This window comes from Bacillus sp. GW823-FHT06A10 (assembly GCF_058795375.1).
Genome location: NZ_JBXAHT010000001.1, coordinates 1,477,378 through 1,532,089 on the forward strand (window position 1 = coordinate 1,477,378; position 54,712 = coordinate 1,532,089).

General features: G+C 32.8%; 55 protein-coding genes, 1 pseudogene, 1 riboswitch and 2 other annotated features (1 of these 59 cut by a window edge). Of the genes and pseudogenes, 37 read left to right on the forward strand and 19 right to left on the reverse strand.

What is annotated here, in order from left to right; all coding sequences use genetic code 11:
* The 3 genes from AC1Q8M_RS07635 to AC1Q8M_RS07645 all read right to left on the reverse strand — a co-directional run.
* Positions 1-1,186, reverse strand: partial view of a S8 family peptidase gene (locus tag AC1Q8M_RS07635; protein ID WP_000790932.1) — the 5' portion only. 8 nt of this gene lie to the left of the window's left edge; the window shows 1,186 of its 1,194 coding nt (coding positions 1-1,186); it begins with the start codon at positions 1,184-1,186; its stop codon lies beyond the left edge, outside the window.
* Positions 1,187-1,418: 232 nt separating this feature from the next.
* Positions 1,419-2,786, reverse strand: coding sequence for an alanine/glycine:cation symporter family protein (locus AC1Q8M_RS07640; protein ID WP_016512868.1), 1,368 nt, complete (start codon positions 2,784-2,786; stop codon positions 1,419-1,421).
* A gap of 106 nt (positions 2,787-2,892) precedes the next feature.
* Positions 2,893-3,013, reverse strand: a riboswitch (glycine riboswitch).
* Between the two features lie 208 nt (positions 3,014-3,221).
* Positions 3,222-3,797, reverse strand: coding sequence for a hypothetical protein (locus tag AC1Q8M_RS07645; RefSeq protein WP_001170865.1), 576 nt, complete (start codon positions 3,795-3,797; stop codon positions 3,222-3,224).
* A 132-nt stretch (positions 3,798-3,929) separates the two neighbouring features.
* Between AC1Q8M_RS07645 and AC1Q8M_RS07650 the strand changes: the two genes are divergently transcribed.
* From AC1Q8M_RS07650 to AC1Q8M_RS07690, 9 genes are all read left to right on the forward strand, one after another.
* A complete protein-coding gene (locus AC1Q8M_RS07650; RefSeq protein ID WP_003278183.1) occupies positions 3,930-4,274 on the forward strand; it encodes a hypothetical protein in 345 nt (114 codons plus the stop codon).
* Positions 4,275-4,665: 391 nt separating this feature from the next.
* The gene (locus AC1Q8M_RS07655) at positions 4,666-5,286 is read left to right on the forward strand and encodes a YdbC family protein (protein WP_098361412.1); all 621 of its coding nucleotides are present in this window, start codon (positions 4,666-4,668) and stop codon (positions 5,284-5,286) included.
* A 185-nt stretch (positions 5,287-5,471) separates the two neighbouring features.
* Complete coding sequence (gene rluF / locus AC1Q8M_RS07660; protein WP_001222162.1) at positions 5,472-6,179, forward strand: 23S rRNA pseudouridine(2604) synthase RluF; 708 nt, start codon at positions 5,472-5,474, stop codon at positions 6,177-6,179.
* 121 nt (positions 6,180-6,300) lie between these two features.
* Positions 6,301-6,524: a binding site (T-box leader), on the forward strand.
* A 36-nt stretch (positions 6,525-6,560) separates the two neighbouring features.
* Positions 6,561-6,782: a binding site (T-box leader), on the forward strand.
* A gap of 44 nt (positions 6,783-6,826) precedes the next feature.
* Complete coding sequence (gene thrS / locus AC1Q8M_RS07665) at positions 6,827-8,749, forward strand: threonine--tRNA ligase (RefSeq protein WP_492334128.1); 1,923 nt, start codon at positions 6,827-6,829, stop codon at positions 8,747-8,749.
* 249 nt (positions 8,750-8,998) lie between these two features.
* Positions 8,999-9,766 (forward strand): ABC transporter ATP-binding protein, encoded by a 768-nt coding sequence (locus AC1Q8M_RS07670; RefSeq protein ID WP_492334129.1) that lies wholly within the window; start codon positions 8,999-9,001, stop codon positions 9,764-9,766.
* Between the two features lie 12 nt (positions 9,767-9,778).
* Positions 9,779-11,659 (forward strand): FtsX-like permease family protein, encoded by a 1,881-nt coding sequence (locus tag AC1Q8M_RS07675; protein WP_098361411.1) that lies wholly within the window; start codon positions 9,779-9,781, stop codon positions 11,657-11,659.
* A gap of 143 nt (positions 11,660-11,802) precedes the next feature.
* Positions 11,803-13,074: an MFS transporter gene (locus tag AC1Q8M_RS07680; protein ID WP_254904529.1), complete on the forward strand. Its 1,272-nt coding sequence runs from the start codon at positions 11,803-11,805 to the stop codon at positions 13,072-13,074.
* Between the two features lie 56 nt (positions 13,075-13,130).
* Complete coding sequence (locus AC1Q8M_RS07685; RefSeq protein ID WP_000481000.1) at positions 13,131-13,997, forward strand: ABC transporter permease subunit; 867 nt, start codon at positions 13,131-13,133, stop codon at positions 13,995-13,997.
* Position 13,998: 1 nt separating this feature from the next.
* Positions 13,999-15,003: an ABC transporter permease subunit gene (locus AC1Q8M_RS07690; RefSeq protein WP_016512866.1), complete on the forward strand. Its 1,005-nt coding sequence runs from the start codon at positions 13,999-14,001 to the stop codon at positions 15,001-15,003.
* 45 nt (positions 15,004-15,048) lie between these two features.
* Here the strand turns inward: AC1Q8M_RS07690 and AC1Q8M_RS07695 are convergent, their stop codons facing one another.
* Complete coding sequence (locus tag AC1Q8M_RS07695; RefSeq protein WP_000467249.1) at positions 15,049-16,749, reverse strand: pyruvate oxidase; 1,701 nt, start codon at positions 16,747-16,749, stop codon at positions 15,049-15,051.
* Positions 16,750-16,885: 136 nt separating this feature from the next.
* Positions 16,886-17,623: a ZIP family metal transporter gene (locus tag AC1Q8M_RS07700; protein ID WP_000440615.1), complete on the reverse strand. Its 738-nt coding sequence runs from the start codon at positions 17,621-17,623 to the stop codon at positions 16,886-16,888.
* Between the two features lie 155 nt (positions 17,624-17,778).
* Between AC1Q8M_RS07700 and AC1Q8M_RS07705 the strand changes: the two genes are divergently transcribed.
* Entirely contained in the window at positions 17,779-18,645 is an 867-nt protein-coding gene (locus AC1Q8M_RS07705) for an MBL fold metallo-hydrolase (RefSeq protein WP_001184092.1), read from the forward strand.
* Positions 18,646-18,809: 164 nt separating this feature from the next.
* Here the strand turns inward: AC1Q8M_RS07705 and AC1Q8M_RS07710 are convergent, their stop codons facing one another.
* Both AC1Q8M_RS07710 and AC1Q8M_RS07715 read right to left on the reverse strand, forming a co-directional pair.
* Positions 18,810-19,763: a nucleoside hydrolase gene (locus AC1Q8M_RS07710; RefSeq protein ID WP_072938365.1), complete on the reverse strand. Its 954-nt coding sequence runs from the start codon at positions 19,761-19,763 to the stop codon at positions 18,810-18,812.
* A gap of 21 nt (positions 19,764-19,784) precedes the next feature.
* The gene (locus AC1Q8M_RS07715; RefSeq protein WP_001001051.1) at positions 19,785-20,387 is read right to left on the reverse strand and encodes a DUF2441 domain-containing protein; all 603 of its coding nucleotides are present in this window, start codon (positions 20,385-20,387) and stop codon (positions 19,785-19,787) included.
* 212 nt (positions 20,388-20,599) lie between these two features.
* On the opposite strand from AC1Q8M_RS07715, the gene AC1Q8M_RS07720 reads away from it, so the two are divergent.
* From AC1Q8M_RS07720 to AC1Q8M_RS07735, 4 genes are all read left to right on the forward strand, one after another.
* On the forward strand, positions 20,600-21,085 hold the full coding sequence (locus AC1Q8M_RS07720; RefSeq protein ID WP_098855540.1) for a DUF2798 domain-containing protein: 486 nt from the start codon (positions 20,600-20,602) through the stop codon (positions 21,083-21,085).
* 172 nt (positions 21,086-21,257) lie between these two features.
* Entirely contained in the window at positions 21,258-21,683 is a 426-nt protein-coding gene (locus AC1Q8M_RS07725; protein WP_098365618.1) for a DMT family transporter, read from the forward strand.
* A 19-nt stretch (positions 21,684-21,702) separates the two neighbouring features.
* Positions 21,703-22,398, forward strand: coding sequence for a Crp/Fnr family transcriptional regulator (locus tag AC1Q8M_RS07730; RefSeq protein ID WP_000431606.1), 696 nt, complete (start codon positions 21,703-21,705; stop codon positions 22,396-22,398).
* Positions 22,399-22,414: 16 nt separating this feature from the next.
* Entirely contained in the window at positions 22,415-22,885 is a 471-nt protein-coding gene (locus AC1Q8M_RS07735) for a DMT family transporter (RefSeq protein ID WP_098361410.1), read from the forward strand.
* Positions 22,886-23,295: 410 nt separating this feature from the next.
* On the opposite strand, the gene AC1Q8M_RS07740 is transcribed toward AC1Q8M_RS07735, so the two are convergent.
* Together AC1Q8M_RS07740 and AC1Q8M_RS07745 are read right to left on the reverse strand one after the other, a co-directional pair.
* A complete protein-coding gene (locus tag AC1Q8M_RS07740) occupies positions 23,296-24,117 on the reverse strand; it encodes a class I SAM-dependent methyltransferase (protein WP_098365619.1) in 822 nt (273 codons plus the stop codon).
* Positions 24,118-24,150: 33 nt separating this feature from the next.
* Positions 24,151-24,591: a MarR family winged helix-turn-helix transcriptional regulator gene (locus AC1Q8M_RS07745; protein ID WP_098361436.1), complete on the reverse strand. Its 441-nt coding sequence runs from the start codon at positions 24,589-24,591 to the stop codon at positions 24,151-24,153.
* Between the two features lie 544 nt (positions 24,592-25,135).
* Between AC1Q8M_RS07745 and AC1Q8M_RS07750 the strand changes: the two genes are divergently transcribed.
* Together AC1Q8M_RS07750 and AC1Q8M_RS07755 are read left to right on the forward strand one after the other, a co-directional pair.
* Positions 25,136-25,543 (forward strand): GNAT family N-acetyltransferase, encoded by a 408-nt coding sequence (locus AC1Q8M_RS07750; RefSeq protein WP_000431735.1) that lies wholly within the window; start codon positions 25,136-25,138, stop codon positions 25,541-25,543.
* Positions 25,544-25,661: 118 nt separating this feature from the next.
* Complete coding sequence (locus AC1Q8M_RS07755) at positions 25,662-26,315, forward strand: MBL fold metallo-hydrolase (protein WP_098361408.1); 654 nt, start codon at positions 25,662-25,664, stop codon at positions 26,313-26,315.
* A gap of 124 nt (positions 26,316-26,439) precedes the next feature.
* On the opposite strand, the gene AC1Q8M_RS07760 is transcribed toward AC1Q8M_RS07755, so the two are convergent.
* Positions 26,440-27,063, reverse strand: a complete 624-nt coding sequence (locus tag AC1Q8M_RS07760) for a TetR/AcrR family transcriptional regulator (protein WP_139213227.1) — start codon at positions 27,061-27,063, stop codon at positions 26,440-26,442.
* Positions 27,064-27,184: 121 nt separating this feature from the next.
* Here AC1Q8M_RS07760 and AC1Q8M_RS07765 point away from each other — a divergent pair, with 121 nt between their 5' ends.
* A complete protein-coding gene (locus AC1Q8M_RS07765) occupies positions 27,185-29,416 on the forward strand; it encodes an MMPL family transporter (RefSeq protein ID WP_098361407.1) in 2,232 nt (743 codons plus the stop codon).
* Positions 29,417-29,463: 47 nt separating this feature from the next.
* On the opposite strand, the gene AC1Q8M_RS07770 is transcribed toward AC1Q8M_RS07765, so the two are convergent.
* Complete coding sequence (locus AC1Q8M_RS07770) at positions 29,464-29,646, reverse strand: DUF4021 domain-containing protein (RefSeq protein WP_001060657.1); 183 nt, start codon at positions 29,644-29,646, stop codon at positions 29,464-29,466.
* 200 nt (positions 29,647-29,846) lie between these two features.
* On the opposite strand from AC1Q8M_RS07770, the gene catA reads away from it, so the two are divergent.
* From catA to AC1Q8M_RS07790, 4 genes are all read left to right on the forward strand, one after another.
* On the forward strand, positions 29,847-30,497 hold the full coding sequence (gene catA, locus AC1Q8M_RS07775; protein ID WP_097996641.1) for a type A chloramphenicol O-acetyltransferase: 651 nt from the start codon (positions 29,847-29,849) through the stop codon (positions 30,495-30,497).
* Between the two features lie 339 nt (positions 30,498-30,836).
* Positions 30,837-31,361 carry a GNAT family N-acetyltransferase gene (locus AC1Q8M_RS07780; RefSeq protein ID WP_098361406.1) on the forward strand — a complete coding sequence of 175 codons (525 nt, stop codon included), beginning with the start codon at positions 30,837-30,839 and terminating at the stop codon, positions 31,359-31,361.
* A gap of 37 nt (positions 31,362-31,398) precedes the next feature.
* Positions 31,399-32,337, forward strand: a complete 939-nt coding sequence (locus tag AC1Q8M_RS07785) for a GNAT family N-acetyltransferase (RefSeq protein WP_098400674.1) — start codon at positions 31,399-31,401, stop codon at positions 32,335-32,337.
* A 154-nt stretch (positions 32,338-32,491) separates the two neighbouring features.
* A complete protein-coding gene (locus AC1Q8M_RS07790; protein ID WP_000405225.1) occupies positions 32,492-33,001 on the forward strand; it encodes a GNAT family N-acetyltransferase in 510 nt (169 codons plus the stop codon).
* Between the two features lie 25 nt (positions 33,002-33,026).
* On the opposite strand, the gene AC1Q8M_RS07795 is transcribed toward AC1Q8M_RS07790, so the two are convergent.
* Positions 33,027-33,914: a DMT family transporter gene (locus AC1Q8M_RS07795; RefSeq protein ID WP_000841797.1), complete on the reverse strand. Its 888-nt coding sequence runs from the start codon at positions 33,912-33,914 to the stop codon at positions 33,027-33,029.
* Between the two features lie 170 nt (positions 33,915-34,084).
* Between AC1Q8M_RS07795 and AC1Q8M_RS07800 the strand changes: the two genes are divergently transcribed.
* The 4 genes from AC1Q8M_RS07800 to AC1Q8M_RS07815 all read left to right on the forward strand — a co-directional run bounded on the left by AC1Q8M_RS07800 (position 34,085) and on the right by AC1Q8M_RS07815 (position 37,515).
* Positions 34,085-34,645 (forward strand): helix-turn-helix domain-containing protein, encoded by a 561-nt coding sequence (locus AC1Q8M_RS07800; RefSeq protein ID WP_000581029.1) that lies wholly within the window; start codon positions 34,085-34,087, stop codon positions 34,643-34,645.
* A gap of 33 nt (positions 34,646-34,678) precedes the next feature.
* Entirely contained in the window at positions 34,679-35,626 is a 948-nt protein-coding gene (locus tag AC1Q8M_RS07805; protein ID WP_098361405.1) for a hypothetical protein, read from the forward strand.
* A gap of 170 nt (positions 35,627-35,796) precedes the next feature.
* Positions 35,797-35,946 carry an aspartyl-phosphate phosphatase Spo0E family protein gene (locus AC1Q8M_RS07810; RefSeq protein ID WP_000417698.1) on the forward strand — a complete coding sequence of 50 codons (150 nt, stop codon included), beginning with the start codon at positions 35,797-35,799 and terminating at the stop codon, positions 35,944-35,946.
* A 177-nt stretch (positions 35,947-36,123) separates the two neighbouring features.
* Positions 36,124-37,515, forward strand: a complete 1,392-nt coding sequence (locus AC1Q8M_RS07815) for a protoporphyrinogen oxidase (protein ID WP_000860346.1) — start codon at positions 36,124-36,126, stop codon at positions 37,513-37,515.
* 55 nt (positions 37,516-37,570) lie between these two features.
* Here the strand turns inward: AC1Q8M_RS07815 and AC1Q8M_RS07820 are convergent, their stop codons facing one another.
* Positions 37,571-38,119 (reverse strand): hypothetical protein, encoded by a 549-nt coding sequence (locus tag AC1Q8M_RS07820; protein WP_000275232.1) that lies wholly within the window; start codon positions 38,117-38,119, stop codon positions 37,571-37,573.
* Positions 38,120-38,430: 311 nt separating this feature from the next.
* On the opposite strand from AC1Q8M_RS07820, the gene AC1Q8M_RS07825 reads away from it, so the two are divergent.
* Positions 38,431-38,982 carry a GNAT family N-acetyltransferase gene (locus AC1Q8M_RS07825; RefSeq protein ID WP_000885398.1) on the forward strand — a complete coding sequence of 184 codons (552 nt, stop codon included), beginning with the start codon at positions 38,431-38,433 and terminating at the stop codon, positions 38,980-38,982.
* A 43-nt stretch (positions 38,983-39,025) separates the two neighbouring features.
* Here the strand turns inward: AC1Q8M_RS07825 and AC1Q8M_RS07830 are convergent, their stop codons facing one another.
* The gene (locus tag AC1Q8M_RS07830) at positions 39,026-39,211 is read right to left on the reverse strand and encodes a cold-shock protein (protein WP_000286203.1); all 186 of its coding nucleotides are present in this window, start codon (positions 39,209-39,211) and stop codon (positions 39,026-39,028) included.
* Between the two features lie 86 nt (positions 39,212-39,297).
* Entirely contained in the window at positions 39,298-39,501 is a 204-nt protein-coding gene (gene cspD, locus AC1Q8M_RS07835; RefSeq protein ID WP_000176366.1) for a cold-shock protein CspD, read from the reverse strand.
* A 383-nt stretch (positions 39,502-39,884) separates the two neighbouring features.
* On the opposite strand from cspD, the gene AC1Q8M_RS07840 reads away from it, so the two are divergent.
* The 3 genes from AC1Q8M_RS07840 (at position 39,885) to AC1Q8M_RS07850 (ending at position 42,303) form a co-directional block, all read left to right on the forward strand.
* Complete coding sequence (locus AC1Q8M_RS07840; protein WP_098361404.1) at positions 39,885-40,781, forward strand: CPBP family intramembrane glutamic endopeptidase; 897 nt, start codon at positions 39,885-39,887, stop codon at positions 40,779-40,781.
* Positions 40,781-41,440 (forward strand): nucleoside/nucleotide kinase family protein, encoded by a 660-nt coding sequence (locus AC1Q8M_RS07845; RefSeq protein WP_141533089.1) that lies wholly within the window; start codon positions 40,781-40,783, stop codon positions 41,438-41,440. The genes AC1Q8M_RS07840 and AC1Q8M_RS07845 overlap by 1 nt, the downstream gene beginning before the upstream one ends.
* Positions 41,441-41,697: 257 nt before the next feature.
* Positions 41,698-42,303, forward strand: a complete 606-nt coding sequence (locus AC1Q8M_RS07850; protein ID WP_000853595.1) for a PRK06770 family protein — start codon at positions 41,698-41,700, stop codon at positions 42,301-42,303.
* A gap of 70 nt (positions 42,304-42,373) precedes the next feature.
* On the opposite strand, the gene AC1Q8M_RS07855 is transcribed toward AC1Q8M_RS07850, so the two are convergent.
* The gene (locus AC1Q8M_RS07855; protein ID WP_098400671.1) at positions 42,374-43,240 is read right to left on the reverse strand and encodes a LysR family transcriptional regulator; all 867 of its coding nucleotides are present in this window, start codon (positions 43,238-43,240) and stop codon (positions 42,374-42,376) included.
* A 129-nt stretch (positions 43,241-43,369) separates the two neighbouring features.
* Between AC1Q8M_RS07855 and AC1Q8M_RS07860 the strand changes: the two genes are divergently transcribed.
* A complete protein-coding gene (locus AC1Q8M_RS07860; RefSeq protein WP_000591711.1) occupies positions 43,370-44,413 on the forward strand; it encodes an aspartate-semialdehyde dehydrogenase in 1,044 nt (347 codons plus the stop codon).
* A gap of 78 nt (positions 44,414-44,491) precedes the next feature.
* On the opposite strand, the pseudogene AC1Q8M_RS07865 reads toward AC1Q8M_RS07860, so the two are convergent.
* Positions 44,492-44,922 (reverse strand): annotated as a pseudogene (locus tag AC1Q8M_RS07865) (hypothetical protein).
* Positions 44,923-45,208: 286 nt separating this feature from the next.
* Here AC1Q8M_RS07865 and AC1Q8M_RS07870 point away from each other — a divergent pair.
* A complete protein-coding gene (locus AC1Q8M_RS07870) occupies positions 45,209-46,333 on the forward strand; it encodes a C45 family autoproteolytic acyltransferase/hydrolase (protein ID WP_000285229.1) in 1,125 nt (374 codons plus the stop codon).
* Between the two features lie 63 nt (positions 46,334-46,396).
* A complete protein-coding gene (locus AC1Q8M_RS07875; protein WP_000936604.1) occupies positions 46,397-46,648 on the forward strand; it encodes a hypothetical protein in 252 nt (83 codons plus the stop codon).
* Between the two features lie 96 nt (positions 46,649-46,744).
* Here the strand turns inward: AC1Q8M_RS07875 and AC1Q8M_RS07880 are convergent, their stop codons facing one another.
* Complete coding sequence (locus AC1Q8M_RS07880) at positions 46,745-47,647, reverse strand: LysR family transcriptional regulator (RefSeq protein ID WP_098400670.1); 903 nt, start codon at positions 47,645-47,647, stop codon at positions 46,745-46,747.
* Positions 47,648-47,803: 156 nt separating this feature from the next.
* On the opposite strand from AC1Q8M_RS07880, the gene AC1Q8M_RS07885 reads away from it, so the two are divergent.
* The 5 genes from AC1Q8M_RS07885 to AC1Q8M_RS07905 all read left to right on the forward strand — a co-directional run bounded on the left by AC1Q8M_RS07885 (position 47,804) and on the right by AC1Q8M_RS07905 (position 54,034).
* Positions 47,804-48,493 (forward strand): MOSC domain-containing protein, encoded by a 690-nt coding sequence (locus AC1Q8M_RS07885; RefSeq protein WP_001263003.1) that lies wholly within the window; start codon positions 47,804-47,806, stop codon positions 48,491-48,493.
* Between the two features lie 258 nt (positions 48,494-48,751).
* Positions 48,752-49,639 carry a GNAT family N-acetyltransferase gene (locus tag AC1Q8M_RS07890; protein ID WP_000528680.1) on the forward strand — a complete coding sequence of 296 codons (888 nt, stop codon included), beginning with the start codon at positions 48,752-48,754 and terminating at the stop codon, positions 49,637-49,639.
* Between the two features lie 33 nt (positions 49,640-49,672).
* Positions 49,673-50,269: a DUF1349 domain-containing protein gene (locus AC1Q8M_RS07895; RefSeq protein ID WP_098400669.1), complete on the forward strand. Its 597-nt coding sequence runs from the start codon at positions 49,673-49,675 to the stop codon at positions 50,267-50,269.
* A gap of 221 nt (positions 50,270-50,490) precedes the next feature.
* Positions 50,491-52,245: an ABC transporter ATP-binding protein gene (locus AC1Q8M_RS07900; protein ID WP_098400668.1), complete on the forward strand. Its 1,755-nt coding sequence runs from the start codon at positions 50,491-50,493 to the stop codon at positions 52,243-52,245.
* Positions 52,238-54,034, forward strand: coding sequence for an ABC transporter ATP-binding protein (locus AC1Q8M_RS07905; RefSeq protein ID WP_098361398.1), 1,797 nt, complete (start codon positions 52,238-52,240; stop codon positions 54,032-54,034). Before AC1Q8M_RS07900 ends, AC1Q8M_RS07905 begins: the two co-directional genes overlap by 8 nt.
* Before the next feature lie 84 nt (positions 54,035-54,118).
* Here the strand turns inward: AC1Q8M_RS07905 and AC1Q8M_RS07910 are convergent.
* Positions 54,119-54,712: collagen-like triple helix repeat-containing protein (locus AC1Q8M_RS07910; protein WP_492334130.1), on the reverse strand; the 594-nt coding region annotated here is incomplete at its 5' end.

The window sequence follows — 54,712 nt, forward strand, 5'->3', positions numbered from 1 at the left end:
CTTTATTTTCTTGTAATTGCTTAGCGTATTGTACAGCCTTATATGCATTGACTCTACCGTTTTTCCAGTACGTACCTGTACCACTAATTTTATCAGAAGTTGACTCAATAATTTGGCGAATTTGTGTATTACTATATCCTTGATTTGCTAAAAGAGCAGCGACTCCTGCAACATGAGGTGTTGCCATAGATGTACCACTTAATGATTGATACGTGCTTCCTTTATATGTTGAATATATATTTGAACCTGGTGCTGCAACATCTACCCAGCTACCATAAGTAGAAAATGAAGATTTTCTATCTGATTGATCTGTAGAACCAACTGCAATTACTTCGCTGTAATAAGCAGGGTAATTAGCTTTTGTATTTCCAGCATTTCCAGCAGCTGCAACTATAACAGAGCCTTTATTCCATGCATATTGAACGGCTTGTTGTAATGCAGTACCACCATTTGGAGCTCCTAAACTTAAACTAATTACTTTTGCACCCGAATCAGCAGCTTCTCGAATACCTTGCGCTACAGCATCAAGAGTACCACTTCCTTGATTATCTAATACGCGGACAGCATAAATTGAAGTTTGTGGGGCAACACCAGCAATTCCGACACTGTTATTCGTAAGTGCTCCAGTAATTCCAGCGCAATGTGTACCATGACCATTACCATCATCAGATGTATTGTCGTTATCAACATAATCATGCCCGTAAATTACTTTCGAAGCCAAATCAGGATGTGAACCTTGAACTCCTGTATCAATAATAGCTACTTTTACACCAGGATCACTTCGTTGGCTATCCCAAGCTTGTGGAGCTTGAATCTTTTGTAATCCATATTGATTTTTAAAATATGGGTCGTTTGGAGTCCAAAAGGCGTGAACGTAATAATTCGGTTCTGCATATTCTACATCTGGATTATTTTTATAACTCTTTATTTTTTCTTTTACAGTACCCTTTGAAAATTGTACGACTTCAAAACCTAACTTATCATCTTTAGATAAGACATTAGCTCCGACAGATTTATGAAAAGATTGCACATTACTTAAAGATGCATTTTGCTTGAACTTAACGATTAATTGGTTAGGAACGTAATCAGTAGATGATGTTTCAGCGCTTGAAGTATTTGTGTTAAAGAAGAAACCACCAATAATAAATGATAAAACAGATAGGAAAACAATGATTTTGTTTTTCAAAAGATTTTTCCTCCCTTTTCTTGGATGAGTTTTTCAGCGACACTTTAATGTCGCATTCCTTTTCAACTATATAGTTAGACCATACGATTTATGACATTTATGTGAAAAACTTTTGGAGGAATAAAAAGGAGTAAACATTGATATAAATATATTTTTAATGATAGTAATTAAGTAAAAGAGGGGATGAAAAAAGGAATGCTCATCATGTATGAGTCATTCCTTTTTTCATAGATTAGCTTGCCTGTTTTTTATTATTTTCTTTCAATTTCTCTGCTTGTAAAAAGCGATTCGTTTCAGCAACAACAATACTACTTAATCCAATTAGACCAATTAAGTTTGGAATGGCCATAAGTCCATTTGCAATATCAGCAAATGTCCATACGATTCCTAGCTTTAAATTAGCACCAATTGCAATCATGACGATAAAGATTGCTTTATAATATTTAACAGCACTTTCTCCGAATAAATAAGCTACACATTTTTCTCCATAATACGACCAGCCTAAAATAGTAGAGTAGGCAAATAAAATAATTGCGATACCGAGAATCATACTACCAGCAGTACCAAATACAGATTGGAATGCAAGTGTTGTAGCTTCAACGCCAGTTTTACCAGATTTCCAAGCACCTGTAGTAATTAATACTAGTCCTGTAATTGTACATACAATAAACGTATCTAGAAAAGTACCAGTCATTGAAACTAAAGCTTGTTTTGCAGGTGAATCAGTTTTTGCAGCCGCAGCAGCAATTGGTGCACTCCCTAAACCAGCTTCGTTCGCAAATACACCACGCGCCATTCCAATTTGAATAGCTGATGCAACTGTTGACCCAATAAAACCACCAGCAGCTGCTGTACCATTAAATGCACCAGAAAAAATAAGTGAAAATGCTTCAGGAATTTGGTCGTAGTGATAGAAAATAATTATAAGACCAGCAATTATATAAAAGAAAGCTTTAATAGGAACGACATATCCCGTCACTTTCCCGATTTTTTTTACACCGCCTAAAATAACAATTGCGATTAAAAATGCCATTAGTATACCAGTTAAAGCAGGAGGGAAAGAGAAATTAATTCGCATTGCCTCTGCAACTGAATTAGATTGCACCATATTACCAATACCGAAAGAAGCAGTTGTACCGAATATAGCGAATAATACTGCTAGCCATTTCTTACCCAAACCACGTTCTAAATAATACATTGGCCCACCTGAATATTCACCATTTTCATTACTAACACGGTATTTCACTGCAAGTATTGCTTCAGCATACTTTGTTGCCATACCGAACAATGCGGTAATCCACATCCAAAATATTGCACCAGGTCCACCTATAGTGACAGCTGTTGCAACACCGGCTATATTTCCCATACCAATCGTTGCGGCCATAGCTGTCATGAGTGCTTGGAAGTGACTAATATCTCCAGAAGAAGAAGTATCTTCTGATTTTTTAAACGCTAGTTTGTGAGCGTATAATAGTTTACTAAACTGTAAACCTTTCAAACGCATTGTGAGAATGACACCAGTTCCAACGAGTAGCAACAAAGTTGGTAATCCCCACACGTATTGATTTAGTTGTTCTAATACTTTACTTACTGTCTCCATCTTTATTCTCCTTTTTTAGAAAAAATAAAAACCACTTCAAGTAAATGAAATGGTCTCTGGAGAAACAAGGGATAGAAAAATAAACCGATACAATCGGCTTTTTCTTTCGCTTGTCTCTGTCCTTTTACCTGAGAGATTATCCGCTAAAGTAGCGGATTTGCTCCTTCGGTGCTCGTTTTCCTCCGCGCTCTATAAAAGCGAGAGGGAGTCTCTCCAGAGATTCGTCCCCATGCAGTTCTACTTGTAACCAAGACCTGAGAGTTTCAAAGTTGGTATAACAACTTTTTGCCCCGTCGGTAGATCAATAGACCTTCTCCTGAATGGTTCATCCGAATTATAAAATTTATAAACACATTGATTGTAAATCAATAAAAATATTATAGACATACAAATTGTGAATTGCAATCATTTTTTATTTTAAAATAGTAAATAGTTTTATTTTTTTGTAAGTCCTAATTTATCTTCAACTTCATTTAAAGTAGATAAAGCGATGACAATATGTTGATCCGCAAGTCCTAAAGCTTGTTTTGTTTTTTCAATAGTTTCATTGGTTGGAATAGAGTTATTTGTTCCGTCTATAATCAAATTTGCTGCATTTTTCATGAAATTTGATGCGGATTTAAACTGAGTTGTGAATTGAATTAGTTGTTTTTGTATATCTATATCTGTGATGTTTTCTTCAATTTTAAGTGTGTCTATTTCGTTCATAATTGTTTCATACTGCTTGGAAACGGCATTCATTGTAACTAATAGTTTATTTCGATCTACTGAATCTCCATTCGTGTTAATCTCTTCCCAGGCAGGCAACCAATCTTTTTCAATGATTTCATTATAATTAGTAGTCAATTCATTAATTTTAGGTTGTAATTTCGTTTTGAAAGTTTTTGTATCCGCTGTTTCTACAGGTGCTTTTTCGTTGTTATTTTTAACATTAGTAACGTAGAAAATTGTACCGAAAATGATGAAAATAGAAATAATAACTGTCCATTTAGTAAAAAGTAATTTCTGCAATATGTAACGCCTCCAAAATTTAAAAACTTATAATTATAATATATAACAATAATGTTGTTTGGAGTAGAGAAAATAGGTTGGAAATGATTTAAATTATATCTTTTCTATACATAAATAATTAAAGTTAGTAAAATGATGAAAGTTATATGTGAGAAAAGAGGGTTTTTAGTGAAAATGAATAGAAGAAAACTAGTTTCAAGTATTTCAATGGCTATGTTATTAGTTGGTGTAATTGCATTCATATTTATGAATAAAGAATCTAAAATTAAAGGTTTTCCAGTACCAATGTCAGCAATTCATATTAACGATGATAAGGAAGAGGATTATCAATATATAAGTGTAATGCCAATTACAAAGGCGAGTGGATGGGAGAACTTAGGGGAAAACGGGCATACTGTTAGTTTTAAAAAGGGGGAGCGGAAGGTAACTGTATTACATTATCCAGGAGAAATTACGTATTATTTGTTTGAAAAATAATTGATGATAAAAGAGATAGGGAGTAGATGATAATGTAAGATTGTTTACTTTCTATCTTTTTTGGATTTTAATTCTGAATTGTTTGAATTAAAATTATTATGCGTATAGTATAAAATAATATGTTTTATTGAATGATATAGATAATCGGTAATACATAATAACGTTATGTAAACTATAAACAGGGTAAGAAAGCAAGAGATTTTAATTTTTATATTTTAGATGTATTTTTACACGGTAAGTATTCCAATAATCAACTTACAACATTTACGGAGGGCATCAAACTTTGAATAAGTAATGGAGTTGATAACAAAATAAATTAACGTTTGTGTATATGGAAAAATAGAAAGTATGGCGAGTGGGAAATGGATCGAATCATAAGGGGGAATTAAAAATGTTACTAAAAACAATCTACTGTAAGGTGGAAGAAGAGAAAAAAGAATTGTTTTCCAGTGCGCAAGAAAAATGGCGTGATATACAACACCTAGAGGGTTTTCATGGACAATTTGGTGGATGGAATGAAGATGAGGCATGTGTATTTACTTTATGGGAAGATAGAAGTGTATATCAATCATTTATGAATGGAGCTCACGATACAATTTATTTAAATAGTAATCAAGAGGATACGTTTCTTTCATGTGAAATTGAATTATTTCAAACGTTGTATGATATAACTGATATGCATTTGAAAGACGTTGTAATAGAGGGGGCATTCGTAAGAGTTGCTATATGTGATGTAAAGTTGGAAAAGGAAAAGTATTTTTTACATAAGCAAGAAACAATTTGGAATAAAGGAATGGAAAAAGCAAAAGGAATGCTAGGTGGAGTAGTTGGGAAGTCTTTAAAAAATGAAAATCGTTACATAGTGTTAACGTATTGGAAAGATGAAATAGCGCACCAACATTATGTGGAAGAGATTTTCCCAGATTTATATAAATTAGCTAATATTCATGAAGAGATAGAAAAGATACAAGGAAAACAAGCTGTATGTAAGGAAGAATGGCTTGTATATTAAACGATGAAAAAGTGCATAAATGATTGTATAATAACGATATTTTCTTATAAACAACTAATTAATAGAAGACGTTATATACCCTTTCATGTTAATATATTTAAGTTATAATAGGAGGCTTACCCTTTTGTATTGTACGGTAGAAGCAGTGTGAGCTTGAAATTTTTTTAGAAAAGGATGTGCCTAATTTGCGTATCAATAAATTTATTAGTGAAGCTGGAAAAGCGTCTCGACGTGGAGCGGATAAACTAATTAATGAGAGAAGAGTAATTATTAACGGTAAGGTTGCAAAAATTGGTGACCAAGTGAACCCAGGTGATGATGTACGAGTAAATGGAGAGCAGCTTCGAATTGCTCGAGATCACGTATATATCGCTTTAAATAAACCAGTAGGTATTACATGTACGAGTGAAAAAGCTGTAAAAGGTAATATTATCGATTTAGTGAACCATCCTTTACGAATTAGTCACATTGGACGTCTTGATAAAGACTCAGACGGTTTAATTTTATTAACGAATGATGGTGATATTGTTAATGAAATTTTACGTGCTGAAAACAAACATGAGAAAGAATATATCGTTTCAGTAGATAAGCCAATTACACCTGATTTCTTAGAGAAAATGGCAGCGGGTGTTAAAATTTTAGGAACAAAAACGCTTCCTTGTGAGGTTACACAGTTATCAAAATATGAGTTCCAAATTATTTTAACACAAGGGCTAAATCGTCAAATTCGCCGTATGTGTGAAGCTTTAGGTTATCAAGTATACACGTTAAAACGTACGAGAATTATGAATATCGAATTGAATAATTTACCAGTTGGGCAGTGGAGAGATTTAACGAAGAAAGAGAAAAGACGTCTATTTGCAGACTTAAATTACGAACCACAAGATTGGTAAAATTGTGAAGTGAAACCAAAAAAATTTGGTTTCACTTTTTTAATTAAATAAATAATTTTTTTAAACACTTGCAAAAATAAAATGAATAAGATATATTAAATAACAATAAATGGATGTTTTACAAAAAGCAAAGAAAAGGACACGAGTTATTTTACCCGGTTATACAGAGAAGGAAGGAGAGCTGAGAACTTCCTAACGCAGAAAAATAACTTACCACCTTAGAGCTGCACTAGGGAAATTAAGTATCTAGTGCCGTGTATGCGACGTTATCGCAAAAGAAGCCATTATGTTTTTTGTGATGGGAATCTGGGTGGAACCACGGATATAAGCATATTCGTCCCTATATTTAGGGATGAATATGCTTTTTTGCATTCAATTTCATAATAAGCGAAGAAAAGGACACGAGTTATTTTACCCGGTTATACAGAGAAGGAAGGAAAGCTGAGAACTTCCTAACGCAGAAAAATAACTTACCACCTTAGAGCTGCACTGGGGAAATTAAGTATCTAGTGCCGTATAAACGACGTTACCGTAAAAGAAGCCATTGCATTTTGTGATGGGAATCTGGGTGGAACCACGGGTATAAGCACGCTCGTCCCTATTTTAGGGATGAGTGTGCTTTTTATTATGAAATGGAGAGATGAAAAATGAAAGAACAAATGATTGAAATTAAATTTCCAGATGGTAGCGTGAAAGAATTTGGAAAAGGAATTACTTTAGAAGAAATTGCGGGATCTATTAGTAGTAGTTTGAAAAAGAAAGCAGTCGCGGGGAAAGTAAATGATGGATTATATGATTTACGCCGAAATATTGAAGAAAATGCGGAAGTAGAAATCATTACTATAGATTCAAATGAAGGTGTAGAAATTGCAAGACACTCTGCGGCACATATTTTAGCGCAAGCTGTAAAAAGAATGTATGGTGATATAAATCTTGGGGTAGGGCCTGTTATTGAAAATGGATTTTATTATGATATGGATCTTCCAAGTAGTGTAAACATAGAAGATTTACGAAAAATCGAAAAAGAAATGAAAAAGATTATAAATGAAAATATAAAGATAGAACGAGTTGAGGTTTCTCGAGAAGAAGCAGCAAAACTTTTTCAAGAAATGAACGATCGCTTGAAATTAGAACTTTTAGAAGCAATTCCTAGTGGGGAAAGTGTAACACTATATAAACAAGGTGAATTTGTAGATTTATGTAGAGGGCCACATTTACCATCAACAGGTTATTTGAAAGCATTTCAATTAACTCACGTTTCCGGTGCATATTGGCGAGGTGATAGTAATAACCAAGTGCTTCAGCGCATATATGGTGTTGCATTCTCTTCTCAAAAAGAATTAGAAGAGTATTTACATTTCGTTGAAGAAGCAGCAAAAAGAAATCATCGTAAGTTAGGCAATGAGCTTGAGTTATTTATGTTTTCTGAAGAGGCTCCGGGAATGCCGTTTTATTTACCGAAAGGACAAATGATTCGTAACGAATTGGAAGCATTTTTAAGAGGAATTCAAAAAGAGTACAATTATCAAGAAGTACGCACTCCGTTCATGATGAACCAAGAAGTATGGGAGAGATCAGGGCACTGGGGACATTATAAAGATAATATGTATTTCTCTGAAGTAGATAATAAAAGTTTTGCATTAAAACCGATGAACTGCCCAGGGCACATGCTTATGTTTAAAAATAAATTGCATTCTTATCGTGAATTACCGATTCGTATGTGTGAATTCGGTCAAGTACATCGCCATGAATTTAGTGGTGCGTTAAACGGATTATTAAGAGTACGTACTTTCTGCCAAGATGATGCACATTTATTTGTAACTCCAAAACAAATTGAAAATGAAATCAAATCCGTAATGGCGCAAATTGATTACGTATATAAAACTTTTGGATTCGAATATGAAGTAGAGCTTTCTACTCGTCCAGAAGATTCAATGGGTGACGATAAATTATGGGAGCAAGCAGAAGCAGCATTAGAAAATGTATTACAATCGCTAAATTATAAATATAGACTAAATGAAGGTGACGGTGCATTTTACGGGCCGAAAATTGATTTTCATATTAAAGATGCTTTAAATAGAAGTCACCAGTGCGGAACAATCCAGCTTGATTTCCAAATGCCAGAGAAATTTGATTTAAATTATATAGATGAAAATAATGAAAAGAAAAGACCAGTTGTTATTCACAGGGCAGTTTTAGGGTCATTAGATCGCTTCTTAGCAATATTAATTGAGCACTTTGGAGGGGCGTTCCCGGCATGGGTGGCACCAGTTCAAGTGAAAGTAATTCCAGTTTTAAATGCAGTACATGAACAATATGCCAATGAGATTGCACATAAATTAGCACAAGCTGGAGTTCGTGTTGAAGAGGATGCACGAGATGAAAAATTAGGATATAAAATAAGAGAAGCACAAATGCAAAAAGTACCGTATATTCTTGTTATTGGGGATAAGGAAATGGAAAACGGAGCTGTAAATGTACGTAAATATGGAGAAGAGAAGTCAGAAGTTGTTGCGCTAGATGTATTTGTGGCAAGTATTGAAGAAGAAATAAAGAATAGAAAATATTGATTGTAAAGAAAACACACTATTAGAAATTAGTGTGTTTTCTTTTTTATCTTACAAAAATGTAAGGTAAATGTAAGCGAAATCGAGGGAACGAGTTGTAGAAAAATGAGAATATGAAGTAGGAAATAGGTTCATGTTAAGGGTGTAACTCTTATTGGATGAATAATTAAAAAATTCTTAAGAATTTACATGACAAAATAATAAGAAATATGTGAGAAATTGATTTTATACAAAAGGGATGGAGTGAAAGAGATGTCAACAAATGTAGTTACTGTAGAAAGTGTAGAAAAAACGTATGGGAAAAGAAATGAGAATCAGTCAAAAGCATTAAGAGGCGTATCGTTAAGTATTAAAGAAGGAGAATTTGTCGGGATCATGGGGCCTTCTGGATCTGGAAAAACGACATTACTTAATGTGATAAGTACACTTGACCAGGCGACAGGTGGTAGTGTGACGATAGCTGGTACAAATATTACTTCTATGAAAGGTAATGCATTATCAGATTTTCGATCTCAAAAATTAGGTTTTATCTTTCAAGATTTTAACTTACTAGAAAATTTATCAATTTATGAAAATATCGCTTTACCACTTTCTTTGCAAGGCGTACCATCAAGTGAGATTACTGGAAAGGTAAATGACGTTGCGAAGAAATTAGGCATCACTGAAATTTTAACAAAATATCCGACGGCTGTTTCTGGGGGACAAAAGCAAAGAACAGCGGCGGCAAGAGCTTTAGTACATAATCCAGCAATTGTATTAGCAGATGAACCGACAGGAGCGCTTGATAGTAAAAATGCAAAAAGTTTATTAGAAGCGATGCAAGATTTACATGAAAATTATAATGTAAGTATTTTGATGGTTACACACGATGCATTTAGTGCAAGTTATTGTGAGCGTATTTTATTTATTCAAGATGGTCTTCTTTATAAAGAATTAAATCGTCAAGGCACTCGAGAGAATTTCTATCAAGACATTTTAGGTGTGCTCGCTCATATGGGCTCAGCTGCTGAGTCTAAGTAGGGGGGCGAAACTATGTTATTTAAATTATCACGTCATAGTATGAAAAAGATGTTAAAAGATTATATGGTTTTACTTATTGGCCTCGTTATTAGTATTAGTATTTTCTACATGTTCCAAACAATGGCGATGAATAGTGAATTTACGAAAGATAATAGCCTAATTAGTAGTATTAGACTCGTCTTTTGGGTAGGTGCAATACTATTATCTTTCATTACTGTATTTTATATTATATATGCCAACTCTTTCTTACTCACGTTAAGAAGAAAAGAACTCGGTATGTACGTGATGCTTGGTGCAAAAAAGAAAAAAGTAGCACAGTTATTATTTATTGAAACATTCGGTATGGGTATTGTCAGTATTATTATCGGTATTTTAGTAGGGATGTTACTTGCAAGTGTAGCAGGAAACTTTTTAATGAATGGAATGGAAATTTCAGCAAAAGGTAGTTATGCATCTGTATACACACCAGCAATTTTAGTTACAGCTATTTTCTTCTTAATACTATTTTTCATTACTGGCTTAATGAACAGTGTCCGATTGTTACGTAAAACTGAACTAGAGTTAATTCGTGAAGATGAAACACTAGATGAAGTAAAGAAAAGTAAAACTCGCATTATTATAATGACAGTACTTGGTGTATTACTAGTAAGTACAGGGTACTATTTTATGATCAATGTAAAAATATATGCTGAATTAGGTTTTATTATAGCAACCATCGTTACAACACTTGGAACATATTTTATCTTTAGTTCATTACTCCCATTTTTTGTGATGAAAATTAAGGGGAATAAAAAACGAAATGAAACTGGTCTAAATAGTTTTACATATGCACAGCTACGCTTTCGAGTAAATAGTTTATCGAGAGTATTAGGTACTGTAGCAATGTTAATTGCATTAGGCGCAGGTGCGATGACGGCAGGTATGGCTTTCCAAAAAAATGTAGGTATTATGACAGACTTTTCTCGTGTATATGATGTTGTAATTCATGATCCGAATGATCAAGACAAAGCTGCCTTAAAAGAAATGGAAATTGTTGAAGAAAGCAAGTACAACTATAAAGTAGATGGAGAAGCGGTTTATTATTTACGTAACGACTTAAGTGCGAAACCACCACTTGTTTCAGACCATTTTGATACAAAAACGTTAAAAGAGCCTGTTCGTAAACGTGTGACTGAGCCTTTAACTGAACCTGTATATTCAGCTTTAGAGGCTCCTGAATTAGCAAAATTCCCTCAAATGCCAAAGGATTGGGAAGACGCAGTTGTAAGAGAGATACAAATTACGCATAATCAATTTAGCGGAAAACCAGTAAGAATTGCAGACGAAGAGCATTATAAAGGAATTCAAGGAACAGAACACACTGTAATATTAGCAAAAGTAGATGATATGAAAAAATATAAACCGTTATTGATCGAAATAGACAAGAGACAAAAAGCACAAATTGAAAAAGCAACAGGTGAAAAGGTAGACTTATTTACGAAAATGACAATTTATCAGTTTATGAACAGCTTCATGAGCGGAACAATGTTTATGGGATTTTTCCTCGGAATTGCCTTTTTAGCAATGATGGCAAGTTCCCTTATGTTCAAAATATTAACAGGTGCTTCTCGCGACGTACGCCGTTATGAAATGTTACGAAAAATTGGTGTGAGACGCAGTATGTTAACGAAAAGTATATATAAAGAAATTTCATATTTATTTATCTTCCCAGCGATCATTGGCATTTCTCACGTTTTAGTAGGGCTTAACTTATTTAGCTTTATATTAGTTGACCCGTTTGTGAAAGTGTGGGTGCCAATAGGAATTTTCTTAGTCATTTATTTCATTTATTACTGGATAACTGTTCAACTTTATAAAGGTATGGTAATGCCGAAAGAAGAGGTAGCTAAATAGTTTATGAAAAGAGTCCTTGTGTTGAGAATAAGGGCTCTTTTTTTATGTTTTTTATAAAGAAGGAAAAGATTGGATAATGGTCGAAAAATATAATGTAACTTCCAAGAAATGACTAAAACAATACTATTTTGTCGAGAGAAAGGATACGAAGTATGAAAGAAATGCTACAGTTATTTCGCAACAAAGTGTATGCACGTTTTTTTCTAGCAAATATTTTAGAGCGACTCGGTTCTATGATAGCTGGAATTTCTTTAATGTTTTATTTGCTAGATCAATACGGAAAACAACCAGTTTACGCAACGATGACACAAATTATGATTGCATTACCTGCATTAATCTTTTTTCTATTGGTAGGGACAGTAGTGGATCGATTTGATAGACAACGTATATGTACAGTAAGTAACATATGTTGCTCGCTCTGTAATATTGGAATCCTAATTTCGCTTTATTACGGGATGATTATACTTGTCTTTATATTTTTATTTTTGGAAAATGCGTGTATACAATTTTTCTCTCCAGCAGAACAATCGATGATACAGGGAGTAGTTGAATCAGACCAATACGGTGCAGCAGCGGGTATTAATCAAATGGTAAATAGTTTGTATGCTTTGTTTGGTGTAGGAATTGCAACGATGGTGTACTGGACTTTTGGAATTTACGGGAGCATTTTAGTAAATACGCTCACTTTTATTATGAGTGGTATTTTGATTCAAACAATCTCCATTCCAGAAAAAGTTCGTTTACCAAATGGTAGAACAAAATGGAAAGAAGTTAATTTGAAGATGTTAATAACAGAGTTTAAAGAAGGGATTAGGTATATATACCAAAATGAAACTTTAAAAAAATTACTTTTAGGATTTATCGTATTTGGATTATTAAATGGTGTTTTAAGTGTATCCACTACTTACATATTAAAATACAAACTAGCTCCAGAAACGTATGAAAGTTTAGCAATGGTGGGCGGTGTAGTTGGAGGGATTTCATTACTAATTGGAAGCATAGTAGCAACGAGTATAGGTAAGAAATATGCGCCAAAATCTATTATAGTTTTTGGTATGGCAGGCTCAGGAGTCTTCTTTGGTATGTGTTACTTTGTAAATTACGTATGGACTTTTTATGTATGTATCGCTTTAGCGACATTCTTTTTACCGTTTATTAATGTTGCAATATCAGGATGGATGTATGAGATCGTAGAAGAATCGTTTATGGGGCGTGTTCAAAGTTTGCTAAGTCCATTAACGACAGGGTTTCAATTGTTATCTCTTGGAGCGATAGCTATGTTATTCCCAAAATGGATTGAGGCGGATACTTTGTATATTATTTTATTTGGTTTATTATTTTTTGTTACGTGTTTATACCAAGCTATTTTACCTAGTGGGCAAAAGCGAGTACATGTTGTAGCTAAAGAGATGTGACATATTTAGCTCTTTTTGTTTCTAGATATTCTATCGAATGGTAAGGGGTAATAGTTATGTTCATGCGAACTGCTAAGTGGTGTTGGATTACTTGTTTACAATTATTAGCTGCAATTCTATGTATAATCTGTTTAGGTGCGCTCCCTCGATTATTTAAGGGATTGCAAATTGATTTAATCGGTTTTTGGAACACGATTGTGTTTATTGGAGGAAAGTTACTCCGACCATGGGAAATTACATTTGGATTTCGAGACTCGAGGAAATTATTTCCACAAATATGGATTCATTATAGTGAAACTATGATTGTATTTCTATCAGCTTTTTTACTATCTTTGCTTATAGCGTATGTACTTGTTGTTTGGGTATTGCAGCGTTCTCATATGAAGCAAAAAATGTGGAATGGAGTTTTTCTTACGCTAGAGAGTATACCGGATATATTACTTATTTTATTATCACAACTTCTTGTCGTAATTGTTTTTCAAAAAACAGGTTTTATGCCAATAAAACTTGCTGGATTAGGAGAAGAGAGAGTACGATTGTTACCGATTATATGTCTTACAATACCAACAACGTTATTATTTATTAAACTATTGTTATTACGTTTTAAAGAAGAAATGGAGAAAGATTATAGTATATTTGCGAAGAGTAAAGGACTAAGTTTGCAGCATATTTTAACACATCATGTTTCAAGGAATGTTTTATTGACGACAATTTACTATGCGAAAACAAATATTTTATTTATGCTATCCAATTTATATATTATCGAATGGATTTTTAATACATATGGAATGTTTGTATTTGTAAAAGAAAATTCTAAATTAGAAATATTTACAGTGAGTCTAGTTATATTATACGTTCCGCTTTTTATACTATTTCGTATATTACATACGCTTTTACAAAATGTTATAAGGGAGCGTGTGTAACATGTGGCAAGTTGTAAAAAGAGATGTGAGATTTTGGATAGGTGTTACTTTTCTGAGTGTACTAATGATTATTAGTATTGGATATACGTTATTTTTCGATGGGAATATTCGTGAACTTACGATGATGTATAATGAAAAAGGAGAACTAGAGGCTGCTCCATTTTCGCCATCAAGTAAATTTTGGTTCGGAAGTGATACCAAAGGCCGTGACCTTGTCCAATTAATAATAGAAGGCGCGAAATGGACAGTTGGAGCGAGTATAATTATAGCAACTTTACGAGTTATAGTTGGAGGAGGGATTGGTTTACTTCTTGGTATGTATGGTAAGCGATCTTTTCCGGTTATCTCATCCTTTTTTGATCCTTTTAGTATTGTACCAATGGTTATGATTTCTTATTTTATGTTAAATGAAGTTTTAACGTTTGATAGTGGAGCGGAAGTTGTGCCGTTGTATTTGCGGGTGACATTTCAAATTATAGTTCTTACATGTCTTGCTGTACCAACAGTTATGTTGTATGTAGCGCAAGAAGTTAAACGTATTAAGAAAGAAGAATTTATGTTGGCAGCCACTGTGCTTGGCGGGAGTAAATGGCAGAGGTTGAAGCGCCATATATGGCCTCATATGTTACCATCATTTCTTTTATTAGTAGCACAACAATTTGTGAGTACTTTATTACTTCTTTTACACCTTGGTTTGTTGCAATTATTTTTTGGTGGAACAATAACCTTCAGTGGAATGGATCCAGATAGTGTAACAAAAGAATGGACAGGATTAATTGGTCAAAACTTCCGGCACTTAACTACTCATACATGGATTGTACTTATACCGATTGCTTTTTATAGTATGACAATCTTAGCTGGAAACCTAATTAGTAATAGCATGCAAGATGCGATTAAGCTAGGAAATGTGAGAAGGACAGAGAAGGAGAGTAAAGAATTGCAAGTAGAGAAACAAGTACAACCAACTATGAATGACTTTTCTTTTTATAAAGAGATACAAAAATAAAAAAAGATAGCTGAAGACAAATTGTTTTCAGCTATCTTTTTTCGTTTAAAGTGGAGGTAAATCAATCTTACCTTCTTCAAATAATTCTTTTATCATATGCTTCGTATAACCAGCGGCTTGACCAAATGTGATTTTTGCTGGCATTGGTGCTTCGTTAGCATCTACAACTACATCAATAATACACGGTTTATTTTGTTTTACTGCATTTTCGAAAGCGGGAAGTAGCTCATCTAAATTCTCAACACGGTATCCAATACCTCCACACGCCTCTGCATATTTTGCGAAATCTGGGTTCGTTAAGTCTGTTTCGAATTCGATATTACCCATAACTTCTTGTTCAAATTTAATCATCGCAATTTTATTATTGTTTAATACGACGACAACGATTGGTAATTTATATTTTACAGCTGTTACGAAGTCATTCATCGTCATTCCAAATCCACCATCACCACAAACTGCAAATACTTGTTTATCCGGGAAAGCAATTTTTCCAGCAAGTGCACCAGGTAAACCGCAGCCAAGTGTTGCGAGCCAGCTAGAAATGACAAATTGCTGGTTTGTCATACGGAAGTGTCTTGCGGTCCATACTGTTACATTTCCGACATCGACTGATAGAATTGCGTCATCATGTGCTACTTGCTGCAGAGCATGCATAACGCGTTGTGGTTTAATTGGAATGGAAGAGTCTTCTTCTTGATCGTGTAATTTTTCTTCCCACTTTTTCATCATTTCTTGGTGATGTTCTAAGAAGGAATGGTCTGTGTGTTCTTCAACATTTTCAATTAACCATCGTAATGTTTTATCAGCATCACCAGCTAAACCAATATCTGTCGCATAACGTTTCCCGATTTGGGCAGGATCTGTATCGATATGAATTGTTTTTGCTTTTTCAGGTAAGAAGCCGGTGAACGGATAAGAAGTACCGACCATAATTAAAGTATCTGCATGCTTCATTGCTTCATAAGAAGGTTTCGTTCCAATTAATCCTAATCCACCAATACAAAGAGGGTGTTCATCAGGAATAATTCCTTTAGCTGGTAATGTAAGTACGATTGGAGCACCAATATGTTCTGCCAATGCAAGTAAAGATTCTCTCGCATGTTTTGTTCCTTTTCCAGCTAAAATCACAGGCTTTTTCGCTTCATTTATTGCGAGTTTCGCTGCATCTAAATCTTCTTTTTGTGGAAACAACTCAGGCAAAGTAAAAGAAGTATTTGTAACACGGGCACCATTTTTCACTTCGAATTTTGGGACATCATCTGGAATAGTAAGAACGGATACACCTTTTTTCGTATAAGCCATTCGAATTGCTTGATTCACTACGGCAGGTAGTTGCTCTGCTGACATAATACGCTGGTTATAAACCGCAACATCATCAAACATTCTTTCTAAATTTACTTCTTGGAAAAAGTCCGTTCCAAGTAAATCGGTTTCTACTTGACCTGAAATTGCTAGAACAGGGGCTTTATCGAGTTTCGCATCATATAAACCATTTAATAAATGAATAGCACCAGGCCCTGCAATTGCCATACAAACGCCAAGTTTTCCTGTTAATTTTGCATAGGCAGCCGCTGCTAATGCACCAGCTTCTTCATGGCGAACTTGAATGAATTTAATTTGATCTTGTTTTTTTCTTAAAGCTTCAATGATAGAATTGATGGAATCTCCAGGCATACCGTATATGTGTTCTACTCCCCAGTCAATTAATAAATCAACTAATGCTTCACCGGCTGTTTTCCCAAACATAATTGTTCCTCCTTATAATAGGTAGATAACATTATGTTTTGGATAAAAAGGGAAAATATACAAATAAGAAAATTTATCTGGTTATTTGTAATCCAAGAATCAGTGTGGGAGGAACAAAAGTTTCACTTTAGCAACTTTAATGATGACCAGCGAATAAAGTGAACACTGTTATTAGTAAAAAACCACTAGTTGCCCACATTAGAAATGTAAGGAAAGAGAGCTGTTTCTTAGCTTTCCAAAGCATTTCATGAATTGTGACATATCCAAGTGAACCAATAGCACTTCCCATAATGAGGCCTTGCAGGTGAAGAGCTTTTCCTTCCATCAAAATGCCAAAAACTGTGCCAGTACCGAGAATAAGAGAAAGTAATAAAGTCGTTAATAAAAAGGAAATATATTTATGTTTTGTAAAAAGAAATGGAATAATTAAAGCTAATCCTTCTGGAATATGGTGAACGACGATTGCTATTAAAAAGGGAATGGCAGAGTCATTATGATTTATAAAAGCTGTACCTAACGCAAATCCACTCGGTATATTATGAATAAATATAGCGAAAGAGAGAAAAAGAAAGGTTTGCCATGCTTGTTGATCTTTTTTATGTATCATTGGATGGTGACAATAGTTATCTAATAAGCCCATAACTAAAATACCGATAGCTATACCAAGTATAGGTCCAATCATTTCATAGCTTGAAAATGTTTCAGGAATAATTTCAAGTGACAATAACCCAAACAAAATACCGCCACATAATGCGTATAAACGATGCATCTTTTCTTCAATGAGTTGGCGTGTTGCTACTCCAACAGCACCGCCTAATAGTAATCCACCGAACGAAAAAAATGTTACAATCATTGGGATCCATAAACGTTCCATAGTATCACACTCCGATTCTATTCCCTTATTTTTAGCTTACGAAAAGAAAAGTTAGATTAGTCCAAGTAATTGTGTTTGAGTATAGAGAAAAAAGTAGTGATTCGTTATAATCTATATATTAAACTTAAGTGAGGAAATGAAAAGGGGAATTGGTTATGCAACAAATTAAAAAAATAGGAAACTCATTTTGGTATATGACACCTGTTTCTGAAACAGATAGACCTATATTAGGAATGGTTGTTGGAAAAGAAAAAACGTTAATGATCGATGCAGGGAATTCAGAAGAACATGCACAATTATTTTTAGAAATGTTAAAAGAACAAAATGTATCGAATCCAGATTTCGTAGCACTAACCCATTGGCATTGGGATCATATTTTTGGATTGCCTGTACTACAAGATGCATTGTCTATTGCACATTCTGAAACGAAAAAAGAGATGCGTACACTTGTTTCTTATGAATGGACAGATGAAGCTTTGGATGCACGCGTAAAAGAGGGTACTGAAATTGAATTTTGTGCGGATTGCATCAAGAAAGAGTTTGAAGAAAAAGCGAGAAATATTAACATTATTCCTCCGGCCTTAACGTTCCAGGATCAAATGGAATTAGATCTTGGTGAGGTGACATGCGTGTTAAAACATGTGGGCGGAGATCATGCACATGATTCAGTTGTTATTTACGTGAAAGAAGAAAAGATATTATTTTTAGGAGACTGTATATATGCAGATATTTTTTCTTCGAAGTGGAACTATACGACGAAAAGAACGTTTAAATTGATAGATGAATTAGAGAAATTTGATGCTAAGACATATATTCTCTCTCATGGGGAAGCGATAAATCGAGAGGAGTTTTTACAAGAGATTCGTATGTTAAAAACAGTAGGAACTTATACAGAAGCTCATAAAGGTGATGAAGAGAAGATAAAGGCAGCGTATAAACAAGAACTAGATAGAGAATTAAATGAAGATGAGTTAGAAACAATAACGTATTTTGTCAATGGTTATGAAATGAATAATCAATAAGACACTACATTAATCCAATATAATTAAATTGCACAAAAAGAGTATTGAAATTTAATTCAATACTCTTTTCAATAGTTAAATATGTAGTTTCAACTAAATTCTAAATATAGGGGTTCATCGTCTGAATTGATTTTATTCTATTTATTTTTCGTATAGATAGTGGTTCAAGTAGAAGCTTTCTTTGCTAATTCAGTAATATATTCAAAGAATACATCACGTTTTACATCATAAACGACATTTACAGGTCGTCCATCAGCAGTTTCCTCTGTACGCCCCTGGCTAGGTCCATATGTATGAACGATACTATTAATCGTTTCAGTTTTTGCAAGGCTAGTGTTTCCGACAAGCGCGGTAGTTAGTACATCCCATAAATAATAAGTAGAGTTCGTTGAGAAGTGAACGAGAGGGGGGACCATTGCATAACATTGACCAAGGAAATCAACACCAATATACTTTCTCTCTTTTGCCCACTGTTCACGTATGTCTATAGTTAACGGAACTTGGTTTGTACTTTCTAGTGTCACTAAGTCGATTTTAATTTTTGCATCCCATACACGAGCTACTGCTTCAGGGTCCCAAAACGAATTCCACTCAGCTGTTCCATCATGCTCTGGTTCATGTACATTGCCTGCTGTAAGAAATGTACCACCCATCCAAACGAGACGTTCAATTTTATCTTCGATGATGGGAGTTTCATATAATGCACGAGCAAGGTCAGTTAGGGGCCCGGTAAATAATAAAGTTGTTTTTCCTTCCGTTTGTAGAAGTGTTTCTATTAAATGGTGATGTGCAGGCTTTGCTGCCATGGGTGTTACAACTTTTCCAGACTCATTTAAAATTGGTAAAGCATCTACATAAAATGCATGCATCCGCCAGTCTTTCGGAAACGGGTTTTGCCCACGAGAGTTTGAAGCGGCTACTGCAATATTATCTTTGCTGAAGCGATCAATAATTTTACGACTTGCAGACATTGCGGGTTCTAAATAACAGTCTGCTGGGATAACAGATACACCGGTAAGTTCAACGTTTTCCATTTGAAGTAATAAAAATAATGAAATTAAATCATCTACGCCGCCATCATGATTGAAGTACACTTTTTTCTTCATTGTAATCTCCATCCTATATGATTTAGTTAGAAATTAAATATGAATTGAGGAAAAGTCATCAATAATTTCCACCACTTCAATTTCTCCATTAATCAGTAGCTCAGGAAGCTCATTTCTAATATTTCCTTTCCAATACTCTCTAGCTTGTTCGATTTTTTGAGAAAAAGGAATACCATCTTCTTTCGGTAAAAGATTACCGTCACCTTCAAAAGAACTTCCGATTACTCGTAGTTTAACAATCTGTAAAACTTCTCGATTGTAAGAATCAAATAATGCTTTCCATTTTAAAGCATCTTCATAGCTTTTTGAAGCGTATAAACAAGATAACCTGGAAGGGTATTCAGGGAATTCTTGTAGTCTAACCATTTCTACAATTGTTTCTCTAACTGCTCTAATTGTTTGATCCATATAACTCATAACTACTTTAGCACTTTCATTATTTATATGTAATTCGTCATTTTTATAGTGATTATTTAAAATTTGTATGCCATCTTCACCATTAGCATTTAATTGTTCTCTTTCAAAAAAGAAGTGATATAGAGTATTGTGTTGATTTTTGTTAAAAGGAATCATTTGTCTGATATGCATTTTTTTCCTTGTTACGATGTGATATGCGTAAAATTCTGCTTCATTCATGGTTATCCTCCTAGTAATAGTGTAATGCAATGTTAAATTTAGTAATTCAACATTGAAATATATAAAACCTTTATAAGTAAAAGTGAGAATTTGAGTTGAAAGTAAAGAAAATATATGAAAACGTTTTAAATTTGTTCACAAAATGTTCACTTACGAAGGGGTTTCCAATGTCGATATAATGACAAAGACTCAAAGAGAGAGGATGATGAAATTTGCCAACAACAAGAAAGGAAAACTTCCAATTTGGCATGATGATGTGCTTTGGAATGGTTATCGTAATGACGTTTTACAATTCACTAATGAATGAAACAGGAGGACCAATTTATATTAAAGAGATTGCATTAGAACTATTAATTGGCTTTATTATTGCGCTATTAATTGAAATAAGTATAGTTGGACCTTGTGCGAAAAAAATTGTATTCATGTTGCCATTTGATAAATCTAAGAAAACAAATATTATCGTTGCAATGGCGACAACTATGGTAATCGGAATGGTGTTCTTTATGTCATTTTTCGGTATGGCTATGATGCATTTACATGGTGGACTACAAGGAGATTCATTTGTTTCAATTTATTTTTCGATTTTTATTAAAAATTTCATAATGGCATATCCATTACAATTAATTATTATGGGACCGCTTGTACGTTTCTTATTTGCAAAATTTGTTATGAAAAAGAAATCTTTTAATGTAGCGTAATTTTTATTTATAAAACATTATATATAAATAATTATAAAACACATCTCGTATTTTTGAGGTGTGTTTTTTTTCATTCCAAGTTATTTTCATAGTGATGTGACATTTGTCCTTTTGCCATTATAGGATGATGGTTTTTAATTAAGTCAGAAATAAAGGCTGAGGAGATGATTTTTTGAAAGGTATTCTATTTGCTGTTTTTGCGGGGATATTTATAACACTTCAAGGAACCTTTAATGCGAAACTTAGTTCACATATCGGTATATGGTCGACGAGTATTATAACCCATTTAATTGGATTCATTATTGCAACAACTGTATTTTTGTTAAAGAAAGAAGAGAAAGTAACGGATTTAAAGAGTGTAAAAAAAATATATTTAGTAGCGGGTGCATTTGGTGGATTCATTATTTGTGCAGAAACTATGGCGATATATTCACTAGGAGTTACATTGACAGCTGGCACACTAATGGTTGCTCAATTGTTAACGGCAACAGTTATTGAAATGAAAGGACTGTTTCATATAAAAAAGATACAGATGGAGAGATATCATATTGTGGGAACAATAGTAATGATTATAGGTATTGTTGTATTTAATACGTAAATGAAAGGAGGAAATGAATATGGAGAATAGATCAAGTTTAATTACGCATTATTTGAAAATCAATAAAACGCTCGAGATTTTTTCCAAAATAGATACAGCATATTTTCAATTAAATCATTTTGAAAAAGGCGAGCTTATTTGCAATATAGATGACGAAATGAATCGTTTATATTTTGTTGTTAAAGGTAAAGTAAAAGTTTATACGATTACACCTGAAGGGAAGAAACTAATCCTTCGCTTTATTAATCCACTCGCAATTGTTGGTGATATTGAATTAATTCAAAATAGCAAAGCACATAATGTCGTTGAAGCTTGTTCAGATGTTGTAGCGATTTCCATTTCTAATACGGTTATTAGAAACAAGTTATTACATGATCCTATATTTATGAAATTCTTACTTGAAAACATTGCGAACACGTTAAAAATATCGACTCGTTTTACTGCTCTTAATTTACTTTATCCTGTAGAAGTACGTGTAGCTAGTTATTTACTTTCAATTTCAACAGATAGTAACGGAAATATGTACAAAGGGGATTTGGATACGACATCGGTAACGAGTATTGCAGGCTTTATAGGGGTAAGTTATAGGCACGTAATTCGGGTATTACAAAGATTTTATAATGAAAAATTAATTGAAAAAAGTAATGGAGTTATTGTCATTAAAGATTTTTCTAGAATGAAGGAAGTCGCTAAAGATAATATATATGAGCAATGAAAGGGAGAGGAAGATTTTGATTGGATTTAGTTTAGCTATATTAGCAGGAATATTAATTAGCGTACAATCTGTTTTTAATGCAAAAGTAAATGAAAATGTAGGACAGTGGTTAACAACTACATGTGTCCTTGGAATAGGTCTCATTAGTTCTATTCTATTTTATATCATTACAGAAAACAGTATTAACATTAAAGTGTATACTACAAATTATTTGTTTTATGTAAGTGGGTTGTTTGGTATCGGGTTAATTATTTGTATAATGGGTGCAATAAAGAGCTTAGGTCCAGCATATACGGTGCTAATTAGTCTTATTACTCAATTGGTCGTTGCGTTATGCATTGATACATTCGGATTATTTGGAATGGAGAGCATTCCATTACAAATAAATAAATTAGTTGGTATAGGTTTATTAATTGTGGGAGTAGGTATTTTTAAAAATCTATTTTCGAATAAGAAAGCTATTCATATAAGAAAGGATAGGGTCTAAAGAATTTAAAGGTAAAATGTTGACGGTCAGAACATATACAATTAAAAAGTAGTAAGTGGGTTATAAGAAGAGAGGGTAAGTGATTCAACATATGTTGCAAGATGGTGTACATGATTTGGAAATCGATGAGATTCAACATTTTAGCTCCTACGTAAAGTGCATGCAAGATTTTATCCCGCTATTTGTCGGGCAATAAGACCCCCTACCTCAAAATTCAGCGAGAGCAAAGAAGTTAGGTGGGGTTCGGGCTGCCCGTAAAAGCTCGATTGGTGAGGGCTAATAATCAGTGGGGGATGAGCAAAGCCCCCACTGATTAAAGTTTCACTTCACAATTATGTTTCTGCCTTTGATTTTATTAAAATTAACATTTATGACCTAAGTATAAATGTATTGAGCTCTTCTTTACTTTTTTATTTTTTGAACCGTAAATGAACAAACTTCAACATTTTTATTAAGTTTACAATTCTCATCATTATACGCGTACTACCGTCCCAATCTTTATTTGTAGCTATATCTTTAAAGAAAGGGGAGCAGCTCAATACTTTTATTGTAGAGGACCATTTTTCTATTGATTTTGGATTATTTACGTAAAAATACATCATAGCACTGTTATTACCAGATTTTTTTACAGTAGCATTCGAAAGATTCAGTGCGAACTTTGATTCAGCGTCAAAATATAATTCTCCTGCAGGGAAACGTTTTGACATAGCGACTACGATCTTTTTTAAATCTTCTTCTTTAAAGTAATAAAACACACCTGCTGATATAAAAAGAATACCGTCGTTTGGATTATATTTTATATCGTCAAACCAAGAAGTATCAAAAAATGATTTAGCAATGCTAATGTTTCTAGGGGTATCTTCAATTAAAGTTTTGCGAAAAGAGATTGCATCGGGCAAATCAAGATTGTACCAATGTATTGTACCGTTATCGATTCTTGAAAAAGTAGTGTCTAGTCCGGAACCGATGTTTACAATAGTAGCATTCGGGTGTTTTATTATAAATTGTTTTATCGTATCGTCAATTTTTCGTGCACGGGTAATGTATGTGATACATCCGTATTCGCCAAATGTATTTGCTATTGTTGAGAAGTCAAAATCACATTCTTTAATTATTCGAATAGCTTCTATATCATCTAAAATATCCTTATTTTTCTCACTGCCATATGCTCTTCCCCATAGTGGAATAAGCATTGTACCTTGTACAGATTGCAAATCTAATTCTTTAACCATGAAACATCCTCCGTTTAATAATAAACAATATATCTAGTCGTTATTTAACATTTTTGAGAGCATTGTATTTGTTTTATATAGTCCATAAGTTAAATCCCGTCTATCCTCTTCAGATAACTTTTCGAGGTTTACTGTGAAATTATTATATATTTGTTTCCATCTCTCATAATGTACTTTTTCAGCTTTTTCTGTCAGAGAGATTAATATAGCTCTTTTGTCTACCATATCTTGCTTTTTTATGATGTATCCGTTTTGTTCTAAGTTACGCACTGTTACACTTAATTGTTGTTTAGGGATGTTTAAATAACTAGCAATCATTTTTAAGTTTACAGGCACCTTTTGCTGGGCGATATACTCTACTACGTGTTGTTCTAAATGTGTAAATTCTGAGGATTTCTCCGATAGTAATTTAAAAGTAGCTGACATATTTAATAATAAATTCATGTATTCGTTTAATAATTCGTTTTGGGTCATTGTTTTTGATTCCTTTATGAATTTAGTTATTATTTTATTACTAAATTTACTATAAATCAATTAAAATTACTCTTTATAGTAAATGAATGTTTACTAATAACTGTTTTTTTGAATTTATGTGGACTGAATTATAAGGGCGCGAGAAGTGGTTTTAGGTAAGGAGAATATAACCGAAAAAAATATTACTAAACGTATATAACTAATGAATACAATGTCTTTTTCGGTTATTATGTTGTAAATAATTTTATGATAAAATCTTTTACATAATGAAATAAAGGGGTAGTATTCTATGGGTTATTTCTCAAATGGTTTATTAGTTTTGTTTGTGCTAATCGTATGCAGTTGTATATTTTTTGGTTGATAATATAATGAGAGTCTTATATAAAAGAAGTTATCTTAAGTGAGATAACTTCTTTTTACTTTATATTGAGAAGGAATTCTATCTTTCTTATTGAAGTTTGTTCTAGTTATTTTTACATCAATCAGATTTGTGTAAAGGGAATTTTATGAAATATAAACAAGCCAGAGAATAGGGAGTATTTACATGGAAAATAGTATACGCTACACAAGTGAACATCCTACAGATTTTAATGGATTATTATCCTTATACGAATCTTTAGGATGGAATTCTCTTAAATTAACGGTTAACGAGTTAGAACGAATGTGTAAGCAAAGTTGGTATGCAATTTATGTTTTTGATGATAAGAGGTTAGTAGGGATGGGGCGTGTCATATCAGATGGAGTCATAACAGGCATTATTTGTGGAGTTGGTGTATTGCCAAAATATCAGTCTAGTGGCATCGGAAAAGAAATAGTGAAACGATTAATCCAGCACTGTGAACAAAACAAGGTTATTCCACAACTTATGTGTGTAGAAAAGTTGCAATCTTACTATGAATCTATAGGGTTTGAAGCATTCTCTATTGGGATGACAAAACATATTATAAGATAGAGGTGCTTTATCCCGCTATTTGCCGGGTAGTAAAACCCCCTACTGATTAAAGTTTCACTTTATATTTTCAGTTTACTCGTACATATTTTCAAACTTCAACATAAAGGAGAATGGCTGTATGGAGATTGCTAAAGGGATAGAAATGTTACAACTTGAATTTCAAGAATTTGTTATTCATCCAATTCTTTTATGGAATGATGAAATGGCAGTATTAATAGATACGGGTTTCCCAGGACAAATTGAAGATATACAAGTAGAGATGGAAAAGGTTGGGGTATCATTTGATAAGTTAAAAGTCGTGATTTTGACGCATCAGGATATTGATCATATAGGTAGTCTTCCGGAGTTGTTGCAGCGCTGTCGAAGTAATATTAAAGTTTATGCGCACGAACTAGATAAGCCATATATCGAGGGGGATTTACCTTTATTGAAGAACGGAAATATAGAGAACCGACCAAAAGGAAAAGTGAGTGATACTGTGATTGACGGGCAAGAACTTCCGTATTGCGGTGGAATACTAATTCTTCATACTCCAGGGCATACTCCGGGTCATATTAGTTTATATTTGAAACAAAGCAAAATTCTTGTCGCTGGAGACTCGATGTATAGTGTGAATGGAGTGTTAGGAGGAATTCATGCCCCAACAACTTTAAATATTATGGAAGCACGGCAGTCTTTGAAGAAGTATTTAAATTTACATATTGAATCTGTAGTTTGTTACCATGGGGGATTTAGTAAGCGGAATATAAATGTTCAACTTCAAAATTTGTAAAAGTTAAAGTGAAATTTTGTGTTAAACAGCATTGAAGTATAATCTGATTATTAGTATATAAATAAATTATAAAAGAGCATGTTTGAAAAAATTCAAACATGCTCTTTTATTAAAGCAAATCAGTTTAATATGAATGACCTAATCCGTTCCAATAAAAAGAAACGATTTCTTGTGATAATTCATCTATATTTGCAAGAATAGGATTGTGATTTTCATCTTTAAAATTCCCAATTGATAATAAAGATACGAAAGCATGAGCCGCAAATTTAGCGTTTCCTTTCGGGATTTCGCCGATGTGCATCGCATTATCGAGTGCTTTTTCTAGTACTTCATACATATTATCTTCAGCATTTTTTAATTCTTTCAATTGTTCTTCAGATAACGACAGTTTTGCATCTTTCATAAAATTTTTCATATCAATATCCATCGTTGCGTGTAAGTAAACTTTAGCGAAGTCTAATAATCTTTCTTCTAACGTTTTGTTTGTAGAGAGTATTTGAAACATATTCTCACGTATACGTACCATCATTTTGATCATAGTAGCAGTAAATAAATCGGCTTTTGTTGAATAGTAATAGTAGACAGTTGCTTTCGTAACACCACAAACTTTTGCGACCTCATCCATAGAAACGACTTGATAATTTTGTGTAAGAAATAAGCGGGTTGCTACTTCTAAAATGGTTTCTTTTGTAGATTTTGTATTTTTATTTTGACGCGGCCTTCCGAGAGGACGTTGTTTTTGTTCCAAATACATTCGCTCCTGACATTTATGATTGAGATAATTATAACATAATTTTCAATCATTCTTGATTAATTAACCGACCAGTATATATAATTAATAATGGAGGAAAAAAGGAAGGTGGGTTTTTATGAAAAAGCACCCGTTACATATGTTAGGGAGGCTTGTAGCAGGGAGAAATACGCAGTGGATCACTTTATCGGTGTGGATTCTTATTACATTATTACTTTCATTTACGTTACCACAAGTAAACAGTACGAAAGAACCGAATCCGAAAAATTTACCTGAAACAGCTATGTCACAGCAAGCGGAAGCGCTTATGAAAAAAGAGTTTCCGAATAATGCAGGGAATCCGTTGTTAGTAGTATGGTATAGAGATGGTGGATTACAGTCACAGGATTATAAACTCATACAAGATGTTTATAAGGAGTTAAAAGCTAGTCCTTTAAAAGAACAATCAACGTTACCACCATTTGATACAATCCCAGAGCAAGTATTATCAAAAAGTGCATCAAAAGATGGTACATCATTTGTTACACCGGTATTTTTTAATAAATCTGCTGGTACAGATATATTAAAAGGAAATCTTGAAGAGTTTAGAAAAATAGTGAATAGTAAGGTGGATGAAGATCCATTTAAACAAAAAATAAGTGAATCTGGTTTACATGTTCGATTATCAGGACCTGTAGGTATTCAAACGGATGCAGTTAGTTTATTTAGTCAAGCAGATGTGAAATTGTTAGTGGCTACTGTACTACTAGTGTTAGTTTTGTTAATTTTACTGTATCGTTCACCAATTTTAGCGATTTTACCTATACTTGTTGTTGGCTTTGCATACGGTATTATTAGTCCTACACTCGGTTTTTTAGCTGATCACGGATGGATTAAAGTAGATGCCCAAGCGATATCAATTATGACAGTATTATTGTTTGGCGCTGGAACGGACTATTGTCTATTTTTAATTTCGAGATATAGAGAGTACTTGTTAGAAGAAGAAAGTAAATATAAAGCATTACAACTTGCGATTAAAGCTTCTGGCGGTGCAATTATAATGAGTGCATTAACTGTTGTACTTGGATTAGGAACATTACTACTTGCTCATTATGGAGCCTTTCATCGATTTGCAGTACCATTTAGTGTTGCTGTATTTATAATGGGAATCGCTGCTTTAACGATTTTACCAGCACTATTATTAATATTCGGTAGGATTGCATTTTTCCCGTTTATACCGAGAACAACTTCAATGAATGAGGAGTTTGCAAGAAAGAAAAAGAGGGCTGTAAAAGTTGAAAAATCAAAAGGCTCCTTTAGTAAAAAACTTGGAGATATTGTAGTACGAAGACCGTGGACAATAATTATGCTAACTGTATTTGTATTAGGCGGATTGGCTTCATTCGTACCACGTATTCAATACACATATGACTTATTAGAGTCGTTTCCAAAGGATATGCCTTCTCGTGAAGGATTTACGTTAATTAGTGATCATTTCTCAGCTGGTGAACTAGCACCAATAAAAGTTGTTGTTGATACGAAAGGCAAAGAGCTTCCTATTAAACAAGAACTAGAGAAATTTTCTTTCGTAAATACAGTGAAAGAGCCAAAAGAGGGAAAAGAAAATAAGCAAATACAAATGTATGAAGTTTCTTTAGCGGAAAATCCATACTCAATTGAAGCGTTAGATCAAATTCCTAAATTGAAAAGTAGTATAGAAAAAGTATTAAAAGGTGCTGGGATTATTAATGCTAAAGATCAATTATGGATTGGTGGGGAAACAGCTTCATTATATGATACAAAGCAAATTACGGAACGTGATGAATCAGTAATTATTCCAGTAATGATTAGCATTATCGCTTTACTATTACTTGTCTACTTACGATCGGTTGTTGCGATGATTTATTTAATTGTAACTGTCGTTTTATCATTCTTCTCAGCGTTAGGAGCAGGATGGATATTACTTCATTACGGTATGGGTGCGCCGGCCATTCAAGGTGCGATACCGTTGTACGCATTCGTATTTTTAGTTGCTTTAGGTGAAGATTATAATATCTTTATGGTTTCAGAAATATGGAAAAACAGAAAGACACAAAATCACTTGGATGCAGTAAAAAATGGTGTAATACAAACAGGTAGTGTTATTACATCGGCTGGTTTAATTTTAGCAGGAACTTTTGCAGTGTTAGGTACACTTCCAATTCAAGTATTAGTTCAATTTGGTATTGTAACTGCAATTGGCGTATTACTAGATACGTTTATCGTAAGACCGTTACTTGTACCCGCGATTACAGTAGTTTTAGGCCGATTTGCTTTTTGGCCAGGTAAACTTTCAAGAAAGAGTGAAGAAATACAAAAGGTGGATGCATAGTTAAAAAAGCCAAGGATATTTTCCTTGGCTTTTTTCAATGTAGTTAATTAATTTTTTGAAGTCAAATCATCAGCTGCAGCGTGATCAGCATCTTCAATTGTTGTTTCGGGCATTCCGTATAAGCCGTTCATTGCTTGTTCTTCGATAGTAAGATTTGCAGTATTATTATTTTGAATAGATGTAGTGTTTTCAGTAACATTTTCTTTTTTATTCATATTTTTGTTATTCATGTATGTATCCTCCAAATTTCATTTGATTTATCTATAGTATGTGGATGGATTTCCAGAAATATGTGAATTGATTCTTACATATGTTATATAATTAAATGAATAATTAGGGTGAATTTTAAACTGTTAGGAGTGAACAATTATGGTGAAAGCAAGGGAATTAGCCTTCTAAAATAAAAAGAAAATTTTAGGAGGCTATTAGAATGAAGTTTCATGTAATTGATAGAGAAGATTGGAATAGAGAGCGGTATTTTGAGCATTATTTAAAGTTGAAATGTACATTTAGTATGACTGTGAATGTTGATATCACGATGTTATTAGAGGAAGTATATCAAAAGGGAATAAAATTTTATCCCGTTTTTATATATTTAATTTCTAGAGTAGTAAATAATCATAAAAAATTTCGAACATGTTTTAACGATGAAGGAGTTTTAGGCTATTGGGAGGAAATGATACCGAGTTATACAATCTTTCATAAAGCTGATAAGTCTTTTTCAAGTATATGGACGGATTATTCAAGTGATTTCCGCACTTTCTATAAAAAGTATGAAGACGATATGAGATACTATGCTAGTGTTCATGGTCTTTTCACGAAAGAAAATATTCCGCCTAATGTATTTCCGATTTCTAGCATACCTTGGACTAGTTTTACTGGATTTAATCTTAATATTAATAATGATGAAAATTTTCTATTGCCAATTATAACTTGTGGGAAATATTTTAACGAAGGAAACAAGGTTATGCTACCAGTTTCATTGCAAGTACATCATTCCGTTTGTGATGGATATGATGCGAGTAAATTTATAGAAGATTTACAGCAGTTAAGTAATACTTGCAATGAGTGGCTTAAGTAATATCTAATTTTTAATTATATAAAGTGAAACTTTAATCAGTGGGGGGGTTCAGCCCTCACCAATCGGGATTTTACGGGCAATTGATCCCCCACCTAACTTCTTTGCTTTCGCTGAATTTTGAGGTGGGGGTCTTACTGTCCGGCAAATAGCGGGATAAAATTGAACATGAATAAAAGAAGAGAACATGTTTATATTACATGGTCTCTTTTTATTATTCATTAATACTAAGTAACTGTGGAAAATATAGGGTGATTTGTAGTTTAATAGTAAAGAGAGTGATTAGTGTTAATTTTCTTAGTTTTTAAAAAGGATATAAATGTTTTAATAGGGGGGAGTAAAGTGAAATTTGTAAGCATTGAAAAAGAGGAGATCCTAATTGGGAATATGGCAAATTTGTATTGTAAAGTATTTGAGAAAACAAATTTCAATGAAATGATCAAGCGAATGAATAGGCATATAGAATATACAGGTTTTAAAGGTATAGTAGCAATAAATGATGAAAATGAAGTAGTTGGTTTTACTTATGGTTATCGCTCAATGGAGGGACAGTACTATAATCAATTAATGAGAGAAGCGTTACATCTAGGGCAAGTAGACGAATGGTTGCAAGATTGTTTTGAATTTGTAGAGTTAGCAGTTCACCCACAATATCAAAATAAAGGTCTTGGAACGAAATTACATAATAAATTACTAGAAGGAGTTTCAAATACAACGAGTGTTTTAACAACACAAATAAACAATGAAAAAGCACGTTCGTTATATGAAAGATTAGATTGGATAAATGTATTGGAGCCATTTCATCCAAGTAAAAATGATGTTCCATATGTAATAATGGGAAAAGCATTAAAAACAAAAGTGAATTGATAATTATGGCATTCACAAAAATTATTGGTTTGTAATAATGAAGGGGAAAACAACAATGATATCTATAGAAAAAGCTACAATTTTAGATGCTGAGAAATTAACAGAAATAATGAAAAGAACATTTGATGCAGAAGCAAAACAATGGCTATACGGCCAAGATGATGTCATTGATTATAACATTCAACCGCCAGGATATTCTTCAGTTGAAATGATGGAATATTCCATTGAAGAATTGGATTCTTTCAAAGTTGTAATGGATAAAGAAATAATCGGAGGGATAATAGTTACGATTTCTGGTAAGTCGTACGGTCGAATTGATCGTATTTTTTTAAATCCTGTTTATCAAGGAAAAGGCATTGGATCACATGTTATGAAATTAATAGAAAAGGAATATCCAAACATAAAGATTTGGGATCTCGAAACATCTAGTAGACAAATTAATAATCATCACTTTTATAAAAAGATGGGCTACCAAATGATTTTTGAATCGGAAGATGAGTATTGTTACGTGAAAAGAATAAAAACAAGCTCAAATAAAGAGAGTGTAGTTACAAATAAAGATATGAAAAATAGTCAATACGAAAACTGTAATTTAGCAAATACAGAGTATTATCAAGTGAATTTAAAAAACAGTTCATTTGTTGGTAGCAATATAATGAATACGAATATGAGTAATTGTAATGTAAGTCAATCAAAGTTTAGAAATATAAATTTTAGATGGTCATCATATGCAGATTTAAATCTTTCTGGTAGTAAATTTAATTTGGTGACTTTAGGTGGAGTGCAATTTAAAAATACAAGTCTCGGAGATGAGAAGGAACCTATTTTATTCGATAAATGTGATTTGGAAGGTAGCACCATAAGTAATAGTAATCTGAAAAATATTGAAATAGAAAATTGTGATATAGTCGGCATGAAACTAAATGGTATTCTGATCGAAAATTTGCTTAATTTATATAATAAAGTGAAAAGTTAACCATATAGATATAGTTGTTTATCTTTTTGGAAATTAAGTATTATATCGAAATAATTATGTAAAAATGACATAAAGAAATACGGGCGAGAAGGTCATTCATGAACGTTTCTAGAATACACACAAATATATTGTTATTTATATGGAGGAGAGAAAGATGGAGATCAATGTTAGAGCAGTAGAAATACAAGATGCTAGAGCAATTCATCGTATATGTATACAGGATGACGTTTTACCGTATATGGTTTTCTTACCTAGCATGCGTGTAGAAGCTATGGAAAATAGAATTCGAAATTTAGCACCAAATCAATTTGAATTTGTTGCAGAATATGATGGAGAAATTGTTGGATTTGTAGGTTTAACACAAAGTCCGGGCCGAAGATCTCATTCAGGCGATTTATTCATTGGGGTTGATAGTGAATATCATAATAAAGGAATTGGGAAAGCACTTCTTACGAAGATGCTTGATTTGGCTGATAATTGGTTAATGTTAGAGAGAGTAGAACTAGGTGTGTTAGAAACGAATCCAAAAGCAAAAGCTTTATATGAAAAATTTGGATTTGTAGAAGAGGGAGTAAAGATAGGGAATTTGAAAGCTCACGGAAAGTTTATTAATGAAATTATGATGAGTCGTTTTAGACCGGATGGTTTAATTGTACATAATTAGTAGTTAAAAGCATGACAGTATACTGTCATGCTTTTTTATTAGAATTTGGCTGTATTAAAAATAATACTAAACCAATAAAAATAACGGTAATTCCTAGTCCTTGTTGTAAAGAAATGGTCTCATGTAATATAAAGTACGCTAGTATACAAGTGCCAATTGTTTCACCTAAAATACTCATTGAAATTACAGTAGCACTTATCCATTTTAATAACCAATTAAAAATGGTTTGTCCTAAAATTGTAGCAATGAAAGCTAATCCAATAAAGCACAACCAAGTTTGTGTAGAGTAATGGATGAAAGATTCTTGTTGTGTGAAAGCAAATATGCCAAGAAAGCCAGCACTACTTCCATAACTAATTACCGAATATGGTATAAGTGACAAATCTTTACGAACGTGTTGGCTAATGAAAAAATAAGCAGTAATGATACCGGCAGCGATAAGTGCTAAAATATCTCCATATAAAGCTTCTCCACTAATTTGGAAATCTTGCCAGCCAATGATGATACTACCTGAAATAGCGATGAGGCAACCAATAACTGCTCCTTTCGTAAATCTCTCCTTAAATAAAAAATAACCACCAATCATTGAGAACAAAGGTTGTAACGTTACGATAACTGTAGAGCTTGCTACAGAAGTATATTGTAATGATTCAAACCATAGTACATAATGTGCAGCTAAAAATAGCCCAGATACGAATCCAAGTGCCCATTGTTTTTTCGTTAAAGTTTTTAGCTCATTTCGACTATTTTTATTAAATAGTAATAACGGTAACAGAATTAGTGTGGCAAAGAATAATCGGTAAAAAGCAATGATTGTCGCAGGAGCATCTGCCAATTTTACAAAAATAGCTGAAGTTGATAAGGCGAATACACCAAAAAATAAGATGCAATATGAAAGAATAGGTGATTTCAAAGTTTGTCCCTCCGATAGAATGTTTATTATAATAAACTTAATACGATATAATGTACAAAAGTAAGTATATAAGTCCCGGAGATAATAGGGAAGGGTTATTTGCCTTTGTTTAGTATGTCAGCACAAAGACAACGAAACATGCATTATGATGGACGAAAGGAAGTTTTACTGTGATACATGATAGGCTTGGACAAACGGTATTAAGTTATCGTAAGAAAAATAATATGACAATTCGTGAATTCGCTGATTATGCAGGGATTAGTACGTCGTTAATTAGCCAAATTGAAAGAGGACATGCTAATCCTTCTTTAAATGTTTTGGAATTAATTGCAAAAGCATTAAATGTACCGCTGTTTACACTTTTTATTAACGATATTGATACAGATTCACTCATTTCTAAGAAAAAAGATCGAAAAAAAGTATATCGGGAAAACAATGATCACATTGTATATGATGTATTAACACCTGATTTTATGAAAGCACGTATTGAAATGCTAATGATGGATTTAAATAAACAAGCAAACACAACAGAAAGCCATTATTCCCATGAAGATAAGGAAGAGATTGCTGTTATTATGAAAGGGGAAGTGTATGTGGAATTGGAGGGAAAAGAATATTTTTTAGAAGAAGGCGATGTTGTACGTATTCCACCGAATGTGAAGCATCGATTTTTGAATAAAAGTGATGAATCGAATCACATTTTATTTGTCCTGACACCATCTTTAGGATGAAAATATAGTGATTTTTATTAGGAGAGGAAGAAAATGGAAAACGATAGTATTTTAAAAGGCGGCCTTTCAATTATTTCTCAATGTAAAAAAGAAACAAATGATATTTGGCATGCACATTTTGGAGCAGCTGCAATTGCTAGTTATTTTTTTATGAAAGATAATAATATTGATGAAGAAACAGCTCGTAATATGTATTCGCAAACAAGGATGATGCTGAACAAGAAAAAAATTGGTGAGATGATTGATGATAAAAAAGAAATGAATTTTCAAATTGCGGAGAATATGATTATAAAATCTTTAGAACAAACGATTGATGAGCTTCATTGGGTGGGGCATAACGTCATTTATGCGTCATTGAGTTTATTAGCTATGAAAGAGCTACAAAAATGGGGTGATAATCAAGCAATTGAAGGGATTACTACTCTTATTTTATCATTTCGAAAAACAATTCCAGGTAGATCGTGGATTGGTTATACGACGAAAGAAGTAAAACAATTAAGTTTTGAAGATGAGATACAAAGTGAATTGAGTAATCCAACACAAGTATCTCAGTTCATTTTAAATGAGTTATCGAAATTTAATATTATTTATCGAGCGGAATCACATCATGATTTAATTGGGCATTTGCTTACATACTCCCACGCAATTAATATAATGTACGATTTAGGACATATAGATATATTTCAACGAGGGATACGTCCGCTGTTAAAACTAGTATACGTACTAAGAGCTAGCCAAAAGCTCAAGCTGAATACGGAAATAACTTTACACTCACCTATAGATCGATTACCTTTAATTCAATCTAAACGTGCAAATATTTTACCAACTGAAAATATATTTTGGATAAAAGACTATATTGAATTCGATTGGGATTTTGGTCATGTATTTAAATTCTCATATAGTTATTTTAATCATATACAGAGAGCTCCAAATTATAAAGATATCACATTAGAAAAATTCCGTTATGTTATTAATTCTTAATGAACGTTAATGATCTGTAAAAGGAAGTTTAATCTAGTTTCTTTTTTTGTTAGTAGTATATTATTTTTTCAAATATGTAAGATTTTACATGCGTATTTTACTTTTACTAATTATGTAAGTAGGCTATACTGAAATACATACATTTTATTTTTGGAGAGATGTAAAACGACATGGAACTAGCGAAATTGGAAAAAGTAATTGAAATAAAAAAAGAAGAACTTTTATATTTAGTATCGGATTATGGAATTCAACATGAAAAAGTATTGGCATTGAGTCAAGAACTAGACAAATTAATCAATTACTTTATGTTTTTAAAATAAAGAGAACTATGACGGGGTTTGTAAATGTTATAGTTCTTTTTTATTAGGTAATTTGAAAATATATTAAAATATATTGTCTAATTTCTTACAGAATGCGCAACTTGCTAGTCGAATATAAGGACTTTTGGTTATAATAAAAAGGAATTATTAATTGTATCGGTTAGGAGCGCAGCACATATGAAAACAGTTGTTGTTATCGGTGGAGGTATAACGGGACTTTCTACTATGTTTTATTTAGAAAAATTAAAAAAGGATTATAATATCGATTTAAATTTAATTCTTATTGAGAAAGAAGAGCATTTAGGTGGTAAAATCCATAGTGTGGAAGAAAAGGATTTCATTATGGAGTCAGGGGCGGATTCAATCGTTGCTCGTAATGAACACGTTATGCCACTTGTAAAAGATTTAAATTTAGAAAATGAAATGGTATATAATGAAACGGGTATTTCTTACATATATTCTGAAAACATGTTACATCCAATTCCTTCTGATACTATATTTGGGATACCGATGAGTGCCCGGTCGTTGTTTAGCAGTACGCTAGTCTCAACGAAGGGGAAAATCGTAGCTTTAAAAGATTTCATAACGAAAAATAAAGAGTTTACGAAAGATACATCACTTGCTCTATTTTTAGAAAGCTTTTTAGGGAAAGAGTTAGTGGAAAGACAAATTGCTCCTGTGCTTTCAGGCGTATATTCTGGTAAATTGAATGAGCTTACAATGGCATCTACATTACCGTATTTACTGGATTATAAAAATAAGTATGGAAGTATTATTAAAGGTTTTGAAGAGAATAAAAAACAATTTCAATCAGCAGGAAATAAAAAATTCGTATCATTTAAAGGTGGACTATCTACGATAATTAATCGCTTAGAAGAAGTGCTGACTGAAACTGTCGTAAAAAAAGGTGCTATAACGACGGCTGTAAGTAAACAAGAAGATCGATATGAGATTTCTTTTGCAAATCATGAAACAATACAAGCAGATTATGTTGTTTTAGCAGCTCCACATGATATAGCGCAAACTTTATTACAGTCTAATGAGTTAAATGAGCAGTTTAATACATTTAAAAACTCATCTCTTATTAGTATTTATTTAGGATTTGACATACTAGATGAACAACTACCAGCTGACGGTACGGGGTTTATTGTAACGGAAAACAGTGATTTACATTGTGATGCTTGTACATGGACAAGTCGAAAGTGGAAACATACATCGGGTAAACAAAAATTATTAGTTAGAATGTTTTATAAGAGTACCAATCCGGTATATGAAACAATCAAGGATTACAGTGAAGAAGAATTAGTACGAGTAGCTTTATATGATATTGAAAAGAGTCTCGGAATTAAAGGTGAACCAGAAGTAGTTGAAGTTACAAATTGGAAAGATTTAATGCCGAAATATCATTTAGAACATAATCAAGCGGTTCAAGCATTGCAAGAAAAAATGACAAATCTTTATCCAAATGTATATTTAGCTGGTGCCTCATATTACGGTGTTGGAATTGGTGCGTGTATTGGAAATGGAAAGAATATTGCCAATGAAATAATGGCTACATTAAATAAATAATACTGTAGAATAAATAAAAACTGTTCCTTCAGCAAAATGAAGGAACAGTTTTTATTTATTTTATTTGAATGGAAATTTTATTGTTTTTTACATTGTTTTCTTTTATTGTTAATGTTATTTCTCCAGATTCTTTAAATGAATACGGTGATAGTTGATAAATATCTTTTATATCATGTTTTTCTTGTAATTTACTTATCGGTATTAATACGATATTTGGCTTCCATGTTTCTTGTTTTCCTGAAGGATATTCTATAAGTATTACCGGATTTTTTAACTGCATTTTTTTCCAAGAGACGAAATATAGTTGAACTTCTGTATCTTTTTTTAATAATTCTTCGGAGAAATAACCGAATTCGCCTACATTACCGAAAACAGTGTAGTTTTGATTTTTTAATTTAATATCTAAATAACTAGGTTGATATGTTACTGCATGATAAGTTCCATATGAAAGTGAGAGTATGGCAGCGATTAAAATACCGATTGAAAATGTCTTAAAGCTATTGCCTTTAAAGTTAGTCATCATGAAAGAGTTTGGTGTGAATTTTTTTGCGAATAAAAAAATAAGTAATATGAGTAAGAGGGATAAGCCGATGAATATATACATAGGAAATTTACACCTCCACAATAAAATAATATATTAACTATATTTTACCATAAATGTATGGAGTAGGGTGGTTGTTTGGAAGGAGAAAATGAAGAAACAATTTTTTTTACAGTTCTTGATAATTTGAAATTCGATTTATGGAAATTATAGCGTAATGTTTGAGTAGTAATCAGAAGGTATCCAATTCTTGTATATAGAATAAAGAGGGAATGCGTCATTAGAAATGTTTGATTTATGGAACAATAAGGACTTTAGTAATTATAAATATTTTTTCTGATATAATGAATGAGTAGAGAGAAAGGAGTGATCCTATGGCATTTCCTATATTAGAAACAGAACGCTTACGTTTAGTTGAAATAGAACAATCTTATTGTCAAAAAATATATGAAATCTTTTCATTGGATGAAGTAACGTGTTATTACGGTATGAATTCTTTTACGGAGTTTGGACAAGCTTCACGTATGATCGAATCTTTTTCGAAAAATTACTTTGAAAAAAAGGCAATACGATGGGGAATTGTGTTAAAAGAAACGAACGTTTTAATAGGAACAATTGGACTAAACAATTTACAATTATGGAGTAAACGATCTGAGATTGGATATGACCTGCATCCTCGTTATTGGGGAAATGGTTATGCGTCAGAAGCGGCTCGAGAAATTATTGATTATGGGTTTAAAGATTTGGGTTTGTTTAGAATTGGAGCTATTACATATCCTGAAAATGTTACTTCTTGTAGAATGTTATCTAAAATCGGCTTTCAAAAGGAAGGTCTATTGCGCGGATATATTCATCAAGGAAATAAGCAACACGATGCATTATTGTATTCTATAGTGCGAACTGATATTGAGGACATAAATTTATAATAAAAAAAACCTCTTAATTAAAAGAGGTTTTTTTTATTATAAATTAACCTAATTTAGGTAATAAACGTTCTCCGCTTTTCATGCTACTTTTACATAAAGGGCATTTAGGCTCTTCTTCAAATGAAAAGTTCTTTCTCATCCATCCTAAACAATCCTCTGATTCACATTCCCAAACAGGGGTTTGTTCTGGTGGTACTTCTGCTACATCGTTCTTTCGATTGCGATACATGTAACCACTCCTTTTATGTAAAAAATTTTAGTTATATATTAAAAAGGTTGTTAACCTTGCTGGTAACAACCTTTTTATTGTTTGAATTATAGCTTTACAACGTTTTTAGCTTGAGGTCCGCGGTTACCTTCTTCAACTTCGAAGCTAACTTCTTGACCTTCGTCAAGAGACTTGAAGCCGTCGCCAGTGATAGCTGAGAAGTGAACGAATACGTCGTTACCGTCTGCAACTTCGATGAAACCGAAACCTTTTTCGCTGTTAAACCATTTTACTTTACCTGTTAATGTCATGGTAATGCCTCCTAAAAGTAGAAAAATTACAATATGATCGGCCTTATTTGAATGAAAATAAAAGTTCACATATTATCAAAAACCCATAAGGAGTACAAAATGTCCCTGATTGATACTTGATAATATGCAAAGAAAATATAGTGTTAAATTGACCTTAATTACTATCTTACAACAAATGGTGGGAAATAGCAAGTGCTGGTAATACCACTGACTAATCTGGGTGATAATAGTAAAGGCACAAAGGCATCTCTTTTAGTTATATATTATTCCTAATTTGAATTTATTCCAAACAAAAATCATTTATATGAAAAAATAAGTTTAAATAGAAGGCTAAATATTATTTTAATATTGCTGATGCGTACCATAATTAGGAGGATAGAATATTGCAAAATAAACAATTTAAAATAATTGAAGCAGCAAAAGAAGGAAGAAGAAAAGTTCATCCTGTTTTTGCTGTCATACTCGCGATTATATTTTTAACTTTAGGTGAATTATTTATGTTGTTTATGCTGATTTTACCGAAAGCAGAAACAACTTTTATGAAGGCGATTTATAGCGACATTGAGATGATATTAACGTTTGGCGGCGCAATATTTTTTGTGTTTTTATGGATTAGATTTGTAGAGAAAAGATCATTTTCATCCATTGGTTTTTGGAGAAATCAATGGATAAGAAAATATTTGAGAGGTACATTAATAGGATTTGTTTTCATTTCAATACCAGTAATTTTACTCCTATTAGCAGGAGTTGTAACATTACAAATACAAAAAATTACATTAACCGCTATATTGGGTATTGTAGGTTCTTTAGTTGCATTTTTAATACAAGGGGCAACGGAAGAAATTATTGTACGAGGTTGGTTATTCCCGGTTCTTTCTGTTAGAAGTCGTATATGGGTTGGGATTGTTGTGACATCTTTCTTATTTGGTTTTCTTCATTTACTTAATCCAGGTATTACAATTCTTTCAATATCGAATATAATATTAGTTGGTGTATTTGCAGCTTTTTACGTTTTAAAAGACAGTAGTCTGTGGGGGATTTGCGCATGGCATTCCATTTGGAATTGGGCACAATATAACGTCTACGGTTTTGCAGTTAGCGGGATGACCATATATTCAACTCCGCTATTTAAACCTGCAACAAATGGCCCCGAATTCCTTCATGGAGGCACGTTCGGAATTGAAGGTAGTATCATTACAACAATCATGCTCGCTATTGCTTCAATTGTTTTATGGAGAAAGTTATGGGGAAGAAAAGTGAAACAACGAAATTTTAGTTAATGAAAGAGGGAGAAACTATGGGGATAATAGCATTTGAGGGAGCAAGCGCTGTTGGTAAAAGTACCACGTGCCGTGAATTAGAAAAGAATTATGGTGCTTATATAATACCTGAAGTGAATTCTTTATTTGAAAGGCCAAAAAATGAACATAGAACATGGTATTTTGAAAAACAAGTTGAGCGCTGGAATATAGCTGTTCAGAAGTCGGAGCAATATGAATTCGTAATACTTGATGGGGATATGTATCAACCACTTAGTTATAATTGGTGTTTTCATTTTGATATATTTAATCAGCCATTATCTTTAATAGAAAATTTTTATAAAGAAAAGATGGTAAATAGGGAAATTGGTTTTCCGGATCAATATTTTTATTTATATACGAACGATGAAGAACTTAGAAAGCGGAAAGTATATGATGAAACGAAAAGAAGGAGAAACTTTGAAAAACATTTACATATATCAAAATCGTTTCAGCGTTATTATGAAAATTTAAATACTGTTACAGATGGGTATTGTAAATTAATTGAGGCGAAAAGTGTAAAATCGAATGAAATAGAAATTGTAAATAATTTAAACAGTTTAAATGTTTGTGAAGAAAGACGTTTTGATGTTTCGAGGTTAGATGCTATTACGAAGTGGTTAAAAGAAAATCGTGCATAAAGTAAAAACAACGAGTGTTGTAGAACGCGCTCGTTGTTATTTTGCTTCTTTATAAATATAAAGGAAAAATTTGTAGAATACTTTCAATATTTAACAGAATAATCTTTCAATTTTAAAGAAAAAGAAATACAATATGAGAAAGTATATATAAATAATATGATAGGGGATGGGATGCGATATTTTAAATGAAGTAACAGTTTTTATATAAAAAATAATTAGGTAGTCAGAACAGAGATATTTGGGAGGAAACAAGCGAGATGAAAACACTATTTAAAATAATCGGTATTCTAGCTGGTATGGCGGTAATCGGAGTAGGTTTAACATATGGTATGCTGCATTATTTAAATAATAGTAAAACAGCTGCGAAAAAGGCATCACCAGCTGCTCCAGCAGTAGAAGTACTAGCTGATAGTAACGTAAAAGCAGAAAATGCAAAGCTTTTAGAAAATGGCAATTATTCATTGCCGAATAGTGGTTTTAATAAAAATTTTAAATGGACAGATGAGAACATACAGACAGCATTACATGAAATGGCACATCAAAAAGCGAAAGCTGATCAAAAATGGGGCTATATTTTTATTACACAAGAGCGGATTGAAAGCTTAATTGATATTGTAAAGAGTAATGATCTTGTACAGGGAAGTACATATGTAGAAATTTTAGAACGATGGAAACAAGGAAAATATGAAAAAGTTGATGCAGATCACAATAAGATTTGGAAATTACAAAGTGGGAATTTAGGAGAAGGAAAAGGAGTAATGTCGGAAGCTGAGCAAAAAGAATTAATTAATCAAGTGTTTATGAACAAAGGTACATATTCAGGGAGTAAATTAATTGCAGGTGGCGGACAGACTAATAAATAATATACTAATTAATGTAAGAGAGTAATTGCTTATTAGGCAATTACTCTTTTTATATGTACTTCTTAATATCTTAATCTCGTTCAAGTAAGGAAAGAAACGACTGTAACACCGGGGAAATCCATCTGGATTTATGATAGATTACATGACTTTGAATAACGGATGGAGTTTCGATAGGCTGAAAACATAGTTGTACTTTTTGACAACTTTCCTTTACAACGATATAAGGAAGAATTGAAATGCCTAACTCACACATGACGGATTGTTTAATGACTTCAACATTGGAAGTTTCAAATGTTTTAGCTGGAATATTTCCGCTTTGACGTAAAAAACGATCTACCATTGTCCTATAGCCGCAACTTTGTTCTGTAAAAATGAACTGAGTTTCCTGTAATAACTGGAATGGATTTGTATGTGCAGCGGAATAAGCTGGTAAAATCCATCCAAATGTTTCATTACTAAAAGTACGCGTAATAAAATCATTATGTTCTATACTTTCTCCAATTATGAAGACAACGTCTGTTTCTCCTTCACGTAATTTTTGTAATGCTTGTTCATTTGTGTTTGTTTCAAGTACGATATTTACTTTCGGATTTTTCTGTTTGTAAGTACGTAATAATTGTGGTAATCGGTATACCGCTAATGATTCATTAGATGTAATACTTAATGTACCTTCTAAATAATCTGTATTTTGGGGGATTTCTTGCGCTTTTTCATATATTGAAAGTAATTCTAATGCATAAGGATGAAATTGATGACCTGCTTTTGTAAGTAGCACTTTTTTCCCTAACCGATCGAAAAGAGGAATATGTAAATCGTTCTCTAAAGCTTTCATATGTGCTGTAACAGTAGATTGCGCATAACCTAGCGCGTGCGCAGCTTTAGAAAAATTACCATACTTCACAATGGCGCAAAATGTTTTAACATGTCTCATTTCCATAAGCGATCCCTCTTTTATTATCATGATTTGTGAATGATTATATCATGTATTTTAATTTTCCAAATGATTAAATTCTGTATAAAATGAAATTGTAGAAATATTCATTCAGGTGATATTGGAGGAGAAAAGATGATCAAAAAGGGCTATCATGTAGCTGTTGTTGGGGCTACAGGTGCGGTAGGGCAAAAAATTATTGAACTGTTAGAGAATGAAATGAAGTTTAATATAGTTGAAGTTACATTGCTTTCGTCAAAACGATCCGCTGGTAAGAAAGTAAGATTCAAAGGACGAGAGATAATTATACAAGAGGCAAAAACAACTAGCTTTGAAGGTGTAGATATTGCCTTTTTTAGCGCTGGGGGAGAAGTATCTAGACAATTTGTAACTCATGCAGTTTCTAGTGGTGCGATTGTAATTGATAACACAAGTGAGTACCGAATGGCACAAGGTGTACCGCTCGTTGTTCCGGAAGTGAATGCGCACACTTTAAAACAGCATAAAGGTATCATTGCAGTTCCAAATTGTTCAGCATTACAGATGGTAACAGCACTTCAGCCGATTCGAAAATCATTTGGTTTAGAAAGAATTATCGTTTCAACATATCAAGCTGTATCGGGTTCTGGCATTCATGCGATTCATGAATTACGAGAGCAGGCTAAGTCTATACTTGCAGGTGAAGAAGTGAAGAGTGATATATTACCGGTGAAAAAAGATAAAAAACATTATCCAATAGCATTTAATGTACTGCCTCAAGTAGATGTATTTACAGACAATGATTTTACTTTTGAAGAAGTCAAAATGATTCAAGAAACGAAGAAAATATTAGAAGATGAAAACCTGAAAATGGCAGCTACTTGTGTACGTGTTCCAGTTGTATCGGGGCATTCAGAATCGGTTTATATAGAACTGGAAAAAGAAGCAAGCGTTGCGGAAATCAAGGAAATACTAATGGATGCACCAGGTGTTATTTTGCAGGATAACCCTAGTGAACAGCTGTATCCAATGCCATTATATGCAGAAGGGAAAATAGATACATTTGTCGGAAGAATACGTAAAGATCCTGATACGCCAAACGGATTTCACCTCTGGATTGTTTCCGATAACCTATTAAAAGGTGCGGCTTGGAATTCAGTTCAAATCGCAGAGACTTTAGTGGAAAAGGGGATACTTTAATATAGTTTAAAAAACTGGGGAATCGTTAATGATTCCCCAGTTTTTATTTCATAATTGTTTTCTTTATTTCGGCCAACTTTAATTAAAATTAGTCGTTATTGAATTTTTATAAATATCTACTTTATGTGCAGTGAAGCGTAAAGTTTTGGATTCTGCATGAATTGTAAGATTAATAATAATCGATAACGGCATTTCGACCGTTTTCACAATATCTTCTATAGCAATATACTCATTTTTTGTTTCCTATAATAAACAACAGAACGAATTACGGCCTCGTCACCTTCAATATCAATTTCACACATCATAGGGAATTTTTCACCATTATGTAAGAATAATTCGCCTAGTACGATTGAACCGTTTAATTCTTCTGTAAAATTAGTAGTTGCCGCTGGTTTTACCCATGTTTCGTCATGTTCTTCGTTTTCCTCTTCATCTATTGCCCATTCCCAAATGGGGTTTTGTTTTAGGTCCTCAATAGTTAATTTATCAATTGGTTTGCAACTACTCATACATAAATTCTCCTTTTATTTTGATAAATAAGTTTTTTGATTTCATGAATTAGATGATTGCTTATAAGTGGGTTTAACAAAGTATTTTGCTCATTTGATATCCAAACTACTTTATTTTGAAATAAAGCTATTACAGCAATATTAACAAAACTTTAATTGTCTAGTAAATAATTATTAGTGGAGATATTAAAATGGGATGGTGTTAAAGAAAGATAGTAAAAAACATCAAGGATGAATGAAACCCATTTGGTACGATATGGATATATCCAATGTGAGGGGGAGTTTGATGTATCAAGTAAAGGGGTATTTTTCATCATTAAAAGGAAGTTATTATGAGATTGGAAAGCAACAAGGGGAATTCGTGAAACAAAATCCGTATCTTATCCCGCAATTTATACACGAAGAAAATGTAATATCTAATAACCATTGGACAGAATCGAGAAATATACTAAACAAACATTGTCCAGGCATAAATGAAGAAATTGAGGGGTTTTGTGAAGTGTTAAAAATTCCTTCAAAAAATATGATGTATTACTATCAAACACTATTGAAAGCAGGTTGTAGTCATTGTGCAGTATTACCTAAAAAGACCGATTTAGAGCACACATATGTATTAAGGAATTATGATTTGTCACCAGTAATAGATGATATGCGTTTTTGTTCAACTCATGTTGAAGGTGCGTATGCACATAGTGGCTTTTCTACTCAATATTTTGGCCGAACGGAAGGGATAAACGAGCATGGATTAGCTGTTACATTTTCAGCATGTGGTCAACCAGTAGGAAATATTGCAGGTTTAAGAAAGCCAATGGTGAGTGGTTTACAATGTTTTGCGGTAATTCGATTGTTGTTGGAGAAATGTAAAAATGTGCAGGAAGCTAAGTTACTAATAGAAGAAATCCCAATTGCTAGTAATATTAATTTAATAATAGCTGATCCTTTAAATGCAGCATATATTGAAATATTTGACGGTCATAAATCCACAATAACGATTGATGGTGAAAAACAAGCTTTTATTGTATCAACAAACCATGCAGTTAGTTCATCAATTCAGAAATTAAATAATAGGAAATTAGAACAATCAACAAAGAGATATCACCTTTTACATGAGCATTTAAATAGATGTGAACAAGTAAGCATAGAGTCTTTAAAAAAGTTAGTAGAAGAAGAATATCCTGCTGGACTTACTGTGCATAACTATGAAGAATGGTTTGGAACTTTACATTCTGTATTATTCGATTTACATGATCGTACAATGAAGATTTGTTTCGGATCACCACTTTTAAACGACTGGTATTCATTGAAAGTTGGAGGAAATATGCCGTTTTCTGAGGTGAACGTGAACTTTAAAAATAAAACTTATACTGACTTTTGGAAGGAAGATAAGAATGAATTGATACCTAAAAGATAAATGGGATAAGATGGTGATGTAAAGAGTGCATTTATACTGGAGGGATTATCAATACTAAAAGTTATGTTACCATTTGTTCTTATCTTTTTTCTTGTTATTGCGATGTATATTGCTTATCAAAAGAGAAAAAAGTCTGGGATAAAAGGATTGAAAAGTGCGGTAACTTCTATTTGCTTCTTTTCACTTGCAATCTTAAATATGTTTGCATATTGGTTTCATTTTGGCGGTGCTTTTACATGGTTATTTTCAATTGTATTATTGCTAGTTGGTGCATATTTTACTAAATATATTCCAATATCTAAAAAGGTACATTAAAGTTTATAAGAGTTAAATATAATGTTTACTTTGTTTTGAAAAGAGATTATTCTACTAAATTGTTGTGAAACGGTTTCATAGGATAATCTCTTTTGTTTAGTTTTGGAAAGAACGTACTGTGATTTTTAGTTGCTCAATAAATTCTCGAGTTGCAGCACACATATATTTATCTTTTCTATAAATTAGCCCTATTTCAATTATTGGAGTAGGGTTTTCTATTTTAATAGCTTGAATGTTTTTATTTTGTAAAAAGTCTATATATGGTTTGGGTAAAACTGTAATTCCCATTCCTTTGGAAACCATTTGGATTAAAGATTCCATCGTGCTAATTTCTAAAATTGGTCTTGGTTTAAAGTTGAATTTTTGGCAATGAGATGTAATTAGTTCGGTTAAAAAGAAATTTTTAGGTAAAAGAATTAAAGGGTAGTTCTGTAATTCAGCAATAGATACATGATTACGTTCAGCTAATCGATGACCAGTGGGCACGACTAATGTAAGATCGCTTTTGTATAGAGGGATAGAGATAATCTCTTTATCTTGCACCGGGAGAAATGTAATTCCAATATCTAGTTCGTTTCGTAATAATTTTTCACGAATATCTCCTGTGCGAAGCCCTAATACAGAAAGCTCTATATTGGGATATAAATTATTGAAATTTAAAATAGTTAGTGGTAGTAAATAATTTAGGACGGTTAACAAAGCCCCTATTGTTAAGGAACCTTGCTGTAATCCGTTTAGGTCTTGAATAGCTGAACGAGCTTGTTCGACTTCATGAAAAATGATTTTACTATGTGATAATAAAATCTTTCCTGCTTCAGTTAAAGATATTTTTTTACCAATTCGATCGAAAAGTGGCATTCCTACTTCATGCTCTAATGCACGTATTTGTTGACTTAGAGAAGGCTGTGAAATATTTAATTTCTCAGCTGCTTTTGTGAAATGTAATTCTTTTGAAACAGCTAAAAAGTATTCAAGTTGTCGTAATTCGATTGGAATCACCTCAAGTATAATAATAGGTTATACCTATCATTATTATATAAATAATTGAATTGAACAATGATTTTAGAGGTTTTATAATCATTTTTATATAACAGAGAGGGTTGTAAAAATTAATTGAGAGAAAATACATGTAACACCTTTAAAGGAGGAAATAGAATGGCTAATGAATATCAATTATTATCTTTAAATATAGGATTACCAAAAGAGGTTACATACGGTGGAAAGGTAGTTCATACAGGCATAAATAAGAAACAAGTAAAGGAACCGGTATATTTATCCTTTGTAAAATTTAATGGGGATGGACAAGCTGACTTAGTTCATCATGGAGGAGTAGATAAAGCAGTTTGTGTTTATACTGGTGATCACTATCCATACTGGGAAAAAGAATTGAATCAAGATCTTGTATATGGGGCTTTCGGAGAAAATATAACAGTTAGTGGTATGAGCGAAGAGGATGTTTGTATTGGTGATACATTTGAGCTAGGACAGGCAATCGTACAGGTAACACAACCAAGGCAACCTTGTTTTAAATTAGCAAAAAAATATAATATTCCAAAGTTACCACTATATTTTCAAGAAACAGGATATACAGGATTTTATTTTCGTGTATTAAAAGAAGGATGGGTATCATCAGTCGACACCTTAAAAAGACTACAGTCTGATCCAAAAGGTGTTTCAGTAGCATTCGCTAACCGTATTATGCATAAGGAAAAACAAAATATTGAAGGGGTAAAAAGGATATTAGAAGTAAATGCACTTTCAAATAGTTGGAGAAAGTCTTTTGAAAAGCGTATAAGTGGAGAAGAAATTAATACGAAGGAAAGACTTGAAGGGATAAAAGAATAAAAATATTTTATTATAAATAGTGTATTTCTATTAGTAAAAGCTAATTAGAAAGCGCTATTTTTATAAAATAAACTAATTAATATCCGAAAATCTTAATATTTTTTTATTCGACTTATTTTCAAATAGTCGAAACATAAAATTAATTAGACTTTTTTTTTATGTTTTATGATAGTATATTGATTGGTAAGACCTCTATTTTTAAGAGTAGGTCATATAAGTATATCTAATTTAATGGAATTTAACATTTGGAGGTACAACATGGGGAATGTTGAAAAATTGGTAAGTCTTCTAATAGAAGAACCGAAAAGAGAGCAGTTATTTCCTTTATTTGAAGAAGTGTTTGGAATTACAACTCAAACATTGAATGATTTTTCGGATAAAGGGTATTGGGATGATACATATAAAGCTTTATCATTTTTACAAGAAGATAAAGTGATTGCAAATGTTGCTGCATTTTCACTCCCATTATTAATTAATGGTGAAAAAATAAATGCGGCGGGTATTCAATCAGTCATGACACACCCTAATTTTCGTAGACAAGGGCTAATGACACAATTAATGGATAAAATGATAGAAGAAATCGATAAGAAATGTGAATGTGCATTATTGTTTACGGAAAAACCTGAACTATATACAGCATTTGGGTTTAAAGTTGTGCAGGAATATTTGATGACTATACCATATGATAAAAATATTAATAATAACGATTCACTACTTAAAAAGTTAAATTTCTATAATATAGAGAATAGACAGTTAATACATGAAATTATTGATAGTAGCCAAAGACTTTCAAATAGTTTTTCAACTTTAAACTTCCATCCTTCATTTTATTTGAATATGTATGATTCGGAATGGAATGAGAAATTGTATTATTCAGAGAAACTAGATGCTCTAATCGTTTATGAAGTAGACAATGAAAAGTTGAAATTATTTGGAGTATTTGCGCCAGTACTTCCGGTTTTAGATGAATTATGTGGAGAAATCAATGAAAGGTTTACTGAAATCGAATTTTATTTTTCTCCAGATCAATTAGGGGTTGAGGATGTACAGTTTACAGAAGTACAGTCTAGCAAGTATTTAATGGTTCGAAGTGATAAAGAGTTAGATTTTAAAGGTTATAAATTCCCAGTATTAGCGGAGTTTTAAATGTCTATATAAATGCTTTATTATGGAGGAGCTATGAATATATCGTATATACCAGAACATATTGAGCAACTCACTATAATGAATGTACCTGAATACTATAAAATTAATAATAATCATGCGTTTATTGTCCGTTCGAAAGCAGAAACTGATTTTTGGCTTAAAACACATTATGGTTTTGAAGTAATGAATGGTCATGTATTTTATAATGAGATGATGACAGACTTTCAAGCGGAAGTTCAGTTACGTATGAATCCAAATTCAAAATTCGATCAAGCAGGTCTTTTTGTTATGATTTCGGAGAACTGTTGGCTAAAAACATCTTTAGAATATATCCCTGAAGGGCCATCTCACTTAGGTGCTGTCGTAACGAATAATGGATATTCTGACTGGTCAACGCAAAATTATCCAACTGAAGCAGCTAAGCAACAACTTCGTTTTCGAATTATTCGAAAAAGCGGTGATTACACAATATATGTGAAAAAGGGCCATCAATGGGAACAAATAAGAATCGCTCATTTAATGGAGGATATAGGGAAGGAGCCTGTTAAAATAGGTTTTTACACGTGTAGTCCTTCTAAAAATAAGGGATTTGAGACTGAGTTTTTACATTTTACAATTGAAGAAATATAGATGAAAAACCGTATTCTTTTCATTAAGAATACGGTTTTTGTATTTATATAATATAAAGCACATTTATTGACTACAAAGTCATTAATACTTATCATTTAATAATGTTAAATATTAATTTACATAATATAATAGAAGTAATAAAGAAATTACAAAATATATAGCTTAAATAAGGAGGGATATGAATTATTCAGTGGTAATTTCATGGGAAAAGGAGATTATGTATGAAATCATTTCGTAAGTTATTACAGTATTTAAAACCATACATGTTCTTCGCTATTATTGGGCCGCTATTTATGGTACTTGAGGTTGCGATGGACTTAATTCAACCGACTATTATGCAACATATCATTGATGTTGGGATTGCAAATCGGGATTTAAATTATGTAATAAAAATGGGGCTTCTTATGATAGGAGCAGCAGCACTCGGTTTAGTTGGAGGGCTTGGGTGTATGATGTATTCTACAAAAGCAGCTGTTAATTTCGCTACAGACATACGAAAAGATGTGTTTGCGAAAATAGAAACATTTTCTAGTAATAATCGGGACTCATTTGGAACAGGTAAATTATTAACGATCGTGACAAATGATATCACTTCCATTCAATCGGCAATGACGATGACATTACGTGTTCTCGTTCGTGGTCCACTGTTATTTATCGGAAGTATAATTATTGTTTTTGTAACAGCGCGAGAGTTATTTCCAATATTACTTGTAGTTGTTCCGATTTTATTACTTGCGATTATTTTAATTGCAAGTAAAGCAAGTGGTACATTTAAAAAGGTGCAAGAGGCATTAGACAAAGTGAATACAAAGCTACAAGAAAATTTATCTGGTGTGCGTGTTATAAAAGCGTATGTAAGACAAAAATACGAAATCGCTCAATTTGGAAATGTAAATACAAATTTAACGAAGATAAATATTCGAGCTGTGCAACTTATTTCTTTAATGATGCCAATCATTATGCTAGTTGTAAGTGGCGGGATTGTCGCAACATTATGGATTGGTGGAGAAAAAGTATTCGATGGAACGCTTCAAGTAGGAGCGATTTTGGCATTTATTAATTACTTGAATATCATTTTAATGTCACTTATGTCGATTAGCATGGTATTTATTCAAATTGCGCGAGCTTTTCCATCTGCGGATCGTGTACAGCAAGTGTTAAATACCGAGGTTGATATTATAAGCGAAGCGTATGCGATCGAACCTGAGAAAATTGAAGGAAATATCGAATTTAAAAATGTTAGTTATAGCTATACGAAAAATAATGAATACGTTTTAAAAGATATTTCGTTTAGCATACAAAAAGGTGAAAAAGTAGGGATTATTGGATCAACTGGAAGTGGTAAATCTACCTTAGCGAAACTGTTACCACGTCTATATGATGTGGATCATGGTGAAATATGTATAGATGGAATAGATGTTAAAAAATATGATTTGCAAAAACTCCGTGCTTCAATAGGGTTTGTACCTCAGAAGGCGTTGTTGTTCTCAGGCAGTATAGAAGAAAATTTACGTTATGGTAAAGAAGATGCAACACATGACGAGCTGGAAGTAGCAGCTGCATCAGCTTGTGCGACTGAGTTTATCAATAAGCTGGAAGAATCTTATCAATATAATTTAACACAAGGCGCGACAAATCTATCAGGTGGACAAAAACAACGTGTATCAATTGCAAGGGCACTTGTGAGAAAACCACCGATTCTCATATTAGATGATTCTACATCAGCAGTTGATGCAAAATCAGAGGCTACTATTCAAACAGCTTTAAAAACAAAATATAAAGGCACAACGACTTTATTAATTGCGTCCAAAATTTCTTCCATAATGGATGCGGATAAAATATTTGTATTAGATAATGGTGAATTAGTTGGCAATGGTACACATGAACAATTGTTAGAACGCAGTGAGGTTTATCAGGAAATTTATCTTTCCCAAGGTGGTAATTTGCATAAAGAAGGTGGGGAAGAACATGCGTAATTTTCAAGGGCAATTTGCTAGTAAAGGTGGACGAAACACCCCAAAGATGGGAAAAGCTAAAAATGCTCAAGGAACTGTAATGAGGGTATGGAACTATATGGGCTATCAAAAAGCTGCTCTTATGTTTGTTATATTTCTAGTCGTTGTTACTACATTACTTGGATTATTAGGTCCCTATTTTATGGGAGTCATTATAGATCAATATATTGTACCGAAAGATTTAAGTGGTACAGCAAGAATGTGTATGTTACTTATCGCGATTTATGGTGTAACTGTACTTTTAACATGGTTACAAACGTTTGTCATGATTAACGTTGCATTAAAAACAATTCAAAAAATACGACAAGATATTTTTGAGAAAATCCAAACGCTTTCTTTACGGTTCTTTGATGTGCGTTCTCAAGGTGATTTAATGAGCCGTGTGACAAATGATATAGATAATTTGAATCAAGCTTTGACACAAAGTGTTGTACAAATTATTTCATCAGCATTAACTTTTATAGGTGTAACGATTGCAATGTTCGCCTTAAATTGGATTTTAGCAATTGTAACTTTAATTACAGTACCTATTATGTTTTACGTTACAAAAAAACTAGTTGCATATAGTGGTAAAAACTTTGCGAAGCGTCAAAAAGATTTAGGTGAATTAAATGGATTTATTGAGGAAGCAATTACAGGTGCGGATGTTACAACGTTGTATGGAAAAGAAAAAGAAACTGTACAAAATTTCAATAAAATTAATGAACAGCTAAGAGTTTCAGCTACGAAGGCTGATACATTTTCAGCTTTTATTTTTCCGAGTATGAACTTTATTAATAACTTAGGTATGGGGCTTGTCATTGGGACCGGATCAGTTATGGTCTTAAACGGAATGACAACAGTAGGAGTTATTGCGGCTTTTATTAATTATTCTCGTCAATTCTCAAGGCCGCTAAGTCAATTTGCGACTTTAATGAATACAATTCAAGCGGCAGTTGCTGGTGGAGAACGTGTTTTTGAAATTATGGATGAGGTACCAGAAATTCAAAATAAAAAAGACGCATTCGTTGTACAAAATTTACAAGGGCATGTTGCACTTGAGAATGTTTCATTTGGCTACGCAGAAAATAAAACGATTTTAAAAGAAGTGAGTCTTAAAGCGCAGCCAGGAGAGACAATTGCTTTAGTTGGTCCGACTGGATCAGGGAAAACAACAATCATTAATTTGTTAACTCGCTTTTACGATATACAGCAAGGACAAATTCATATTGATGGAAAAGATATAAAAGATTATGATATTAATTCTTTACGAAGTAAAATAGGAGTAGTTTTACAGGATACGTATTTATTTGCTGGTTCGATTATGGATAATATCCGTTATGGACGCTTAGATGCTACTGATGAAGAAGTTATCACTGCAGCTAAGGCAGCATCTGCACATTCTTTTATTAAGCATTTGCCAAATCAATATGAAACAGAAATTACTTCAGAAGGATCGAATTTAAGTCAAGGGCAAAAACAACTTCTTGCGATTGCACGAGCAATTTTAGCAGATGCAGATATATTAATTCTCGATGAAGCGACATCTAATATTGATACAAGAACAGAATTACAAATACAAGCAGGACTAAATAATTTAATGAGAGGTCGCACAAGTTTTGTGATCGCCCATCGACTTAAAACAATTGAAAAAGCAGATCAAATCCTTGTTATAAAGGATGGGGAAATTTTAGAAAGAGGGAATCATGAATCTCTCATGGAAGATAAAGGGTTTTATTTTGATTTGTATACGAGTCAGTTTAAAATTTAATAAAAAAAATGAGGTTTCTCTAGAAAAGAGAAGCCTCATTTTTTTATTTGTAAACTTTATGAATTACTTTTCTAACCAAATTAATTATCCCACCTGAAAAATACTTATACTTGCAGATACATTTGTTAAAGAGCCACCATCACTATTTGAGAGAGTGATAGTACCTGCTGAAGAGGTGTTATTTATTAAAGTTAATGTTGAAGGAACCACTGTTACGGTAAAAGCAGCAGTACCTTGATTTATTGTATGTGGTGACCCCGTACCAAAACGTCCACCTGAAATTGGTGTACCATTTAGTTCGAGGGAGAATTGGTTTTCGCGAGAAGCTTGTAATTGAAACTCTGCTACATATGTTCCTAGTGTATTAATTATAATATTTCCAGTACCTGTGATGTGGCTAAGGGCAGTTCCTGTTATAGGTCCATTTGTGTTAAAAGTAACACTACTTCCTACTGCAATTGATTGGTTAGTAGTATCAAAAACATATAGATAGTTTGTTAATCCTACACTAGCCGCCCCAGTAGGCCCGGTGGAACCGGTAGAGCCAGTATGTCCAGTAGCCCCAGTAGAACCGGTGAAGCCAGTAGGCCCGGTGGAACCAGTGAAGCCAGTAGGCCCGGTGGAACCAGTGAAGCCAGTAGGCCCGGTGGAACCAGTGAAGCCAGTAGGCCCGGTGGA

Bases quoted from the DNA above. Each gene is read 5' to 3' on its own strand.
- AC1Q8M_RS07685 (WP_000481000.1), top strand. From the start codon at position 13,131: ATGTTCATGCGAACTGCTAAGTGGTGTTGGATTACTTGTTTACAATTA.
- AC1Q8M_RS07805 (WP_098361405.1), top strand. From the start codon at position 34,679: ATGGAAAACGATAGTATTTTAAAAGGCGGCCTTTCAATTATTTCTCAA.
- AC1Q8M_RS07810 (WP_000417698.1), top strand. From the start codon at position 35,797: ATGGAACTAGCGAAATTGGAAAAAGTAATTGAAATAAAAAAAGAAGAA.
- AC1Q8M_RS07765 (WP_098361407.1), top strand. From the start codon at position 27,185: ATGAAAAAGCACCCGTTACATATGTTAGGGAGGCTTGTAGCAGGGAGA.
- thrS (WP_492334128.1), top strand. From the start codon at position 6,827: ATGAAAGAACAAATGATTGAAATTAAATTTCCAGATGGTAGCGTGAAA.
- AC1Q8M_RS07875 (WP_000936604.1), top strand. From the start codon at position 46,397: ATGTTACCATTTGTTCTTATCTTTTTTCTTGTTATTGCGATGTATATT.
- AC1Q8M_RS07675 (WP_098361411.1), top strand. From the start codon at position 9,779: ATGTTATTTAAATTATCACGTCATAGTATGAAAAAGATGTTAAAAGAT.
- AC1Q8M_RS07640 (WP_016512868.1), bottom strand. From the start codon at position 2,786: ATGGAGACAGTAAGTAAAGTATTAGAACAACTAAATCAATACGTGTGG.
- AC1Q8M_RS07885 (WP_001263003.1), top strand. From the start codon at position 47,804: ATGGCTAATGAATATCAATTATTATCTTTAAATATAGGATTACCAAAA.
- AC1Q8M_RS07715 (WP_001001051.1), bottom strand. From the start codon at position 20,387: ATGAATGAAGCAGAATTTTACGCATATCACATCGTAACAAGGAAAAAA.
- AC1Q8M_RS07900 (WP_098400668.1), top strand. From the start codon at position 50,491: ATGAAATCATTTCGTAAGTTATTACAGTATTTAAAACCATACATGTTC.
- AC1Q8M_RS07785 (WP_098400674.1), top strand. From the start codon at position 31,399: ATGAAGGGGAAAACAACAATGATATCTATAGAAAAAGCTACAATTTTA.
- AC1Q8M_RS07755 (WP_098361408.1), top strand. From the start codon at position 25,662: ATGGAGATTGCTAAAGGGATAGAAATGTTACAACTTGAATTTCAAGAA.
- AC1Q8M_RS07750 (WP_000431735.1), top strand. From the start codon at position 25,136: ATGGAAAATAGTATACGCTACACAAGTGAACATCCTACAGATTTTAAT.
- AC1Q8M_RS07895 (WP_098400669.1), top strand. From the start codon at position 49,673: ATGAATATATCGTATATACCAGAACATATTGAGCAACTCACTATAATG.
- AC1Q8M_RS07860 (WP_000591711.1), top strand. From the start codon at position 43,370: ATGATCAAAAAGGGCTATCATGTAGCTGTTGTTGGGGCTACAGGTGCG.
- cspD (WP_000176366.1), bottom strand. From the start codon at position 39,501: ATGACATTAACAGGTAAAGTAAAATGGTTTAACAGCGAAAAAGGTTTC.
- AC1Q8M_RS07855 (WP_098400671.1), bottom strand. From the start codon at position 43,240: ATGGAAATGAGACATGTTAAAACATTTTGCGCCATTGTGAAGTATGGT.
- AC1Q8M_RS07730 (WP_000431606.1), top strand. From the start codon at position 21,703: ATGGAGAATAGATCAAGTTTAATTACGCATTATTTGAAAATCAATAAA.
- AC1Q8M_RS07850 (WP_000853595.1), top strand. From the start codon at position 41,698: ATGAAAACACTATTTAAAATAATCGGTATTCTAGCTGGTATGGCGGTA.
- AC1Q8M_RS07710 (WP_072938365.1), bottom strand. From the start codon at position 19,763: ATGGAGATTACAATGAAGAAAAAAGTGTACTTCAATCATGATGGCGGC.
- AC1Q8M_RS07695 (WP_000467249.1), bottom strand. From the start codon at position 16,749: ATGTTTGGGAAAACAGCCGGTGAAGCATTAGTTGATTTATTAATTGAC.
- AC1Q8M_RS07770 (WP_001060657.1), bottom strand. From the start codon at position 29,646: ATGAATAACAAAAATATGAATAAAAAAGAAAATGTTACTGAAAACACT.
- AC1Q8M_RS07825 (WP_000885398.1), top strand. From the start codon at position 38,431: ATGGCATTTCCTATATTAGAAACAGAACGCTTACGTTTAGTTGAAATA.
- AC1Q8M_RS07705 (WP_001184092.1), top strand. From the start codon at position 17,779: ATGCAACAAATTAAAAAAATAGGAAACTCATTTTGGTATATGACACCT.
- AC1Q8M_RS07870 (WP_000285229.1), top strand. From the start codon at position 45,209: ATGTATCAAGTAAAGGGGTATTTTTCATCATTAAAAGGAAGTTATTAT.
- AC1Q8M_RS07815 (WP_000860346.1), top strand. From the start codon at position 36,124: ATGAAAACAGTTGTTGTTATCGGTGGAGGTATAACGGGACTTTCTACT.
- AC1Q8M_RS07655 (WP_098361412.1), top strand. From the start codon at position 4,666: ATGTTACTAAAAACAATCTACTGTAAGGTGGAAGAAGAGAAAAAAGAA.
- AC1Q8M_RS07690 (WP_016512866.1), top strand. From the start codon at position 13,999: ATGTGGCAAGTTGTAAAAAGAGATGTGAGATTTTGGATAGGTGTTACT.
- AC1Q8M_RS07790 (WP_000405225.1), top strand. From the start codon at position 32,492: ATGGAGATCAATGTTAGAGCAGTAGAAATACAAGATGCTAGAGCAATT.
- catA (WP_097996641.1), top strand. From the start codon at position 29,847: ATGAAGTTTCATGTAATTGATAGAGAAGATTGGAATAGAGAGCGGTAT.
- AC1Q8M_RS07670 (WP_492334129.1), top strand. From the start codon at position 8,999: ATGTCAACAAATGTAGTTACTGTAGAAAGTGTAGAAAAAACGTATGGG.
- AC1Q8M_RS07905 (WP_098361398.1), top strand. From the start codon at position 52,238: ATGCGTAATTTTCAAGGGCAATTTGCTAGTAAAGGTGGACGAAACACC.
- AC1Q8M_RS07845 (WP_141533089.1), top strand. From the start codon at position 40,781: ATGAAAGAGGGAGAAACTATGGGGATAATAGCATTTGAGGGAGCAAGC.
- AC1Q8M_RS07890 (WP_000528680.1), top strand. From the start codon at position 48,752: ATGGGGAATGTTGAAAAATTGGTAAGTCTTCTAATAGAAGAACCGAAA.
- AC1Q8M_RS07820 (WP_000275232.1), bottom strand. From the start codon at position 38,119: ATGTATATATTCATCGGCTTATCCCTCTTACTCATATTACTTATTTTT.
- AC1Q8M_RS07650 (WP_003278183.1), top strand. From the start codon at position 3,930: ATGATGAAAGTTATATGTGAGAAAAGAGGGTTTTTAGTGAAAATGAAT.
- AC1Q8M_RS07830 (WP_000286203.1), bottom strand. From the start codon at position 39,211: ATGTATCGCAATCGAAAGAACGATGTAGCAGAAGTACCACCAGAACAA.
- AC1Q8M_RS07745 (WP_098361436.1), bottom strand. From the start codon at position 24,591: ATGACCCAAAACGAATTATTAAACGAATACATGAATTTATTATTAAAT.
- AC1Q8M_RS07740 (WP_098365619.1), bottom strand. From the start codon at position 24,117: ATGGTTAAAGAATTAGATTTGCAATCTGTACAAGGTACAATGCTTATT.
- AC1Q8M_RS07700 (WP_000440615.1), bottom strand. From the start codon at position 17,623: ATGGAACGTTTATGGATCCCAATGATTGTAACATTTTTTTCGTTCGGT.